Source organism: Vreelandella zhuhanensis (assembly GCF_009793355.1).
Classification (GTDB): Bacteria; Pseudomonadota; Gammaproteobacteria; order Pseudomonadales; family Halomonadaceae; genus Vreelandella; species Vreelandella zhuhanensis.
The window spans coordinates 1-56,365 of the sequence record NZ_WTKP01000011.1; the positions used below are offsets into that span (position 1 = coordinate 1).

General features: G+C 57.2%; 53 protein-coding genes. 31 read left to right on the plus strand and 22 right to left on the minus strand.

The genetic code is table 11. The annotated features are described in order from the left end of the window. Positions 1 to 63: 63 nt before the first annotated feature. Both GPM19_RS13645 and gmtY read right to left on the minus strand, forming a co-directional pair. Complete coding sequence (locus GPM19_RS13645) at positions 64 to 1,026, minus strand: VPA1269 family protein (protein WP_160419575.1); 963 nt, start codon at positions 1,024 to 1,026, stop codon at positions 64 to 66. A 2-nt stretch (positions 1,027 to 1,028) separates the two neighbouring features. Next, positions 1,029 to 2,492: a gamma-mobile-trio recombinase GmtY gene (gmtY, locus tag GPM19_RS13650; protein ID WP_160419576.1), complete on the minus strand. Its 1,464-nt coding sequence runs from the start codon at positions 2,490 to 2,492 to the stop codon at positions 1,029 to 1,031. A 286-nt stretch (positions 2,493 to 2,778) separates the two neighbouring features. Here gmtY and cfa point away from each other — a divergent pair, with 286 nt between their 5' ends. Then, the gene (gene cfa / locus GPM19_RS13655) at positions 2,779 to 3,906 is read left to right on the plus strand and encodes a cyclopropane fatty acyl phospholipid synthase (protein ID WP_160419635.1); all 1,128 of its coding nucleotides are present in this window, start codon (positions 2,779 to 2,781) and stop codon (positions 3,904 to 3,906) included. Between the two features lie 95 nt (positions 3,907 to 4,001). Then, on the plus strand, positions 4,002 to 4,856 hold the full coding sequence (locus tag GPM19_RS13660; RefSeq protein WP_160419577.1) for a universal stress protein: 855 nt from the start codon (positions 4,002 to 4,004) through the stop codon (positions 4,854 to 4,856). Between the two features lie 38 nt (positions 4,857 to 4,894). Here the strand turns inward: GPM19_RS13660 and GPM19_RS13665 are convergent, their stop codons facing one another. Genes GPM19_RS13665 through GPM19_RS13685 form a run of 5 tightly spaced genes read right to left on the minus strand, consistent with a single transcriptional unit; the run spans position 4,895 to position 12,761 of the window. Continuing rightward, positions 4,895 to 6,097, minus strand: a complete 1,203-nt coding sequence (locus GPM19_RS13665) for an MFS transporter (RefSeq protein ID WP_160419578.1) — start codon at positions 6,095 to 6,097, stop codon at positions 4,895 to 4,897. 4 nt (positions 6,098 to 6,101) lie between these two features. Further along, positions 6,102 to 6,962, minus strand: coding sequence for a MurR/RpiR family transcriptional regulator (locus GPM19_RS13670; RefSeq protein WP_160419579.1), 861 nt, complete (start codon positions 6,960 to 6,962; stop codon positions 6,102 to 6,104). Next, complete coding sequence (locus GPM19_RS13675) at positions 6,943 to 8,718, minus strand: putative bifunctional diguanylate cyclase/phosphodiesterase (RefSeq protein ID WP_160419580.1); 1,776 nt, start codon at positions 8,716 to 8,718, stop codon at positions 6,943 to 6,945. The genes GPM19_RS13670 and GPM19_RS13675 overlap by 20 nt, the downstream gene beginning before the upstream one ends. Next, entirely contained in the window at positions 8,715 to 11,375 is a 2,661-nt protein-coding gene (locus tag GPM19_RS13680) for a hybrid sensor histidine kinase/response regulator (RefSeq protein WP_160419581.1), read from the minus strand. The genes GPM19_RS13675 and GPM19_RS13680 overlap by 4 nt, the downstream gene beginning before the upstream one ends. Before the next feature lie 30 nt (positions 11,376 to 11,405). Continuing rightward, positions 11,406 to 12,761 (minus strand): aldehyde dehydrogenase family protein, encoded by a 1,356-nt coding sequence (locus GPM19_RS13685; protein WP_160419582.1) that lies wholly within the window; start codon positions 12,759 to 12,761, stop codon positions 11,406 to 11,408. Between the two features lie 89 nt (positions 12,762 to 12,850). Between GPM19_RS13685 and GPM19_RS13690 the strand changes: the two genes are divergently transcribed. From GPM19_RS13690 to lpxL, 12 genes are all read left to right on the plus strand, one after another. Continuing rightward, positions 12,851 to 13,996 carry a GNAT family N-acetyltransferase gene (locus GPM19_RS13690; RefSeq protein WP_160419583.1) on the plus strand — a complete coding sequence of 382 codons (1,146 nt, stop codon included), beginning with the start codon at positions 12,851 to 12,853 and terminating at the stop codon, positions 13,994 to 13,996. An 88-nt stretch (positions 13,997 to 14,084) separates the two neighbouring features. Next, positions 14,085 to 14,429 (plus strand): cell division protein FtsB, encoded by a 345-nt coding sequence (ftsB, locus tag GPM19_RS13695; RefSeq protein WP_160419584.1) that lies wholly within the window; start codon positions 14,085 to 14,087, stop codon positions 14,427 to 14,429. A 13-nt stretch (positions 14,430 to 14,442) separates the two neighbouring features. Then, positions 14,443 to 15,138: a 2-C-methyl-D-erythritol 4-phosphate cytidylyltransferase gene (gene ispD / locus GPM19_RS13700; RefSeq protein ID WP_160419585.1), complete on the plus strand. Its 696-nt coding sequence runs from the start codon at positions 14,443 to 14,445 to the stop codon at positions 15,136 to 15,138. Continuing rightward, entirely contained in the window at positions 15,138 to 15,632 is a 495-nt protein-coding gene (gene ispF, locus GPM19_RS13705; RefSeq protein WP_160419636.1) for a 2-C-methyl-D-erythritol 2,4-cyclodiphosphate synthase, read from the plus strand. Before ispD ends, ispF begins: the two co-directional genes overlap by 1 nt. Then, complete coding sequence (gene truD, locus GPM19_RS13710; RefSeq protein ID WP_160419586.1) at positions 15,629 to 16,708, plus strand: tRNA pseudouridine(13) synthase TruD; 1,080 nt, start codon at positions 15,629 to 15,631, stop codon at positions 16,706 to 16,708. Before ispF ends, truD begins: the two co-directional genes overlap by 4 nt. A gap of 21 nt (positions 16,709 to 16,729) precedes the next feature. Next, entirely contained in the window at positions 16,730 to 17,476 is a 747-nt protein-coding gene (surE, locus tag GPM19_RS13715; protein WP_160419587.1) for a 5'/3'-nucleotidase SurE, read from the plus strand. Next, entirely contained in the window at positions 17,463 to 18,140 is a 678-nt protein-coding gene (locus GPM19_RS13720) for a protein-L-isoaspartate(D-aspartate) O-methyltransferase (RefSeq protein ID WP_160419588.1), read from the plus strand. The genes surE and GPM19_RS13720 overlap by 14 nt, the downstream gene beginning before the upstream one ends. Beyond that, a complete protein-coding gene (locus GPM19_RS13725) occupies positions 18,137 to 19,108 on the plus strand; it encodes a DUF368 domain-containing protein (RefSeq protein ID WP_160419589.1) in 972 nt (323 codons plus the stop codon). Before GPM19_RS13720 ends, GPM19_RS13725 begins: the two co-directional genes overlap by 4 nt. Before the next feature lie 7 nt (positions 19,109 to 19,115). Further along, positions 19,116 to 20,189, plus strand: a complete 1,074-nt coding sequence (locus GPM19_RS13730; protein WP_160419590.1) for a peptidoglycan DD-metalloendopeptidase family protein — start codon at positions 19,116 to 19,118, stop codon at positions 20,187 to 20,189. Between the two features lie 249 nt (positions 20,190 to 20,438). Next, positions 20,439 to 21,413: an RNA polymerase sigma factor RpoS gene (gene rpoS, locus GPM19_RS13735; RefSeq protein WP_160419591.1), complete on the plus strand. Its 975-nt coding sequence runs from the start codon at positions 20,439 to 20,441 to the stop codon at positions 21,411 to 21,413. Between the two features lie 130 nt (positions 21,414 to 21,543). Next, positions 21,544 to 22,647 (plus strand): alanine racemase, encoded by a 1,104-nt coding sequence (gene alr / locus GPM19_RS13740; protein WP_160419592.1) that lies wholly within the window; start codon positions 21,544 to 21,546, stop codon positions 22,645 to 22,647. Between the two features lie 15 nt (positions 22,648 to 22,662). Next, entirely contained in the window at positions 22,663 to 23,577 is a 915-nt protein-coding gene (gene lpxL / locus GPM19_RS13745; protein WP_160419593.1) for an LpxL/LpxP family Kdo(2)-lipid IV(A) lauroyl/palmitoleoyl acyltransferase, read from the plus strand. 31 nt (positions 23,578 to 23,608) lie between these two features. Here the strand turns inward: lpxL and speD are convergent, their stop codons facing one another. The 4 genes from speD to GPM19_RS13765 form a co-directional block, all read right to left on the minus strand. Further along, entirely contained in the window at positions 23,609 to 24,403 is a 795-nt protein-coding gene (gene speD, locus GPM19_RS13750) for an adenosylmethionine decarboxylase (protein ID WP_160419594.1), read from the minus strand. 156 nt (positions 24,404 to 24,559) lie between these two features. After that, positions 24,560 to 24,979 carry an OsmC family protein gene (locus GPM19_RS13755; protein WP_114485592.1) on the minus strand — a complete coding sequence of 140 codons (420 nt, stop codon included), beginning with the start codon at positions 24,977 to 24,979 and terminating at the stop codon, positions 24,560 to 24,562. 87 nt (positions 24,980 to 25,066) lie between these two features. Then, the gene (gene murU, locus GPM19_RS13760) at positions 25,067 to 25,735 is read right to left on the minus strand and encodes an N-acetylmuramate alpha-1-phosphate uridylyltransferase MurU (protein WP_160419595.1); all 669 of its coding nucleotides are present in this window, start codon (positions 25,733 to 25,735) and stop codon (positions 25,067 to 25,069) included. After that, positions 25,732 to 26,751, minus strand: a complete 1,020-nt coding sequence (locus tag GPM19_RS13765; RefSeq protein WP_160419596.1) for an aminoglycoside phosphotransferase family protein — start codon at positions 26,749 to 26,751, stop codon at positions 25,732 to 25,734. Before GPM19_RS13765 ends, murU begins: the two co-directional genes overlap by 4 nt. A 70-nt stretch (positions 26,752 to 26,821) precedes the next feature. Between GPM19_RS13765 and GPM19_RS13770 the strand changes: the two genes are divergently transcribed. The 7 genes from GPM19_RS13770 (at position 26,822) to GPM19_RS13800 (ending at position 34,463) form a co-directional block, all read left to right on the plus strand. Next, on the plus strand, positions 26,822 to 29,263 hold the full coding sequence (locus tag GPM19_RS13770) for an LPS-assembly protein LptD (RefSeq protein WP_160419597.1): 2,442 nt from the start codon (positions 26,822 to 26,824) through the stop codon (positions 29,261 to 29,263). A gap of 139 nt (positions 29,264 to 29,402) precedes the next feature. Beyond that, positions 29,403 to 30,089, plus strand: coding sequence for a SurA N-terminal domain-containing protein (locus GPM19_RS13775; RefSeq protein WP_160419598.1), 687 nt, complete (start codon positions 29,403 to 29,405; stop codon positions 30,087 to 30,089). After that, positions 30,089 to 31,144, plus strand: a complete 1,056-nt coding sequence (gene pdxA / locus GPM19_RS13780; protein WP_160419599.1) for a 4-hydroxythreonine-4-phosphate dehydrogenase PdxA — start codon at positions 30,089 to 30,091, stop codon at positions 31,142 to 31,144. Before GPM19_RS13775 ends, pdxA begins: the two co-directional genes overlap by 1 nt. A gap of 101 nt (positions 31,145 to 31,245) precedes the next feature. After that, positions 31,246 to 32,061, plus strand: coding sequence for a 16S rRNA (adenine(1518)-N(6)/adenine(1519)-N(6))-dimethyltransferase RsmA (rsmA, locus tag GPM19_RS13785; protein WP_160419600.1), 816 nt, complete (start codon positions 31,246 to 31,248; stop codon positions 32,059 to 32,061). Positions 32,062 to 32,063: 2 nt separating this feature from the next. Beyond that, positions 32,064 to 32,435, plus strand: a complete 372-nt coding sequence (gene apaG / locus GPM19_RS13790) for a Co2+/Mg2+ efflux facilitator ApaG/CorD (RefSeq protein WP_371829368.1) — start codon at positions 32,064 to 32,066, stop codon at positions 32,433 to 32,435. A gap of 52 nt (positions 32,436 to 32,487) precedes the next feature. After that, positions 32,488 to 33,309 (plus strand): symmetrical bis(5'-nucleosyl)-tetraphosphatase, encoded by an 822-nt coding sequence (locus tag GPM19_RS13795; RefSeq protein ID WP_160419601.1) that lies wholly within the window; start codon positions 32,488 to 32,490, stop codon positions 33,307 to 33,309. Further along, on the plus strand, positions 33,306 to 34,463 hold the full coding sequence (locus tag GPM19_RS13800) for a tRNA nucleotidyltransferase/poly(A) polymerase-related protein (RefSeq protein ID WP_319928130.1): 1,158 nt from the start codon (positions 33,306 to 33,308) through the stop codon (positions 34,461 to 34,463). The genes GPM19_RS13795 and GPM19_RS13800 overlap by 4 nt, the downstream gene beginning before the upstream one ends. Here GPM19_RS13800 and folK read toward each other — a convergent pair. Further along, the gene (folK, locus tag GPM19_RS13805) at positions 34,446 to 35,003 is read right to left on the minus strand and encodes a 2-amino-4-hydroxy-6-hydroxymethyldihydropteridine diphosphokinase (protein ID WP_160419602.1); all 558 of its coding nucleotides are present in this window, start codon (positions 35,001 to 35,003) and stop codon (positions 34,446 to 34,448) included. The two genes, GPM19_RS13800 and folK, sit on opposite strands and share 18 nt — an antisense overlap. Then, positions 35,003 to 35,380, minus strand: coding sequence for a dihydroneopterin aldolase (folB, locus tag GPM19_RS13810; protein ID WP_160419603.1), 378 nt, complete (start codon positions 35,378 to 35,380; stop codon positions 35,003 to 35,005). Before folB ends, folK begins: the two co-directional genes overlap by 1 nt. An 88-nt stretch (positions 35,381 to 35,468) precedes the next feature. On the opposite strand from folB, the gene plsY reads away from it, so the two are divergent. Beyond that, a complete protein-coding gene (plsY, locus tag GPM19_RS13815; RefSeq protein ID WP_160419638.1) occupies positions 35,469 to 36,041 on the plus strand; it encodes a glycerol-3-phosphate 1-O-acyltransferase PlsY in 573 nt (190 codons plus the stop codon). Here plsY and tsaD read toward each other — a convergent pair. Continuing rightward, positions 36,028 to 37,080 (minus strand): tRNA (adenosine(37)-N6)-threonylcarbamoyltransferase complex transferase subunit TsaD, encoded by a 1,053-nt coding sequence (gene tsaD / locus GPM19_RS13820; RefSeq protein WP_160419604.1) that lies wholly within the window; start codon positions 37,078 to 37,080, stop codon positions 36,028 to 36,030. The genes plsY and tsaD overlap by 14 nt on opposite strands. A gap of 241 nt (positions 37,081 to 37,321) precedes the next feature. Here tsaD and rpsU point away from each other — a divergent pair, with 241 nt between their 5' ends. The 3 genes from rpsU (at position 37,322) to rpoD (ending at position 41,669) form a co-directional block, all read left to right on the plus strand. Next, entirely contained in the window at positions 37,322 to 37,537 is a 216-nt protein-coding gene (gene rpsU / locus GPM19_RS13825; protein ID WP_160419605.1) for a 30S ribosomal protein S21, read from the plus strand. A 164-nt stretch (positions 37,538 to 37,701) separates the two neighbouring features. After that, on the plus strand, positions 37,702 to 39,546 hold the full coding sequence (gene dnaG, locus GPM19_RS13830) for a DNA primase (RefSeq protein ID WP_160419639.1): 1,845 nt from the start codon (positions 37,702 to 37,704) through the stop codon (positions 39,544 to 39,546). Positions 39,547 to 39,827: 281 nt separating this feature from the next. Then, positions 39,828 to 41,669 (plus strand): RNA polymerase sigma factor RpoD, encoded by a 1,842-nt coding sequence (gene rpoD / locus GPM19_RS13835; RefSeq protein WP_160419606.1) that lies wholly within the window; start codon positions 39,828 to 39,830, stop codon positions 41,667 to 41,669. A 112-nt stretch (positions 41,670 to 41,781) separates the two neighbouring features. On the opposite strand, the gene GPM19_RS13840 is transcribed toward rpoD, so the two are convergent. Continuing rightward, positions 41,782 to 42,423: a hypothetical protein gene (locus tag GPM19_RS13840; RefSeq protein WP_160419607.1), complete on the minus strand. Its 642-nt coding sequence runs from the start codon at positions 42,421 to 42,423 to the stop codon at positions 41,782 to 41,784. Between the two features lie 246 nt (positions 42,424 to 42,669). Between GPM19_RS13840 and GPM19_RS13845 the strand changes: the two genes are divergently transcribed. The 3 genes from GPM19_RS13845 (at position 42,670) to mtgA (ending at position 45,437) form a co-directional block, all read left to right on the plus strand. Further along, positions 42,670 to 43,779, plus strand: coding sequence for an S-(hydroxymethyl)glutathione dehydrogenase/class III alcohol dehydrogenase (locus GPM19_RS13845; RefSeq protein ID WP_160419608.1), 1,110 nt, complete (start codon positions 42,670 to 42,672; stop codon positions 43,777 to 43,779). Positions 43,780 to 43,841: 62 nt separating this feature from the next. Further along, on the plus strand, positions 43,842 to 44,696 hold the full coding sequence (gene fghA / locus GPM19_RS13850; RefSeq protein WP_160419609.1) for an S-formylglutathione hydrolase: 855 nt from the start codon (positions 43,842 to 43,844) through the stop codon (positions 44,694 to 44,696). 15 nt (positions 44,697 to 44,711) lie between these two features. Further along, positions 44,712 to 45,437, plus strand: coding sequence for a monofunctional biosynthetic peptidoglycan transglycosylase (gene mtgA, locus GPM19_RS13855; protein WP_160419610.1), 726 nt, complete (start codon positions 44,712 to 44,714; stop codon positions 45,435 to 45,437). A 30-nt stretch (positions 45,438 to 45,467) separates the two neighbouring features. Here mtgA and GPM19_RS13860 read toward each other — a convergent pair whose 3' ends face one another. Both GPM19_RS13860 and GPM19_RS13865 read right to left on the minus strand, forming a co-directional pair. Further along, positions 45,468 to 46,235, minus strand: a complete 768-nt coding sequence (locus GPM19_RS13860) for an EAL domain-containing protein (protein WP_227842449.1) — start codon at positions 46,233 to 46,235, stop codon at positions 45,468 to 45,470. A 29-nt stretch (positions 46,236 to 46,264) separates the two neighbouring features. Then, the gene (locus GPM19_RS13865) at positions 46,265 to 47,194 is read right to left on the minus strand and encodes a DMT family transporter (RefSeq protein WP_160419611.1); all 930 of its coding nucleotides are present in this window, start codon (positions 47,192 to 47,194) and stop codon (positions 46,265 to 46,267) included. A gap of 162 nt (positions 47,195 to 47,356) precedes the next feature. Between GPM19_RS13865 and GPM19_RS13870 the strand changes: the two genes are divergently transcribed. From GPM19_RS13870 to GPM19_RS13880, 3 genes are all read left to right on the plus strand, one after another. Then, a complete protein-coding gene (locus GPM19_RS13870) occupies positions 47,357 to 47,746 on the plus strand; it encodes a DUF4168 domain-containing protein (protein ID WP_160419612.1) in 390 nt (129 codons plus the stop codon). A gap of 209 nt (positions 47,747 to 47,955) precedes the next feature. After that, positions 47,956 to 49,866 (plus strand): DUF294 nucleotidyltransferase-like domain-containing protein, encoded by a 1,911-nt coding sequence (locus tag GPM19_RS15750; RefSeq protein ID WP_160419613.1) that lies wholly within the window; start codon positions 47,956 to 47,958, stop codon positions 49,864 to 49,866. Beyond that, positions 49,866 to 50,585: a 3'-5' exonuclease gene (locus tag GPM19_RS13880; RefSeq protein ID WP_160419614.1), complete on the plus strand. Its 720-nt coding sequence runs from the start codon at positions 49,866 to 49,868 to the stop codon at positions 50,583 to 50,585. The genes GPM19_RS15750 and GPM19_RS13880 overlap by 1 nt, the downstream gene beginning before the upstream one ends. A 106-nt stretch (positions 50,586 to 50,691) precedes the next feature. Here GPM19_RS13880 and GPM19_RS13885 read toward each other — a convergent pair whose 3' ends face one another. The 5 genes from GPM19_RS13885 to GPM19_RS13905 all read right to left on the minus strand — a co-directional run bounded on the left by GPM19_RS13885 (position 50,692) and on the right by GPM19_RS13905 (position 56,081). Further along, positions 50,692 to 52,392, minus strand: coding sequence for a BCCT family transporter (locus GPM19_RS13885; RefSeq protein ID WP_160419615.1), 1,701 nt, complete (start codon positions 52,390 to 52,392; stop codon positions 50,692 to 50,694). 57 nt (positions 52,393 to 52,449) lie between these two features. Beyond that, positions 52,450 to 52,881 (minus strand): universal stress protein, encoded by a 432-nt coding sequence (locus GPM19_RS13890; protein WP_160419616.1) that lies wholly within the window; start codon positions 52,879 to 52,881, stop codon positions 52,450 to 52,452. A gap of 177 nt (positions 52,882 to 53,058) precedes the next feature. Continuing rightward, a complete protein-coding gene (locus GPM19_RS13895; protein ID WP_160419617.1) occupies positions 53,059 to 53,931 on the minus strand; it encodes a glycine betaine ABC transporter substrate-binding protein in 873 nt (290 codons plus the stop codon). Between the two features lie 117 nt (positions 53,932 to 54,048). Continuing rightward, a complete protein-coding gene (locus GPM19_RS13900; protein WP_160419618.1) occupies positions 54,049 to 54,879 on the minus strand; it encodes an ABC transporter permease in 831 nt (276 codons plus the stop codon). Beyond that, entirely contained in the window at positions 54,879 to 56,081 is a 1,203-nt protein-coding gene (locus tag GPM19_RS13905) for a quaternary amine ABC transporter ATP-binding protein (RefSeq protein WP_160419619.1), read from the minus strand. Before GPM19_RS13905 ends, GPM19_RS13900 begins: the two co-directional genes overlap by 1 nt. Positions 56,082 to 56,365 lie beyond the last annotated feature (284 nt).

Here is a 56,365-nt window from a genome sequence, read left to right on the forward strand (position 1 = left end):
TTTCTGATTCATGACACACCTCTATTGGCAGGAGATTTTACCTGCGCCTGTGTGTCCGGGAAACTATAGCCACTTCATGGAGATATAGAGCCCGGTGGAAAAACGTTCACTCATTGAGTCATAAATGCGTCTGAACACACCTTTCTGGTATGGGCGTTTAGAGGAGCCGTACTTGAACGCATGCTGCGTGTTTTCGCTCCATTGACCTTGTTCATAACGCCACGTATCACCTTCCCCCGAATCAAGAAATCGCACCTGAAAGGAGCGCAGGGGGAGATGGAGCTTGGTGAACATAAACATCGCTATTGCGGGCGACCAGATCTCATGGATCTCAACTTGCTTATTGTTTCTTCCCAAAGTTCGAGTGCGAGCAATGCAATCCGGATCGCTGGGGTCAATCCGCTCTGGAGGAACCTCCATCCAAGCCGTGTTGCCGCTCTGAAGATGGTTGATCGCCCACTGCCAGTCCCGAAAATGACGGCCCACCCACGGCGTTTTGTTGCTGGAGTCCTTGGTTGGATACGGGCAGAGAATTTGCCTGAGTTGCTGGATATACCGATAAGGTAAAGGGCTGTGGACGGTCTCGGTATTCGTCGATTTGGATTGCTTAATTTTCTCAAATGGATTCCTGAACAGAGGCAGTGAAGCCCCGTCATCACCTTCGACGCTAAGATGGTACTTGAGGATGTGATCGCATAGTAACTTGATATAAGAAATGTATTTATGGTTGGAATCGTTTGCTCCACCTGCAAGCAGATAGTCATTGAACTCTTCGCTGGACACCTTGTGGCCACCGGGATGGCCCTTGAACATCATTGCTACATCAACGGCGTAGGGGGCCTTTGACTTTAGGTAATATAAAAAGTGTTTTAAGCTATTCAGACGGTTAGCTATACCTGCGTCCTGGCTCGCGAGCCATTCGGCAGCGTACTGCTGCCATTGAAGCCATTCTGAACCCATTTCCCGAGTAACCCATCCCAACGTCAGGTCGGTGGTGTATCCTTTACCGATTATCTTTTTTGCCATTGTTATCGCTTCCCTAAACGTGGGTTTTTGCCCGTGAAGTGGCCGTTTGGATCGATATCGTCGAAGCCGTGTTCTACCAGCGTCTTCCAATCGAAAGATTCGGCGGTCTTTTCATCCGACCCCAGTTGAAGTTGGTTCGATGCTTGGGAAAGCGCTTGTGAGACCTTGGTGTTGGATGGCAGGGTGTAAACTACCTGCGAGTCCAAACTTTTATGATGCAAGCACTTTTTGAGTATGAGTGGCTTGACTTCGGCATCACTTAACCTGCGACCATAGTTATGGCGATGGCCATGGGGGTCCAAGCCTTCAGCCTTATTCGGTTCCAGACCAATTTTCCTCAGTCCTGCCGCATAACTTTGGTTGAAGGCGTTGAAGGTATAGGGATTCCCTAAATACCGGGGATCGAAATTGATGAAAGCGTATGGGTGGTGGCACTCCACGGATGCCCGGTAAATCAGATATTGTCGCCACAGGGACATGAAGACCCGCGCAAACTCCGGCGGGAAGAAATATGCCTCCAGGTAGCCGTCCCTGTGATCAGCCACCTTAGACTTCCACCCGAGATGCTGGGTGCTCTGCATTTCCTGCCGTGGCGAACGCGCATACTTTTCTTGCAGGTAGGCCTTCCGAGTCTTAATTCCTCTCCGGGTTTTCCAGCCTTCAGGCGCTACACCTTCTACCTCGTTATAAATCCTCACAATTGCCCGATCAGGGTCGTCGGGGTCTTCAAATACGTCCGTGACCCACAGCAGCAGTGCCTCGCTGCGCCTGAATCCAGCTCCATGAAGAAGGAGCAATATGAGCTTGTTTCGCAGAGCCACTCGGGGATCTTTTGCGTCACCCAAACCGTTGAGGTAAAAGTCTTCGAATTTGCTAGTAGGGAAGGCGATAGCGTCATCTTCCGTTTTCGCCAAAGGCGTTCTGCCTTTTATGTTGCGGGCTCTTTTTACTGTGGCATTGATCGATTTGTCTTGGATGTGTCCCAGAAAATCGTTCTGATTCCGCCTAAACCAGGCGGCATGCTGGATGCGCTCCTCATGCCGAGTGGCCGTTCGTAGGGTGTTTAATGGTTTTCCCAGGCCTTTTTCTAGTATCCAGTCGGTGAAATTCGTCAGGTGGCTGATGTGTCGAGCTACCGTGCCGGTGGTTGCCGGTATCCAAAAAAGTCCAGAAGGGTCCAGCCCATTCTCGCCTACTGTCCCGCTGTAGAGTCTTTTAACAAAAACCGAGAACATCTCTTCAGAATTTTCGAACATGCCTTTGTTGGCATCCATAAACTCAATCAGAAGTATGATCGACTGGATATGCTTATTGATCGTTGAAAGCGAGATGCCATTGAGGTGGAGGCTAAGCACGTAATCTGTGACGGATTCCAAAACACCTTCGTCGGTCAAAATGACCGGGATATCGGTAGTCACTCCGCTGTTATCCTGTGCGATCTTGGCACTCACTTTCGTAGCAAACATACCTTTTCCTTACATTAATTACACACATTACACTATATGCCAACAACAACATCAAGCAAAAAAAACCTCCTGAAAAGGAGGTTTCTATCAAAATTACACAGTTTTAGGCACTATACGTACTTTACAGGGCGGTTTTTGTTTCTGCGGCTATCCTGTCTAGTAGCCCATCAATAACCAATCGTGTATTTCCCCACAAGGTGAACATCATCCGATAACCCGCTTAACGAGGTGCCACATGGAAAGTCTGGATAGAAACGTTATCCCCTCTGCTGTCGAGCCTCCTCCCATGCTTGACCCCGCCAATAGCTCTCACCAACTGGTAAAGCAATTGCTCGCGCACGCAGGGATTCATATCAATGGAAATGAGCCTTGGGACATACAGCTGCATAACGGTGATGTAATCGAACGGGCTCTGGCCAAGGGTAATCTGGGGTTGGGGGAGGCATATATGGAAGGGCAATGGGATGCCCAGGCGCTGGACCAGTTTTTTTATCACTTGCTGCGCGCCAGAATTCCCGCCCAGGTGAGTCATCGTAAGTTGATCGGTCATGCATTGCGTGCTCGGCTGTTCAATCTGCAAAGTGTCAAGCGTGCCTGGGAAGTGGGCGAGGCCCATTATGACTTGGGTAACGACTTCTATGCCGCGATGCTCGATTCACGCATGACCTACACCTGCGGGTATTGGGACAAGGCAAAGACCCTGGAGCAGGCGCAGGAGGACAAACTGGATCTCATTTGCCGCAAGCTTGAGCTTGAACCGGGCATGAAAGTGCTGGATATCGGCTGTGGCTGGGGTAGTTTCATGGCCTATGCCGCCGAGAATTACGGTGTGGAGTGTGTCGGCGTGACCATCTCACGGGAGCAAGCCGAATACGGTAAGGCATTGATGAAAAACGGGCTGCCGGTGGAATTCTGTTTTAAGGATTATCGGGAAATCGAGGGGCAGTTCGACCGCATTGTAAGTATCGGCATGTTCGAACACGTCGGGTTCAAGAATTACCGTTGTTACATGGAAGTCGCCAACCGATGCTTGAAAGACAATGGTCTGTTCCTGTTGCACACCATTGGCAAAAACAGGCACAGGACAATGCCCGACCCCTGGATCGATAAATATATCTTTCCCAATGGGGGGCTGCCTTCTCTTCCACAGATGACCCACGCCATGGATGAATTGTTCGTGATCGAGGATCTGCATAATTTCGGCGCCGATTACGACCACACGCTAATGGCCTGGCACGATAATTTCGTCGAGCACTGGCCACGCTTTCGTGAACGCTACGGGGATATGTTCTTTAGAATGTGGCGCTATTACCTCTTGAGCTGTGCCGGTGCCTTCCGCGCACGCGAACTTCATCTATGGCAATGGGTATTGAGTAAGCAGGGGGTGGTCGGTGGATATCGGCGAGTGAGCTAATAGTGTAAAAAGAAAGGGTCACAACAATTTGTCATTAACAACGATGTGCCATTAATAATAACTCGTCGTTGCACCCTTTCTAGGAGTCTTGTGTTATGTCCGATCAGGTCTTGGCTGCCATCGATGGTTCCCCGTATGCCGAAGGGGTGTGTGATTACGCCGCTTGGGCCTGCTTGGCACTTGAAGCCCCCCTGACGTTTATCCATGTAGTGGACAACCATCCGCAGATTTCCGAACCGGACTTGTCGGGAAACGTGGGGTTGGGCACCCGTGAGCATCTGCTGGAAAAGCTTTCAGAACTGGAGGAACAACGCGCCAAGGTCACCCGCGAACAGGGCCGCTTGATGCTGGATGCCGCCAAGACCCGCGCCATCGAGAAAGGGGTGGCCGACCCTGGCATCCGCCAGCGTAACGACACCCTGGTGGAAGCCTTGGTCGAGTTGCAGGGCGGGGTTCGCTTACTGGTGATGGGCAAGCGCGGTGAAACGGCGCATCAGGCCAGTGAGCATCTGGGCTCGAACCTCGAGCGCGTGGTCCGGGAGATGCACCGGCCGATACTGATGGTGCCGCGTCACTATAAGCATCCGGAAAACGTGATGATGGCCTTCGATGGCAGCAAGACGGCGCGCAAGGGCGTGGAAATGCTGGCCAAGAGCCCGCTGTTTGCCGGTACGGTTTGTCATGTGGTGATCGTCGGGGCGGAAACCGCGGAAAATCGCTCTCAACTGGAATGGGCACTGGCTGTGTTGCGCGAAGCCGGCCATGAGGCCGAAGGTGCCATCAAGGCCGGTGACGTGGAAGCCACGTTGCGAGAGTACCAACAGCAACATGCCATCGATATGCTGATAATGGGGGCTTATGGCCACTCACGCATTCGCCATCTTCTGGTCGGCAGCACTACCACCACCATGCTGCGCAACGCCTCGGTACCCGTGCTGATTCTACGTTAAACACCCGTCTATGCTCGCTTGTGTTAACTCGCTATTCGTCAGCTCTTCTCGCTATTCGCCTGATTGGCGGTGTGCAACACGCCTTGGGCCAGGCACCACGCCAGAACGATAAACCCCAGCATGCCCATCAGAATTATCTGAAAAGACAGGCCCGCGTCCAGCGCGATACCCAACATGGCGGGGGCGATGCCGGTGGAAAATACCATCGAGGCACTCAAGGCCGAGCGTACTCTGCCTAGATGTTCGCTTCCCCATAGCTTGATCAAAAGCCCGGTGGCGACCAGCTCCTGAGCGCCCATTGCCAGGCCGCCGCCGACCATCAAGGCCCATACGCTGATATCTCCACCGAGGATCAGCGCAATGCCCATGGCCAAGGCATAAGGCAACAGATAAAAGCGTGCCAGACGCACCGGGCCGATGTGATCGATCCAGCGCCCTCCAAGCAGGGCACCGGGAAGCTTTGCCAGTCCCATGCCGCTCAATGCCAGCGCATAGACGGCCAGGGAGCTTCCCAGCGCCGTGGTCATTTGGGCCTGGTAGATAAACAGGCCCGTCATGGTGACGGGAAGCGACATGAGTAACGGCAACAGACACCAGAAATTCTTGTCCCTGAACGGTTGGGGGCCGTGTCGGCGTTGCGCGCGCGAAGGCTTGGCACCCGGCGCCTTGGGCCAGGGCGTCTTGGCTAACAGCCACAGCCAGGGAATTGCCAGCAATACGCACATCAACCACCAGAACTCACGCCAGCCAAGCCACACCAGCGCCAGGGCGGCCAGAGGTGGCAGGGCGATTTCTCCCAGAGGTAACCCCAGGCTGATCAATCCCATGGCGCGACCACGCAACGCGGTGAACTCGCGCCCGGCGAGGGTGTTGCCCAAATGAGTGAGCATGCCTTGGCCGCACATCCGCACCAATCCCAGGCCCAGGATTCCCAGCCCCCACCAGGGAGCCAGGGTGAGAAGCAGTATCCCGACCAGCAGCAATAACAGCACGGTAGCGGCAAAGCGGCGCGGATTGATCCAGTCGATGCTGGGGCCGAAACGCAACATGGCAAAGCCGGCCACCAAGGTCACCGAGGCATAGGCGGTACCGAACTGGCCGGTGCTCAGCCCCAGGTGCTCGGCTATGGGAACTTGGAACAAACCCACAAAGAAACTTTGCCCCAGGCTTGAACTGAACATGGCCAGAAAGGCGATGCCCAGAAGTCCACGATGGTGGCGCAGCAAGGTCCGATACCCCATGGCGTCAGGCTCCACCGGCAGGGGGGAAGCGTGTTTCGCGCAAGCTGTCCTTGATCTTTTTAAGGTGGGGCAGGAAATCCTCGCCACGACGCAGGGTAACGCCGGTGGCCAGCACATCGATCAACGTCAGTTGAATCATGCGTGAGGTCATCGGCATGTAATGATCGGTATCTTCCGGCGTGGAAACCTCCACCGTGGCGGTGCATTCATTACTCAGCGGGGAATCCGGTGCGGTGATCCCGAGCACCACGGCACCGGCTTCACGCGCCACCCGGGCGATATCCACCAGCTCACGGGTACGCCCGGTGTAGGAAATCACCACCACCACATCGCCGGTATGACAAGCCGCCGCGATCATCCGCTGCATCAATACATCCACGTAAGCCATGACCGGCAAGTTGAAGCGGAAAAACTTGTGCTGAGCGTCCTGCGCCACGGCGCCGGACGCCCCCAGGCCGAAAAAATGGATCTGCTTGGCCTGGGTCAGGTAATCCACCATGCGTTTGATGGCTTCCATGTCGATTTCCCGACGGGCCTCATCCAGGGCGGCGATGGTGGCACCAAAGATTTTCTGGGTATATTGCGCGGCGTTGTCATCGGGTTCGACCGCACGTGTCACGTAAGGCGTGCCGCCCGCCAGGCTCTGGGCCAGCTTGATCTTGAAATCCGGATACCCCTTGGCGCCGAAGTTGCGGCAGAAACGATTGACGGTGGGCTCACTGATACCGGCTGCATGGGCCAGGCTGGCAATGCTCATGGTGGTGGCGGTGGTGGGGTCGTCGAGAATGACGTTGGCCACCTTGCGCTCGGAGCGATTGAGTTCTTCCAGGCGTTGGCGTAAGCGGTCAAGCAGGTCGTGGGCCATCAAGGCTCTCCGTGACAGAAATTATACGTTCGGCCTGCCAGGTATCGCACCAGGCGACAAACTCCTCGGCAGGCAATGGGCGGGAATAAAGAAACCCTTGGCCGATCTCGCATCCCATCCCGAGCAACAAGTCGGCCTGGGCGTCTTCTTCGATACCTTCCGCCACCACTTCGCAGTTGTACCCGTGCGCCAGTTGGGTGATGACTTCGGCAAGGCGTCGGTCGGCAGGGCTTTTTTCCAGGTCCATGACAAAGGCGCGGTCGATCTTGAGCGTCGAGACCGGTAGGGTCTTGAGATAGGCCAGTGACGAATGCCCGGTACCGAAGTCATCGATTGCCACCGCAATGCCGGCCTCTGCGAGCTTGGCGAGCTGCTGGCGTGCATGATTGATATCGCTCATCAAGCCTGACTCGGTAACCTCCAGGGAAATGAAGCGAGCGGGCAGCCGGTATCGCTCCAGCCGCTGCAAGACCTGGTCGGCAAAATCCTTGCGAGACAGCTGGCGTGCCGCCACGTTGACCGCAATATTGAATTCACCGTCGAGCACACCGTCTCGGCGCCAGGCCACGGCTTGGCTCATGGCGTTCTCCAGCACCCAGTTGCCGATCGCCAGGATGTCGCCGCTGGCTTCGGTCAGCGGAATGAAAACCCCCGGTGAAATTTGTCCCAGTTCGGGGTGCTCCCAGCGTAACAGGGCTTCCGCCCCGATGACCCGCTTGCTGTTGAGCGTAAGCTTGGGTTGAAAGACCAGTGAAAGCTCGTTTCGCTCGGCGGCGTGGCGAATCGCCTGTTGCAGGTGAAGGTGTCGGCGCTGTCGGGCTTCCAGGTTTTCGCTATGGCACTGCACCCTTATGTGGGGGCTATTGGGCAATGACAGGGCTGCCATTTGCACCAGACGTTCGCTGTCGAAGATACCTTCGGCAGCGCTGATACCGATGCGCGCACCGAGGGGTAATAAAAAACCCTCGACTTCCTGATCATGGTCAAAGCAGCTCAATAGCTGTGCCGCCAAGGCAGGCAATTCCCCTTGGATGGAAGAAGGGGAAATCACCAACAGCTCACTGCCGCCCCAGATGCCCAGAACATGCCGTTTATCCAGTGTCTCTTGGAGCCTTTTTCCCAGGTGATGCAACAATTTTTCGGCTATTGGATAGCCGTGCAGCCGAATGACGTCGTCATAGCCGTCCAATGCCAGAAACAGGACGCCGGCCCCGGTATTCGCCAAGCGGATTTCATTTAGTTTCCGGTTCAAGCCATGCCGATTGGGCAACTCTGTAATGGGGTCGGTACGGGTTTGTTCATCGAGTGCCTGGGTGCGTTTGGCCACGATATGTTCCAGGGTTTCGGCCTGTTGGTCACGCTCGTGATAGCGATTTTCGATTCGCAGGGTATTGCGAATGCGCTGAAGGACTTCGTCGTGCTGGAAAGGCTTGGTCAAGAAATCCCTTACGCCCATCTCCAGGGCACGGCGTCGGGTACTGTGGTCGATCTGCGCGGTAAGCACGATCACCGGCGGTGTCTGGCTGCAAAAGCGTTGCTGCAGCTGTTCGATCACCATGTAGCCGTCCAGATGCGGCATGCGGATATCCAGCAGGATCAGTGCCGGCAGTTGTCTCTCGCAATGCGCCAGTACTTGGCGTGGGTCACTCAGGCCGGTGACATTTTCGAAGCCGTGATCATCCAGCAGGTCGAGCATCAGCTCGACATTGACTGGGTTGTCGTCCACCACCAATAGATGCTTTTGAATGAAGTTCATGTGGCTTTTCCCGGTACGCCGCTTTTCTTGAGCTGTTCTGTATCGAAGACTGTTTCTAGCGGGGTATGCAACAAGCTCGATAAGGTCTTGAGTAGCGCCACGATATCGATCGGTTTGGTCAAGTAGGCGTCAAACCCCGCCTCCAGGCCGTGTTTGATATCGGAAGGCATGGCATTGGCGGAAAGGGCGATGACATGCAAGGGGCGCAAGGTGGCATCGCGGCGAATCTGGGCCAAGGCTTGATAGCCATCCATCCCCGGCAGGTGGATGTCCATGATCACCAAGGCGGGAGGCTGAGCGCGAATCAGGTCGAGTCCGATCTCCGCACTGGGAACGGTGCATAGCGACAGCGTTTCCAGGTCTTCGAAAATATCTTCCATGAGGCGCTGATTGGCTGGATTGTCCTCAATATACAGAATCTGGCGCCGGTCGAAGGCATGCGCCTGTTGCGTCGCCTGGCTGACCTCGGCCTCGCTATCCGCATTGGACTTGAGGGGAAGGGCCGCGACTTTCGGCAGAGTGAACCAAAAGGTAGTGCCTTCCCCGAGGGTGCTTTCGACCCCCAGGTCGCCTCCCATCCGCTCGACCAGCTGGTGAGTAATAGCCAGACCGATACCCGTGCCTTCCACCTTGCCGTGTTCGGCATCCAGACGGTTGAAGGGTTCGAACAACTCGGGATGCCGTTCAAGGGGAATGCCCGGCCCGGTGTCGGTGACCCTTATCTGGCGCTTTTCGGGATGATACGTGACTCGCACTTCACCCTGTTCGCGGTTGTACTTGATGGCATTGGAAATCAGGTTCAGCAGTATCTGCTTGGTACGGGTGTAATCGGCCTTGACGTGCAGGTTTGAAGCAGGCGAGTGCCGATAAAGTCTAATGCCGGCGGCTTCAGCAGTGCCGTCAAGCGTGGTGCAGGCGTCCTCGAACACGCTGGCAAGATTGATCGACTCGAGTGAAAGTGCCAAATGACCGGCTTCTATCTTGGCCAGGTCGAGGACTTCGTTGATCAAGGCCAACAGGTGTCGGCCGCTTTTCTCGATCTGATTGACCTGGCGCTGTTGCTTATGGTCGAGCGGATAGCGCTTGCTGCTGGTGAGTAGCTGGGCGAACCCGAGAATCGCATTCAAGGGGGTGCGCAACTCATGGCTCATCGATGATAGAAACTCACTTTTGGCCTGATTGGCTTTTTCCGCCTGATCGCGCGCCTTGGACAATGCCGAGGTGACCATCTCGCGTTCTGCCATCTGCCGATACAGATTGAGCAACAAGGCACAGGTGTCGGTAAAGGGCTGTAGCCACTCGATCAATGCTTGGTCGAGTGGCTTGCTGCTGTTGGCGATCGCAAACATGCCGATCACTCGGCCTTCGCTATAGATGGGCACGCCCAAGTAGTTGCTCAAGGGCGCATGGCCGGGATGAAACCTGAGAGGGTTGCCGTGCTTGTCGACAGCCTCGTTCACCACGACCCTTCCCTGAGTAAATACCCGGCCCAGCAGGGAGTCGGGGTCACTCAGGATCATCTTGCCGTTGCGTGGTTGTGGCGTCAGCAGGGTGGAATCGTCGATCAATGAAACATCGGTAATGGCATGAATCTTCAGCGAGGACGTTTTCGCCGTGGTGAGCACTTCACCGATCAGCGAATATTGGCTATCGGTCAGTTCGCGCAGTGCCTCCATGAGGAAATCCCACAGCTTCTCACTGGACATCAGGGCTTGGTAATCGGTAATCCCTTGATGCAATACCTTCAACAGTATTTGCTCTTGCTGGATGCGCTGGTTGGCTAAATGAAGGTGAGTAAGGTCGGTCAATACCCCGATAAATTCGCTCACCTGGCCGTCATTGTCGTGAATGGCATTGACGGCCAGATGAGCCGGCACTCTATGGCCACGCTTATGCAGCGCCTCGATGTCTCGCCCGCGGCCGATAATTCGCGGCGTCCCTCCCGCCAGGTAATGCTGCAAGTAGCTATCGTGAGTGCTGGCAATGTCGGGTGGTGTGAGCATGGTTACGTTTTTCCCCCAGACTTCGTGATGCTGATAACCCAGCATCTCCAGAGCGAAAGGATTGATGGCCTGAATGATACCGGCCCGATCGATACGCACGATGCCGGTAGCGCTTCCGCTGAAAAGCGCCTCATAGCGTAGCGTGGTTTGGGTAAAGTGTTGGCGCAGCTGGTGCTGACGCAGCAGTTCTTCGGCTTGCCCGGCCAAGCCTTTCAGCAACAGCTGCTGATGGGCATCGAAATCACGCGGTCGTGTATCAAGCAGGCAGAGAGTGCCCACCGGCTGATCGTCCAGTGGGCGTAAAGGGTAACCGGCATAGAAACGAATATAAGGCGACCCACTGACCAGGGGGTTGTCGGCAAAGCGTGAGTCCTGGTGGGTATCGCCAACCACCAGCATGGCGTCAAACGCTACCGCATGAGCGCAAAACGAAATATCACGTTGTGTCTGATAGGTCTCCAACCCTTGATGTGACTTGAACCATTGACGGTCGTTGTCGACCAGAGACACTAATGCCATCGGCATGTCAAACAAATCGCGCGCCAACTGTACAAGGTGTTCGAAACCTTTTTCGGCGGGAGTGTCGAGAATTTGTAAGGCATGCAGAGACGCGAGGCGAAGGTTCTCGTCTTGCGGAATGTCAGGGGGCTGCATGGAAACTCCATCTTGGCAATGTCAAAGCGCTCAATAGCCCAATAATTTAAGCAGCCAGCGCCGGTAGGGTGGCCGTATCAGGCGAGTCGTCGGGTGCTTGGATTGATACATCAGGCCACGTAAGTGGCTGAAACGCTCAAAGCCGTGGCGACCGTGATAAGCGCCCATGCCACTTTCGCCTACCCCGCCGAAGGGCAGCTGGGGAATGGCGTGATGCAGTAGCGTCTCATTGAATACCAGGGCGCCGGAGCGAGTGTGATGGGCAAGCTCTCGCTGAGTGGCCTTGTCATGCGTGAAAGCGTACAGCGCCAGTGGCTGGGGGCGTGCATTGATGAAACTTGTCGCCGCCGGGATATCCTTGACGCCGATAATCGGCAACCAGGGCCCGAAAATTTCTTGCTGCATTATTTCGAGGGACTGATGAGGATCGACTATCAGTGTGGGTGCCGAGTCGCCGAACTCAATCACGCGGCAGCCGTGATCGCAGGCCTCGTCGAGCATGCGCCTCAGACGCTGCTGATGGCCGGGATTGATGATAGCGGTGGCGTCGCGTGAATTATGGCTGCGCTGATGCTCGATGGCGCGGCTCATGGCCTTGATGAAGTCCGTGAGACGACGGCTTTCCACCAGAACGTAATCCGGCGCAATGCAGGTCTGGCCGTGATTGAATCCCTTGCCGAAGGTGATCGCTGAAGCCGCCTGGTCGAGGTCGGCATCCGCGCCGATTACCGCCGGTGATTTGCCGCCCAGTTCCAGGGTGACCTGGGTGAGATTCTCGGCGGCGGCCTTGGCTACCTGTCGGCCTACGGTAGTCGAGCCGGTAAATACCAGATGATCGAAAGGCAAGGCGCTGAAGTGTCGGGAAAGCTCCGCGTCCCCCTCGACCACGCAGAGCTCATCGGCAGAAAAATATTGGGGTATCAGCTGCGCCAGGAGGGTGCTGGTATGCGGGGTGTGTTCACTGGGCTTGAGCATTACCCGGTTCCCGGCGGCCAAGGCATCGACGGCCGGCAGCAAGGCCAGGCTCCAAGGGTAATTCCAGGGAGAGATGATGCCGACCACGCCCAAGGGCTGGGGCATGATGCGCGCCTTGGCAGGCAACAGCCGCCAGGGTACGCTCACCCGGCGAGGCCGCATCCAGCGCCGCAGATGCCAGCGAGCGTGGCGCACGGCATCCACAACGGCGCTGATTTCCGCCAGACGGATCTCCGCCTCGCTGCGTTGGCCGAAGTCAGTCTGAATGGCTTGAATGATGGCCTGCCGATGATGACGTGTCATCCTGGCGAGACGCGACAGACGTGCGCGGCGAGTCGCCAGGCCGGGGTAGCGCTCCAGGTCGGCCGCATTGCGCTGAATGGTAAACCACTCGTCTAGTTTCCCTGTCATGACCGTTCCCTGTTCTTGAAACCCGATTTTTGAAACTTGTGTACAGTGACGAGGCGGTATCTACCGTTTGAACATTCACCGGAGGTGTCATGCAGCCACTGTCATTGTCTATTGTACCTGCCATTGAGGCCGTGACGGCAAGCCAATGGAATGCGCTGGTGGGCGCCGACCAGCCTTTCATGCGTCATGAATTCCTGCACGCCCTGGAAGCCAGCGGCAGTGTGAGTGCCGCCACGGGGTGGGGGCCTTGCCATCTTACCCTATGGCAGGGCGGCAATCTGGTAGGGGCGATGCCGCTGTATCGTAAATACCATTCCTATGGAGAATATGTGTTCGACTGGGGCTGGGCCGATGCTCTGGAGCGCGCCGGTGGTCAGTATTATCCCAAGGGACTCAGCGCGGTGCCCTTCACCCCGGTGCCCGGTGCCCGCACCTTGTTGGCAGCGCATATCGACCCCTTGGCCGCCCGGCGCCTGTTGGCCCAGGGCTGGCAGGAGGCCTGCGATCAGGACTCGCTTTCCGGTTGGCACCTGCTGTTTGCGGATGACGATGATGTCGAAGCCTGGCAAAAGGTTTGCCCGGCGTTGATCGTTCGCCATGGCGTGCAATTTCAATGGCGCGATGAGCAATACGGCGATTTCGACGGCTTTCTGGCGCGGATGACCTCAAAGCGGCGCAAGGCGATTCGCCGCGAGCGGCGTCTGGTGGCCGAGCAGGGCCTGGAGCTTGTGCGCCTCGAAGGGGAAGGCATCACCGCCGAAGCGATGGCTCACTTCTATCGTTGTTATACGATCACTTATCATGAGCGTGGCCGCCCGCCGTATCTTAACCGGGAGTTTTTCGAACGGCTGCGGCATAGCCTGCCAGACTCGCTACTGCTGGTGCAGGCCCGCCTGGAAGGCAAGCCGGTGGCGACGGCCTTGTATCTGCAGGGGGCACAGAGTCTTTACGGGCGTTATTGGGGCAGCGAAATCGTCGCTGACAGCCTGCATTTCGAGGCTTGCTACTATCAAGGGATCGAGCATTGCCTGGCGCGCGGCTTGACGTTATTCGACCCGGGCACTCAAGGCGAACATAAACTGATTCGAGGTTTCGCGCCGCGCCGTTTGCGTTCCTTGCACTATCTGGCGCATCCGGGGCTTTCGACGGCGGTGGCAAGATTTTGTGCCGAAGAGCGCCGACAGATCGAGGCTTACTGCCAAGCTGCCCAGGAGGCATTGCCGTTCAAGCAATGAATGCCAGGAACGGTTCGCGGCTAGTTCAGGTTGGTGGCATAATGCGCGGCCATCCTCAATCCTCACTATGTGGCGGAGGAACGACATAATGCACAAGTGGCTGGTGATCGCACTGGGAGTGATGCTGGCGCTGCTGCAGTATCGGCTCTGGTTGGGTGAGGGCGGATGGCAGGATCTGCAGATAGTGCGTGAGCGCGTCGCTGTCCTGGAAGCGCATAACCAGCCCCTGCGTGAACGCAATGCCCGCCTGGCCGCCGAAGTTTCCGACCTGAAAAACGGTCTGGATGCCGTCGAGGAGCGTGCCCGCAGTGACATGGGCATGGTGCGCACCGATGAACAGTTTTTCTGGGTGCCCGGTGTTGCGATCGAAAACCAGATGATCGAAATCAACGCCGGCCTGGTCGTGGAACCCGGTCAGAAACTCTTGCCATGAAGGCCCCGGTATCATGAAAAATCCCTTATGGCTGATCGTACCCGCCGCCGGGCAGGGCCGCCGCATGGCCGCCGCCAAACCCAAGCAATACCTTGCGCTGGGTGAAAAGCCGATCATGCGGCATACCCTTGAGCGCCTCCACGCCGCCTTTCCCGAGGCTCATCTTGTGCTGTGTCTTGACCCTGACGACCAGTGGTTCGACCCCGGCTGGGTACCGTTTGTCCGCTGGCAGAGGGTCGACGGGGGCAGCGAGCGCATGGACAGCGTGATGCAGGCACTGGCGGCCATTCCGGCTGAACCTGACGACTTGGTCATGGTGCACGACGTGGCCCGCCCCTGTGTCAGCGTTGCGGACCTCGGCTTGCTGCTGAGCCACATGCAAACGCATCCGGCCGGTGCGCTATTGGCCATGCCGGTGGCGGATACCATGAAGCGTGCCGATGACAGCGGTGCCAGTGGCGCCACCGAGCCGCGCGACGGGCTCTGGCATGCCTTGACGCCGCAGGGCTTTCGCTTCGAATTGCTCTGCCGTGCCCTGGATCAGGCCCGCGCGAATCAACTGACGGTGACCGATGAAGCCTCGGCGGTGGAGGCGCTGGGCCAGTATCCTCGGCTGGTCAGTGGACGGCGCGACAATCTCAAGGTGACCCACCCGGATGACCTGGCCCTGGCGAATGCCATTCTGGCCGCTCAACAGAGGAACTCATGATGCGCATCGGCCACGGCTTTGACGTTCACCGCTTCGGCCCCGGCGATCACCTGATGATCGGTGGGGTGACGATACCCTTCGAACAGAGTTTCGTCGCTCATTCCGACGGCGATGTCTTGCTGCATGCCGTCTGCGACGCCCTGCTCGGCGCCTGCGCCCTGGGCGATATCGGCGTGCATTTTCCCGATACCGATCCGGCCTGGAAGGGTGCCGATAGCCGCGAGCTGCTGCGCCATGTGGTGACGCTGGTGCAAGACCAGGGGCTTGAATTGCTCAACCTGGACGCCACCCTGCTGGCCCAGGCGCCGAAAATGGCGCCGCACATTGCAGCCATGCGTGAAATCATCGCCACGGACCTGGGCGCTACGCTTGAGCAAGTCAACGTCAAGGCGACCACAACCGAGCGCCTGGGTTTTACTGGACGCGGTGAAGGCATCGCCGCCGAGGCCGTGGTACTGCTGGCAAGCAACGCTTCACCGAGAGGTGAATCATGAGAGAAGCCGTCATGGCGCGCTGGCCGCGGGTATTGGATGCAGCCTTCGGTCCTCCGCTTCCCGGCAATTACCGCGCTCGACCGGAAGATTTTCGTGTGGAGGAAACGCTGGATTTCGTCCCCGAAGGGCACGGCGAACATCTGTGGCTGCGCCTGGAAAAACGCAACCAGACCACGCTGGATGTGGTCAGGATATTGGCTCGGCTGTGCGCGGTCGGCCCACGCGATGTGGGGTATTCAGGAATGAAAGACCGGGTAGCGGTCACCCGCCAATGGCTGAGTGTCCATCTGCCGGGCAAGGACGACCCGGAGGCGCTGGAAAGTCAGCTGGCCGAGCTGGGTATTATCCTGCTTGAGCAGGTGCGCCATCCGCGTAAGCTCAAGCGAGGCGTGCATCGTACCAACCGCTTTACGCTGTGCCTGACGGGAGAAGCCGTCGCCGCGCCTGATTTCACCCGGCGCTGGGAGACATTGTGCGAGACGGGGGTGCCCAATTATTTCGGGCCGCAACGTTTCGGGGCGGGGGGGCGCAACCTGCTTCGCGCCCGGGAATTGCTGGCACGTGGCTGGCGCAAGAGCGACGACCGTCAAGGCATGATGCTTTCCACGGCACGCAGTTTCTTGTTCAATGAACTGCTGGGCGCTCGCGTGCAAGCGGGCGACTGGGCGCAGCCGGTGGCGGGTGATGTCGTGATGCTGGACGGCACCCAAAGCATTTTCTGCGTGGATGAGGTGCCGACAGAGTTGCTTGAACGAGCGGCGGCCTTGGACATTCATCCCACCGGGCCGATGTGGGGTACGGGTGAGCTGGCGACACAACAGGCCGGCAGCTATGAGCAGCAGTTGTCACAGACCCATGACGCCTTATGTGAAGGCTTGTGCCAGGCCGGGGTCAAACGTGCCCAGCGAGCATTGCGCATGCGCCTGCTTGAACCCAGCCTGCAAATCGAAGGTGACAGGGTGCAGTTAGCTTTTTCACTGCCCCGGGGCGGCTTTGCCACCGCAGTGCTTGCCGAACTGATCGAGCATCCTGATTTTGCCGGCTTCTCTATTGACCATGCCCGGCCCGACGGCTAGGCCGAACAAGGAGTGTGACTGATGCGGCGATTGCTGCTTTCCAATGATGATGGGGTGCATGCTCCGGGTCTGCGCACCTTGTATGAGGCCTTGTTGCCCCACGCCAAGCTGCGTGTGGTGGCGCCGGATCGTGACCGCAGCGGGGCAAGTAATTCCTTGACCCTGTCCCGCCCGCTGGCGCTGATGGCGCTGGAAAACGGCTTCTACAGTGTCGACGGTACCCCGGCGGACTGTGTTTACCTGGGCGTTAACGGGGTGTGGGATGAAAAGCCCGACCTGGTGATTTCCGGCATCAATGACGGCAGCAACCTGGGCGATGACGTGATTTATTCCGGCACCGTGGCTGCGGCCATGGAGGGCCGTAACCTGGGTATGAGTGCGATTGCCATGTCGTTGTGCGGGCGCCAGTATTTCGAGACCGCCGCCCGGGTGGCGGCCACGTTGGTAGGCGCCGCCGATCAGCTTTCCCTACCGCCGCGCAGCCTGCTCAACGTTAACGTGCCGGACGTGCCCTGGGAGCAGTTACGCGGGTTTCGCGTTACGCGCACCGGGTATCGCGGCCCGGCGGACCGTCCTCTGGAAGTGGAGGACCCGCGGGGTCGCAAACGTTACTGGATCGCCGCGGCGGGCGCCAACGCCGATGACGGTGAGGATACCGATTTTGCCGCGGTGAAAGACGGGTATGTTTCCATCACCCCGTTACATACGGATCTGACGCGTTACCCTTCGCGCCAGGATGTGCAGGAATGGTTGGATGCCTTTGCCTGATCCCTCACCAGCTGAATTGCGGGGTAGCGGCATGACCTCCCAGCGTACCCGTGACCGCATGATTCAACGCTTGATCGAGCAGGGTGTACGTAACCGGGAAGTGCTTGATGTCATGGCCCGCGAGCCGCGACATCTGTTTGTCGATGAAGCCTTGGCGCACCGTGCCTACGAAGATACCGCCTTGCCGCTGGGCTTCGGACAGACGTTATCGCAACCCTTGACCGTCGCCCGGATGACGGAGCTTGTGGTGCGGGAATCGCCGTGTCGCGTGCTGGAGCTTGGAACGGGTTCCGGCTACCAGACGTTGATTCTTTCGCGCCTGGTCACGGAACTCTATTCCGTGGAACGCATCCATGCCTTGCATGAACGTGCGGCATTGCGTCTGAAGCGGCTCAAGGCATCAGCGAGATTGGCACTGGCCGACGGCAATCATGGTTGGCCACAGGCGGCCCCTTTCGATGTCATTTTGCTGACGGCTTGCGCCGAAGTGGTACCTCATGAATTACTCGCACAACTCAGCGAGGGTGGCGTATTGATTGCCCCCTTGGCGGATGCCGATGGCACGCAATGGTTGACTCAGCTACGTCGAGTGGGTGAGACCATCGACCGGCGCCGGTTGGAACCGGTACGTTTTGTGCCCTTGTTACAAGGAGTTGTTGGTTGAAGCGTCAAATTGGAGTTTTTTTCAAAGGTGCCGGCATGGGAGCGGCGGATGCCGTTCCCGGCGTGTCGGGTGGCACCATTGCCTTTGTTACCGGTATTTATGAAGAGCTGATTCATACCATTCGGCAGTTCGGACCCAGTGCTTTGGGTGCCTGGCGTCGTGGACGCTGGCCGGGGCTGGCTGTGCATTTGAACCTGTCCTTCGCCCTCCCGCTGTTGTTGGGTATTGCCGCGAGCCTGTTCAGTGTGGCGCACCTGGCCCTGTGGCTGATGGAGGCTTATCCACTTTTGTTGGATGGTTTCTTCTTCGGCCTGGTGGCGGCCTCGGCTCTGGTGGTAGGGGGGGCTCAGCGGGGTTGGAAATGGATCTATCTGCTGCCACTGCTGATAGGTTTGATGCTGGCCAGGGTGTTGCCTTCATTGATGCCTCTGATACTGGTGATCGGCAACGATGCACTGGTCTTGGTGTTGGCCGGGGCGGTGGCCATCAGTGCCTTGCTGCTACCCGGGGTGTCGGGTAGTTTTTTGCTTTTGACCATGGGGCTGTACGGCACCATCATGGACGCTATCCGGGGGCTGGATTGGGGAGTCATGAGCCTGTTCGGGCTAGGCTGTCTGCTCGGATTGATGCTGTTTTCGCGCTTACTGGCGTGGTTGTTGAGTCGCTATCATGGGGGCACATTGCAGCTCCTGTTAGGCTTTATTCTGGGTTCGCTGCCGGTCCTTTGGCCATGGCGCGAGCTGGTGCGTTATCAGCTGGGCCCTGATGGACAGTTGATTCCGTTGACGTTTCGTTATCTTTCGCCGGATGACTATGCTGTGTTGACCGGTACTTCGGCTCAGGTGCCTGCTGTTATCGCACTGATGGTTGGCGGGATTGTATTGGTGTTGTTGCTGAATCGAAAAGCGAGTGCCGGTCGTAGGTTCGGGTCCCATAAGCCCGCTGCGGAAGTGACTGAAAAGGAGTAGGAATTTCATGCATAAAGTATTCATCACATCCGCTTTGGCGCTGGTAATCACCGGCTGTGCCGCCCAGCAAGGAGGGGGGCCTCAGGTACGTGACCTGAGCGAAGCCAGCCGTGCGGTTCAACGTTCATCTTCAGGCTATACCGTAAAGCCCGGAGATACCCTGTATGGCATCGCTTGGCAGCATAATCTGGATTACCGGCAGCTGGCGGCGCTCAATAGTATCGACCCCCCTTATCAGATTCATCCTGGCGATCAGCTGCAGCTGGGTGGTAACGGGGGACAGCCTTCACGTCCCTCAACCGAAATGGGCCAATCCGATGCTACCGTGACGACTCAGTCGCGTAGTGCCGGTGCGGTAGCGACCGGTCTGAATCAAGGTGGTGGCCAGCCAGTGGCTTCGGTTTCGCAGGCTCAAGATCAAGAGCTGGACTGGCTGCTGCCCGATGAAACCGCGATCGAACGCGATAAACGCCAGGCTGACGAGCGTGAGCCGGAATCCGCCACTGAGGCTGAACCGCAAGCCGAGACAGCTTCCGAATCGCAGGTAGCATCCATTAATGAGTCCGAGCCTGTAGCTGAGGCTAAGCCTGAACCCGCACCCGAGCCTGAAACTGTCTCTGAAGCACCCACCGAGCCCGACGTGCAAGACTCGGAGCCACAAGCCGCACCACCCACGCCCCGTGCGGAACGTACCTATACCCCGGTTGAAACCGTGGACTGGCAGTGGCCCGTCGACGGCCAGGTGGTGGGGGGATTCGGCAAGGGAAGCAACGTTACTGCCGGGATTGATATCGCCGGGGAAAAGGGGCAATCTGTTAAAGCGGCGGGTCCCGGCATCGTGGTGTATGCAGGTAGCGGAGTCCGGGGGTATGGCAACCTTGTGTTGCTAAAGCATAATGATCAATACCTTAGCGCCTATGCGCATAATGACAGCTTGCTGGTCGACGAAAACGATGTCGTGGCCGCAGGGGACGTCATTGCCACCATGGGCGACAGTGATGCAGAAGATGTCAGGTTGCATTTCGAAGTGCGTGAGGATGGACAGCCTAAAGATCCCCTGACGTTCCTGCCGTCACGCTGAGGCGATATATCCTGGATTATTGATACGCTAACATCAAGAAATGACGTGATAACTGCCGGTAAAACCTTCCGGCAGTTACAAAGCGGTTGTTAAAAATTACCGGTCCACATAACTCATGCATATGAATGAAATAACTCATAAGAAATGAATGGGTAAAATAATAAACAGCCATAACAATAAGCGCCGATGATAGGCGCAAAGAATGCTTTGTTTGAAGGCGGGCAGGCCCAATCACGGGGGTTTTATACAATGAGTATGCTGGAACGCGATATTCAGGAAGTCGACCTGAACTCCGCAGAGGAAGCGGTGGGCCAGGTGGAGGATGATTCTGGCGTTGAAGAAGATGCTTTCGAGAAAGCATTGGGGCGTGAGGATCGTCAGCACCACAAAAGCCTGGATGCAACGCAAATATATCTCAATGAAATTGGTTTTTCTCCACTTCTGACGCCGGAAGAAGAAGTGTTCTACGGGCGTTTGGCCCGCAAGGGCGATTCGCTTGGACGCTCGCGAATGATCGAATCCAACCTTCGGTTGGTGGTCAAGATTGCGCGGCGTTATCTCAATCGCGGCCTGACATTGCTGGATCTTATCGAGGAAGGCAATCTCGGTTTAATTCGTGCGGTGGAAAAATTTGATCCCGAACGTGGTTTTCGTTTTTCCACTTATGCCACCTGGTGGATACGCCAGACCATCGAGCGTGCCTTGATGAATCAGACGCGCACGATTCGTCTGCCGATTCACGTGGTCAAGGAATTGAATATCTATCTGCGTGCGGCACGGGAATTGACTCAAAAGCTGGATCACGAAGTGACCGCCGAAGAAATCGCCGAGCATCTGGATAGACCGGTCGCATCGGTCAAGAAAATGCTTCGCCTCAATGAACGCGTTTCCTCGGTGGACTATCCAGTGGGCGGCGAGAGCGACAAGCCGCTGATCGATACGCTGTCCGATGACCATGAAAATGGACCGGAAACTTCGTTGGTGGATGATGACGTCAAGGAGCATGTCGACGGCTGGCTTGATGAGTTGAGTGAAAAACAGCGGGAAGTAGTGGTGCGCCGGTTCGGTCTGCGCGGCCATGAAGCCGCCACCTTGGAAGTCGTAGGTGCTGAAATCGGCTTGACCCGTGAGCGGGTGCGCCAGATTCAGGTGGAAGCGCTCAAGAAACTGCGTCGTGCTCTGGAGAAGCAAGGCTTGTCCGTGAACTCGATTTTCGAAAACTGATGGTGTGCGCTTGGCGGCACGCCCTGTGCCGCCAAGGTTAATTTCAAATGTCCTCTTTAATGACCTCGAAAAACCATGATCGTCTGTGGTGGGTGCCTGGCCTAACCATTCTGAATAAGCGAAATATCCGATGCGCCCGTTAACGGCTCATATCGATCTCGACGCCTTGCGTCATAATTACCGCTTGGCGCGGGACTTGGCGCCGAAAAGCCAGGCGTTAGCCGTGCTCAAGGCTGATGCCTACGGCCATGGCGCCTTGGCTTGCGCCAAAGCACTGGAAGACTTGGCCCCGGCATTTGCCGTGGCCTGCCTGGAAGAGGCAGTGGTGCTGCGCGAAGGTGGCATTCGTACGCCGATCGTCCTGCTGGAAGGTATTTTTACTTTCGACGAGCTGGTGCTTGTCGATGAGCTGGGTGTGTGGATGGCGGTACACAGCCATTGGCAGGTGCAGGCGTTGTTGCGGTTTACGCCGCGTCGGCCTATTCCGGTATGGCTGAAAGTGGATTCAGGCATGCATCGTTTGGGGTTTCGTCCTGAAGAGGCGGCGAGCGTCTGGCGGCAATTGTCGGCCGCACCGATGCAGGCCACCAACCTTCACCTGATGAGCCATTTCGCCACCGCAGACCGCTTGGATGACGACTACTTTCAGCGCCAGATGACCTGTCTCAATGCATTGGCTGTCCAGCTCAAGGCCCCTCTATGCCTGGCCAATTCACCGGCTACCTTGGCATGGCCAATGGCACATGGTGCCTGGAATCGCCCAGGTGTCATGCTCTATGGAAGCGACCCCCTGGAAGTGCCCAATGCCGTCAGTCAGCGGCTTGCCCCGGTAATGAGCCTGCGTTCGGAGATCATTGCAGTACGTGAACTCGCCCAGGGTGAGCCGGTGGGTTACGGCGGGCGCTGGCGAGCCTCTCGACCCTCGCGGATTGCGGTGGTGGCCTGCGGTTACGGCGATGGTTATGATCGCCATGCCGTGGATGGAACCCCGGTACTGGTCGAAGGCAAGCGTTGCGCGCTTTCCGGCAAGGTGTCGATGGACATGCTGACCGTGGACATTACCCAGGTGCCCGAGGCGACCATCGGCAGCGAGGTGATATTGTGGGGACGTGCCCTGAGTGGCGAAACGCTGAATATCGATGAAGTGGCAGGTTATTGCGATACCATCAGCTACACCTTGTTGACCGGGGTACTGCCGCGCGTGCCAAGGCGCTATCATGGTGGCCTTTGCTGAGCGGTTGCCTTTTATATGTCTAAACGTCGTTACCCCGCTTCCTTTGCGCATCCGCGTTTCTGGCCCACTTGGCTTGCGATCGGTGCCATGCACCTGGTCGCCTGGCTGCCCTGGCGGCTCAAGCTCTGGCTGGGTAAGGGGATAGGCCTGGCCGCCTGGCGGTTGGTCAAACGGCGCCGGCACATTACCGCCACCAACCTGGCGTTGGCCTTTCCCGAAAAATCCGCTGTCGAACAGCGCCGCCTGGTGCGTGAAACCTTTATCGCCAATGGCATCGGCTTAATGGAAACCGCCACAGCCTGGTGCCGTGATGCCGAGCATCTGCGCCATCGTGTGGCTTGCCGAGGTGAAGAGCATCTGAAGCGGGCCAAAGCCCAAGGCAAAGGGGTATTGATCGTGGGGGTGCATTTTTCGACCCTTGATATGGGAGGCGCCTTGCATTCGTTGTTCTTCGAAGCGGATGCCGTTTATCGCCCCCACAATAATCCGTTATTCGATCGTTTCATGACTCGCTCCAGGCATCGCGTCTTTGGGGAACTGATCGACCGTCACGATCTACGCCGCATGATTCGCTGTATAAAAGCAGGCCGCATCGTATGGTATTCGCCGGATCAGGATTTTGGGCGAGGGGTCAGTGTGTTTGCCCCGTTTTTCGGTCAGCAGGCCGCTACCATCCGCTTGACCACCAAGATCGCGCGCATGACCGGCGCACCGGTGGTGCCGCTGATATTTCATCGCAACCCGGATAATCACACCTATACCATCGAATGGTTGCCGGCGCTCGAAGACTTTCCCGGTAACGATGAAGTGGAGGATGCCACCCGGGTGAATGCATTTGTCGAGCAGGCGATTCGCAAGCACCCAGAGCAATATCTGTGGTTGCATCGTCGCTTCAAGACGCGCCCGGAAGGAGAGCCCGGCGTCTATTGACGCCGGGTAAAGCGAGGCAGGAAGGGGGCGTTCAGTCCACGTTGCGCGAGTAGAAGATTTCCAGCATTTCCTTGCGCAGCCGGCTTTCGATGTCGCGGGCCTCTTCGAAGGTAATGTCGCGCCGGGAGGTGCCGAACAGGTAGTTGTCCAGGGCGAAGTCCTTGAGCAGCATCTTGGTGTGAAACATGTTTTCCTGATACACGTTCACATCCACCATTTGATAGGCATGCTTGGTGTCTTCGGCCAGGTAGTCCTGGATCGAGGTGATGTCGTGGTCGATAAACAGTTTCTTGCCATTGACGTCCCGGGTGAAACCGCGCACCCGGTAATCCACGGTGACAATGTCAGAATCGAAGCTGTGAATCAGATAGTTCAACGCCTTGAGCGGGCTGATCATGCCACAGGTGGACACATCGATATCCAGCCGGAACGTGCTGATGCCATTATCCGGGTGAGATTCCGGGTAGCTGTGCACCGTCACGTGGCTCTTGTCCAGGTGACCGACCACGGTTTTGGGCAAGGGGCCGGGGCCCGGCTGAATCTGCTCGGGGGCGGCATCGTCAAGTTCGTGCTCGGCAATCAGGATGGTCACGCTGGCGCCATGGGGCTCGTAATCCTGCCGCGCGATATTGAGCACATGAGCACCGATGATATTGGTCACATCCTTCAATATCTGGGTCAAGCGCTCGGCATTGTAAAGCTCATCGATATAATCGATGTAGGCTTTACGCTGCTCTTCGGTCTTGGCATAGCAGATGTCGTAGATGTTGAAGCTCAAAGAGCTGGTCAGGTTGTTAAACCCGTGGAGTCGGAGATTATCAGACACGTCCGAGCCTCCTCATGGCAGGTGAAGACACCCCGACGAGCCAGCGCCGGAACCGATAAACACTTATATAAAAATAAGGGGGCGTATTATGCCCGGCCGAGTCGTGCGGCGCACCCGACCAAGAGCATTTTTTTATGACTTTCGCGGAAAAGATGTTCAAACGTCGATAATCTCGAAAGAATGGGTGATATCCACCCCTCCCCGGACCAACATGATCGAGGCACTGCAGTATTTTTCTGCGGACAGCTCGACGGCGCGTTTTACCTGCTTTTCTTTCAACGCCCGGCCACTAACCACGAAGTGCACGTGGATCTTGGTGAATACCGCAGGCGTTTCCTCGGCGCGTTGGGCCTCGATTTCGGCGACACAATCGGTCACGTCTGCCCGCGCCTTGTCGAGAATGTTGAGAATATCGAAAGCGGTACAGCCGCCCATGCCCATCAATAACATTTCCATCGGCCGTGGGCCGGTGTTGCGTCCGCCGTGATCCGGCGGGCCGTCCATCACCAAACTATGGCCGCTGCCGGATTCCGCCACAAACTGTCGACCATCCGTCCATCTGACTCGAGCTTTCACGCACCTCTCCTCGGGTTGGATCACTATTGGTTGGGGGAGGATAGCATTTTTCCCTCGCCTCGCTGCAGGGTTTACATCCATCCGGGCTCAGGGTGCTGCTTGCAGCTGTGTTTCCAGCCGGGCGAGGCGTTCGGGTGTGCCTACATCCACCCAGCTACCTTGAAAATGTTCACCACTAACCCGCTGTTGTTGCATGGCATTTTTCAGCAGCGGCGCCAAGGCAAAGGCACCGGGCGGCAGGCCGGCTATCAGCGCCGGGTCGATCACGCTTAGCCCGGAAAATGTCAGCCTAGGACTGCCTTCCAGTTGAACGCACCCGTTGTGCGCCAAATGAAAATCACCTTGAGGATGGTGGTCGGGATTGTTCACGAGTACCAGATGAGCCATTTTGCCGTCACCGAGCGCGATTGGGTCGGGCAGGTAATCGCACCAGATGTCACCGTTGACCAGCAGGAAAGGGGCATCCCCGAGCAATGGCAAGGCATGACGAATACCTCCGCCTGTTTCCAATGGCTCTCGCTCATAGCTCCAGGCAATGCTGACCCCGTAACGCTCGCCATCGCCCAACGCCTGGATGATCTGCTCACCCCGGTAGCTGACATTGATGACCACTTCATTGACTCCTTTGCGCGCTAAATGTTCCAGGTGATGCACGATCAACGGCTTGCCCGCCACCGGCAACAGTGGCTTGGGGCAGTGGTCGGTCAAGGGACGCATGCGTTTGCCCAGCCCCGCGGCGAGTATCATGGCTTTCACTGGACGTCCTCCCGGCTCAGGCGCTGGTTCAATGCTGGGCGCAGGGTCTCCCTTACCCAGTGCAGAAAGTCGCTATGGGCGGGCAGGGTGGCCAGGCTATCCTCCAGATGATCGAGAAAATGCGGCAATCGCCAAAGGTAACCGGTCTTGTGATCGCGCAAGGTCAGGCGGCAAAAAATCCCCAGCACCTTGAGGGAGCGTTGGGCGGCCATGGCCTGAGTCTGGTGCTCGAAGGTTGCCTGGTCGATGTCTGCAGCCAGACGGCCATCGCGTCGGGCCTGATGGTAAAACTCGCCGACAAGGGCACTGAAGGCCTCAGGGAAAAAACGGCAATAACGCCCACGCAGCAGCGATATCAAATCATAGGCAATGGGTCCGGCCACGGCGTCCTGAAAATCGATCATGTACAGCTGATCCTCGTAGAGCATCAGGTTCATGGCATCGAAATCCCGATGCACGCTGACTACCGGCTGGCTCAGGGCCGTCTCGATCAGTGCCTTGCGTACGGCCGGCCAGCTGTCGGGCGTGTCTATTCCCAGCCAGGCGTTGAGGCACCAGTCGGGGAAAAGATCCAGTTCACGGCCCAGCAAGGCAGCATCGTAAGCCGGCAAGGCGCTGGGATCGGCGCGGTTCTGCAGGGCGGCGATAACCGTCAGTGCCTGGGAGTGACGTGCCAGGGTGTCGGGGTGCTCGGTGGCCCTGAACGCATGCTGCAGAGGTGTCTCGCCCAGATCCTGAAGCTCGATGAACCCTTGTGCCAGATCATGAGCGTAGATGATCGGCACCGCCAGCCCGGCGGCTCGCCAGCGTTCGGCGATGGCGATGAAGGTCTGGGAGTCTTCCTGCTCGGGAGGGGCGTCCATCAGCATGCGGCTTACGCCTCCCGGCAGGGTGAAGCGAAAATAGCCCCGAAAGCTGGCGTCGCCACCGGCTGGAGAGAGCGTAAGGGCGCTAACAGGCAAGCCGTGTCGCTCGGCTGTCCAGGCGGTCAAGGCATCGAATCGTGAAGAGGACATGCAAGCTCCTTGCTGGTCGGGCATCATGCGGACTGTATAATACCGATTCTCGATGCCAAGGATAACGGACATGGGCAAGCGACTTTCGCGCACGGCACCGATTTCGCGAATGCTGGGGGCTGGCTTGCTGGCAAGTGCATCGCTGAGCCCTGCCTGGGGGCAGGGCGACGAACCCACGGCGGAACAGCTTGATTGGCACCCTTGGGAGGGCGCGGCCGCAGAAGGACAGCTATGTCGCGGACGTTACGTCATGCCGGCATACCGTCTGTCAGCTGCGCCCGACCCCGAGGCTCTTTCGCTGGAAGCGGATGCGCTGAATTATGCCACCGGCGGAGACGCTCTGTTGCGTGGTGATGTGGTGCTTCGCCGCGGCGATGCCCAACTGGAAGCCCAGTCATTGAAAATCCCTGCGGACCGCGAGCAGCTGTACGCAGAAGGAAAGCTTTCCTTGCGGGATGGGCGCGTCCTGGTGCGCGCTGAACGAGCGGATATGGCATTGAGCGCCGATCGCGCGACGCTGGAAGATACCGCTTATGTGTTCTACGACCAGCATATTCGCGGCCAGGCGGCCCAGTTGAAGCAGACCGGGGAAGATCGCTATCGTCTGCGTGATGCCGGTTTCACGACCTGTGATCCGGGTGACAATACCTGGCGTCTGGTGAGTAGCGACATCAAGCTCAATCAGGCAAGTGGCGTGGGTACCGCTCGCCATGCCCGGCTCGAAGTCAAGGATGTGCCGGTGTTCTATTGGCCTTGGCTGCGTTTTCCGCTGGATGATCGTCGACAGACGGGTTTTCTGTGGCCTTCCTTGAGTGCTTCCGGGGACGGGATCGATTATGCCCAGCCGTTTTACTGGAATATCGCGCCTGATCAGGATGCCACTTTCGTTCCGCGCTGGTTGTCCGATCATGGCTGGTTGCTGGGCGGTGAGTACCGTTATTTGCGCGAGGCAAGCGCCGGGCAGATCGAGGGGGCCTGGCTTTCCAGTGACGATGGCGGCTCCGGCGGTGGCGCCAATCGTTATGCCGGAGAGGATCGCTGGTATATCGATGCCACCCATGCAGGGCGTCTGACCTCACGCAGCGATTATCGCCTGCGTTACGGCGGCGCCAGCGACGGGCGCTACTTCGATGATTTCGACAGAGGCATCGACGGAGACTCGAGAGTCAGCATGGAACGGCTGGCTCAGGTGGATTATCGCGGTGAACGCTGGCAACTGGACGCCCGTGCCCAGGGGTTTCAGCGTCTGGAAGACCCGCTTGCCGATAACGACAAGCCGTTCTACCGCCTGCCCAGCCTGACCGCCAACGCTCAATGGCAGTTTGATAACGGCCTGTATTCCGAATGGCGCTCCAATGCGACATATTTCTGGCGTGACGTGGACGAGACCGTCGTGCCGGAGCGTGAGGCGGCCATCGGGTCGCGGCTGCATCTTACCCCGGTAGTCGGGTGGCGTTTCGAGCGCCCCTGGGGTTACCTTGAACCACGTACCGAACTTTGGCATACCGCTTACACGCTGGATTACGGTGATCGCCCGACGCAGCGCAGCGACACGCCGACGCGTAGCGTGGCGTTGAGTTCGGTGGATGGCGGCCTGGTGTTCGAGCGTGAACTGGCGCTGGGCGGGCAGGATTACCGCCAGACGTTGGAGCCACGTCTCAACTACGCCTATGTGCCGCGTACCGATCAGCGTGACCTGCCCGATTTCGACAGTCGTGAGCGGACGTTTTCATGGGACCAGTTATGGTCGACCCGGCGTTTTTCCGGCGCCGACCGCGTCGGGGACCTCAATCGCCTCTCTTATGCGCTGGAATCGCGCCTGCTGGAAGACGACGCTGGCGCTGAGCGGCTTTCGGCAGGGGTGGGGCAGAGTGTGTATTTTGCCGATCGACGCATCGACATCGACGGTGACCCGGACAAGTCGCGCCGCGACGAGTATCTCACCGAGGCGCGCTATTATCAGGCGACCCGCGAGCGTTCGCCACTGGTGACCCGTCTGGACTGGCAGATCACCCCACGCTGGAGCGCGGGTTATGAATGGCTTTACGATGATCAGCGTAACCAGACCGAGCGCTCTTCTGTCGAAGCTCGCTACCGGCATCCTGACGGTCATGTACTGAACCTCGGGTATCGCTGGGAAATCCAAGGCTTCGACCCGGGCGTTTTGCCGGGTGATGATGCCTATCGGGATTACAACCGCGAAGAGATAGATGTTTCCTTTGCCTGGAAAGCCACGCCACGCCTGGATTTGATCGGACGTTATCTTCACGATCAGACGCATCAGCGTTCGCTTGACCAGTTGGCCGGTGTGCAGTGGAATGATTGTTGTTACGGCCTGCAGCTGGTGTGGCGTGAGTGGGTGGACGATAACGACACCGCGCGCGTGGAAGATGACTTCAGTGACCGGGGAATTTTCCTGCGTTTTGTGTTCAAAGGCTTGGGTGGCATGGGACAACATTCGGGCGGTGCTTTCGAGCAGGCGATCCCTGGTTATCGTGCGACGCAGTTCTAGAGGCTTTCCTAGGAGCCCGGTTACCTGGATTCGCTGCCCTGTTCGATTGAGCCAGTTCTATTGAGCAAGACCGATCGAGCCAGACGCTTACTCTCAAGAGACGTTTTATATGAACGAAGTTTATAAGAGCAAACGTTATATGAACAAACGAAATCCATTGATGTGCAGCACAAAGATCACCACGCTGGGACGCGTTCTGGGGCTGGCTTTGTGCCTGGGGATTGCTCCGATAACCTTGCAGGCGCAGGACTTTCAATCCACGGAACGACGTGTGCTCGACCGTATCGTGGCGGTGGTCGATGACCGTGCCATCATGCAAAGCGAACTCGATGACCGATTGCAACAGGTGCTTCGTCAAGCCGAAGGGCAAGGTGCCAGTTTGCCGTCCCGGCCAGCGCTTCGAGAGCAAGTGCTGGAGCGCATGGTGATAGAGGAAATCCAGTTGCAAAAGGCTCGCGAAGCCAACTTCAGCGTGGATGAAACCGAGCTCAATCAGCAAGTGCGGCGCATTGCTGAATCCAATGGCATGAGCCTGGATGAATTCGCCGATGCGCTCGAAGCCGACGGCTCGTCCCTGGCCGATGTACGTGAAGACATTCGCCGTGAAATGCTGATTCGTCAGGTGCAGCAGCGCCAAGTGGGGGGGCGCGTGTCGGTCACCGAGCGTGATGTCGAGCGTGCACTCGAGCAGTATCGCCAGGATGCCAGCCAGGAAGTACAGCGTGAACAGGTACGCCAGGCGCTGTTCCAGCGGCGTGCCAATGAGGCGCTGGAAAACTGGCACCAGGAAATCCGTTCGCAAGCCTTCGTCGATATCCGCCTATAATGCCTGGCTTGGAACACGCCCGCCCCCGGCTGGTTTTGACCACCGGTGAGCCTGCGGGTATCGGTCCCGAGCTTGCCCTGATGCTGGCCGTCACCGGCGACCTGCCCTCAGGCACTGTCGCCATCGGCGATCCTGAAATGTTGGCGGCGCGTGCCCGCCAGTTGGGTTTGCAGGTGCGGATCAGCGTCAGCCAACCCGGCAAGGCTCTGCCTGAAAGCAGGACCGGGGTGCTGGCGGTATGGCCGGTGTTTCTGGATGAACCCGCCATTCCCGGGGTGCTCAACCCGGCCAATGCCGATTACGTGCTGCAAACCTTGAATGTGGCGGTGAAGGCATGTCTTGCCGGCCATGCCCAGGCAATGGTAACGGCCCCTCTGCATAAAGGGGTGATCATCGAGGGCGGGCACCCGGAATTTACCGGCCACACCGAGTTTCTGCGCGATGCGTGCCAGGTGAGCGAAGTGGTCATGCTGCTGGCCACCGATCGCGCCCTACACAGCCAGGTGCCCGGCTGGCAGGGTGCAGGCGACTTGCGAGTGGCGTTAGTCACCACGCATTTGCCCTTGCGTGAAGTGGCGGATGCGATCACCGTCGAGCGATTGAGGCGGGTGGTGCGCATTCTGGAAACCGGCTTGCGGCAACAGTTCGGTATCCTGGCGCCACGGATTGCGGTGTGTGGCTTGAATCCCCACGCCGGTGAAGACGGCCATCTGGGTAATGAGGAGCAGACCATCATCACGCCGACCCTGAGCGCCTTGCGCGCTGAGGGGCTGGACATTCATGGTCCGCTGCCCGCCGATACGTTGTTTACTCCGCGCCACCTGGCGGGCGTGGATGCGGTACTGGCGATGTATCACGACCAAGGGCTGGCGGTGTTGAAATATGCTGGCTTCGGGCGGGCGGCCAACATTACCCTGGGTCTGCCGCTGGTCCGTACCTCGGTGGATCACGGCACGGCGCTGGATCTGGCCGGATTGGGCCAAGCCGATCCTGCAAGCCTGAAGGTGGCCCTCAATCTGGCAGCCACCCTGGCAGGTCGCAAGCGGCTCGGTTAACAGCGGAAACCGTCGGCTTTCAGTGCCGTTCAATCCTGGTGTCGTTCAATTTCAGCGGCATTCAATGTCAGTGTCACTCAACTTCCAAGGACAGCGTTTTCATGTCTCAAGTGCCGGTTCATCGCGCCCGTAAGCGCTTCGGTCAAAACTTCTTGCGCGACCCGGGCATTATCTCGCGGATCGTGCGTTCGATCGCCCCGCGTGCCTCCGACCGGCTGGTGGAAATCGGCCCCGGCCAGGGCGCGCTGACTGAACCTTTACTCGACGCCGCCGGGCATCTGGAAGTCATCGAGCTGGACCGCGACCTGATTCCCGGCCTGCGAGTGCAATTCTTCAACTATGCTGATTTCGTGATTCACGAAGGCGATGCGCTCAAGTTCGATTTCGCCGCCCTGAAGGGCGAGGGGCCGGCACTGCGCGTGGTGGGTAACCTGCCCTACAATATTTCCACGCCCTTGATCGTGCATCTGCTCTCCATGGGGGATGCCATTGGCGACATGCATTTTATGTTGCAAAAGGAAGTGGTCGAGCGTCTGGCGGCACAGCCGGGCGGCCCGGACTGGGGGCGGCTTTCGGTGATGGCGCAGTATCACTGCCGGGTCGATCAGTTGTTTGTGGTGCCGCCGGAGGCGTTCGTGCCACGCCCCAAGGTGGACTCGGCGATCGTTCGCTTGACCCCGCATGCTGAACTGCCGCATACCGCTCAAGACACTCGGGTGTTGTTCGATATGGTGCGCACGGCCTTCGGTCAACGGCGCAAAACATTGCGCAACAACCTCAAAGGGCTGATTGCCGCCGAGCAACTGGAGAGCTTGGGAATCGACCCTGGGCGCCGGCCGCAAACCTTAACCGTGGAAGAGTACGTGCGGATCGCCAACCATCTGGCGGCAAATAATGCCGCGAGTCACGAGGAGTGAGTGTGTCGGACATCGGCGTCACTATCGAACCCTATTACCGCAGTGAAGAATCCAGCGAATCCGAGTCACGCTATGTCTTCGGTTACACCGTGACCATTCACAATACCAGCGCTCATAGCGTACAGCTCATGGCGCGTTACTGGAAAATCACCCAGGGCAATGGAGAGAATCAGGAGGTGCGCGGCAAGGGGGTGGTCGGCCAGCAACCCTTGATCGGCCCCGGCCAGCGCTTTCGCTATACCAGCCGCGCGATTTTGCAAAGCCCCGTGGGCGTGATGGAGGGGGCTTATACGTGTTTCGATGTCTCCACCCAGCAATCCTTCGATGTACCCATCGCGCCCTTTCGGCTGGCGGGGTTGAATCAAATTCATTGAACGCGACCAGGCGCCAGGAAGGCTCTGGTTAACGTGACCGAAAAGGCTGAGCATGACCACGTATGCGATAGGTGATTTACAAGGCTGCCATGCGGAACTGGTGGCGCTTCTCGAGGCGATTGATTTCAATCCGGCTCATGATCGGTTATGGCTGGCGGGAGACCTGGTCAACCGTGGCCCCGGTTCGCTCGAATGCTTGCGCGAGGTCAAGGCATTGGGCGCTGCCGCTTGCTCGGTGCTGGGCAATCATGACCTTCACCTTCTGGCGGTGGCGCGGGGCGGTGGCAAGCTGAAAAAAAACGATACCCTGCTGCCTATTCTCGAGGCGCCGGATCGAGAAGCGCTTCTCGACTGGTTGCAGGCATTGCCCTTGAGCGTAAGGCATGGCGATACCCTGATGACCCATGCAGGCTTGTTGCCTCAGTGGACGCTTGATCAGGCTGAAGCACTGGGGGCCGAAGTCAACGCTGCCTTGACCGGAGAACGCGCCGGCGCCTTTTTGAAACAGATGTACGGTAATCAGCCGCGTCGCTGGCGCCCTGAGCTTGAAGGCATCGAGCGCCTGCGCATGATCACCAATGCTTTGACCCGCATGCGTTTCATCGATGCCGAAGGGCGCTTGGATTTCGAGGCCAAGGAAGGGCTGGATAGCGCCCCGAAAGGGTTCGCCCCCTGGTTTCAATTTGCCCGGCAGGATGATCCTTATCTGATTTTCGGGCATTGGGCGGCGCTGCAAGGGCGGCTGCCCAAGGCCAAGGTGCGCGCCGAGGCTCTGGATACCGGCTGCGTATGGGGAGGCAGCTTGACCGCACTTGACCTGGAAACCGGCAAGCGGATCAGCGTGCCCAGCCAGCAGACAAGGGAAAAATCATGACGTCGGCTGCGCAACGTGATCGGCGGCTTGCGGGACTGGAGGTCTATCGTGTCGGCGGTGCGGTACGTGATGATCGCCTGGGATGGCCGGTCTACGACAATGACTGGGTGGTGGTGGGTGCCACGCCGGAAATGTTACGCAAACGCGGTTTCAAACCGGTAGGGCGGGATTTTCCGGTATTCCTGCACCCGGAAACCCATGAAGAGTACGCACTGGCGCGTACCGAGCGTAAGTCCGGCCATGGCTATGTAGGCTTCAGCGTCCATGCAAGCCCTGATGTGAGCCTGGAAGACGACCTGGCGCGGCGCGACTTGACCATCAATGCCATGGCGGAGACCCCCGAGGGCGAGCTGGTCGACCCTTACGGGGGGCTGGCGGACCTAAAGGCACGGGTGCTGCGCCATGTGTCGCAGGCTTTCGTGGAGGACCCCTTGCGGGTATTGCGCACGGCGCGGTTTCTGGCCCGTTACGCAGGGCTGGGGTTCGTCATTGCTGAGGAGACGCAGGCATTGATGATGGAGCTTTCGCGTAGCGGTGAGCTTGAACATCTGGCTGCCGAGCGGGTCTGGGTCGAAACCGAAAAAGCCTTGGGCGAACCCCAGCCCGAAGCTTACTTTCATGCGCTTTCGGCCTGTGACGCCCTTTGCGTGCTGATGCCGGAGCTTGTTGCGGCTGGGGAGGCTTCGCTTGAGACGGCGCTGGCGCGGCTGCATGAAATCCCCCTGTCCGGTTCGCCGAGCGTGGCGCATTGGCGTTATGCCAGGCTGGTAGAGCATTTGACGCCCGAGGCTCGCCAGTGCCTTGCCGAGCGCTTGCGCTTGCCCAAGGTAGTCGCCCAGCTGGCTCGGCATAGTGCCGCAAGCCACCGGTTACTGGAGCATGGGCGTCGGGGAGAGGTGACGGTGGAAGCGATAATGGCGTGGCTGAACAACCTTGATGGTTGGCGTAAGCCCCAGCAGATCGAGGATCAGTTGGCGTTTATCGAGTGCCAGCAGCCGCACCTGGCGGAACATGTGCAACGGGCCTGGCAGGCTGCACGTGGTGTAGAGCCACGCGACCTGCTGGCCGCCGGCTACAAAGGGGGGGAGTTGGGCGAAGCCTTGAAACGAAAGCGACGTGATGCGGTAGCGCAGGCATTATCGAGCAGCGCTTAACCGGGCGTTATTTAGGTGAGCGTCGGCGTAACGCGAAAGCCATCTGCCTTGCCAGCGAAAGTCCACCGGCCACAGGCGTTGGCTGCCCATCGAGAAATTTTTCCATAACGTTGCGTAAGCTATTCCGCTTTGCGGATGGCGGGCGTCAGGCATTAACTCGGTGAGCGGTTGTAGCACAAAGGCGTTCTGAGTGATTTCGCCACGTGGCAGTGTCACGCCGTCGATGAGGCCGCACAGCTCGCCTACGGTAAGAAGGTCGATGTCCAGAGCGCGTGGACTGTATTTGGGCGTGTCCGGACGACGCCCATGTTGGGCTTCCAGGTGCTTGGCCCAGGCGTGGAGCTCGCCGGGGGTGGCGTTGCTGTAAAACGCTACCACCAGATTGTAGAAATTACGGCTATCGAGAAATCCCACCGGTTCGCTTTCAAACACCCCGGATATGGCAAGGTTGCCGAAACGTGCCTGGAGGGCATCGAGACACAGGCGGATATGCCGCTCCGGCTCGATATTGCTGCCTAGACTGACCGTCACTTGCCTCATCAGCTTGGCTCCTGCTCGTGAGAAGGACGTACGCCTCGGGTAATCATAATACCAACACTTTTCGCCCTGGCCACCGCGCCGGGCTTGCGTACCGTCAGGCGTAGCCAGGCAATGGGAAATTCATTGCGCAGGCATTCGGCCAGACGTTCGGCGAAGGTTTCCACCAGGGCGAATTGATGTGCATCGGCAAACGCCTGGATTCGCTGACAGATGGCGGCATAATCCAGGGTCAGACGCAGATCATCGGTGGCGGCCGCCGAGCGAATGTCGCTAGCCAGTTCAAGGTCGAGTTGCAGTGCCTGAGTGATCGTACGTTCCCAGCCATAGACGCCGATGATAGTGTCGACATCCAACGCTTCGATCAAGATGCGATCCATGAGCCTTCCCCTTTCAATCAGCCGGCTGATTGTACGTGAGGACGCCGTCGAGCGACAGACGAACCAGGCAGAAAGCGAGCGGATAGTCATGATATGGATACTTGTGGGCTATTTATGCGGAAGTTGGTTGGCGGCGCTGAGCGTTTGTCGTTGGGCCGGCGTGGTGGACCCACGACAATGCGGGTCCTTCAACCCTGGCGCCTCCAACGTTCTGCGCACGCACGGCTCGCGCTTGGCGCTGATGACCGTGATATTGGATGCCCTCAAGGGCATGCCGGTAGTGGGATTAGTCAAATGGCTAGGCATGCCGGTATGGTTGCAGGGTGCGGTGGGGCTTGCCGTATTACTGGGGCACAGTTATCCGCTATGGCATGGTTTCCGCGGGGGCAAGGCGGTGGCAAGCGCCTTGGGTGTGCTGCTGGTATTGGTGCCCGAAGTGGCGCTGTTGGGAGTGCTGAGCTGGGCGCTGATGGCCTGGTGGTTGAAAAACCCCGGCCAGGCGTCGATTGTCAGTGCGTTACTCACGCCATTGTTGAGCCTATGGCTAACGCCTGAATATACCGGGATAGTGGTTGTCTTCAGCGTTCTGGTGCTGGTACGCCATTGGCATAATTTGCGTCGTTTGCGCCGAGATGTCGCTTCTCGTTTCAAGGAGCCTTAGACGGGGCAGTCAAGGTTTCCAGCGGCCAGCGGGGGATGGCAAGCATGGTGTCGGCGTCTCGTTCGCCGGCCAACAGGCGCTGAGCGCCCACGTAGGCAATCATGGCGCCGTTATCGGTACAGAAGCGTCCGCGGGGATAGAACGCTCGGGCGTTACGCTTGGCGGTTTCCTGCGCGAGCCGTTCGCGCAGGCGCTGGTTGGCACTCACGCCTCCCGCCACCACCAGCCGTTTCAGGCCGGTCTGATCCAGGGCGCGACGACATTTTATCACCAGGGTATCCGCCACGGCTTCTTCGAAGGCGCGGGCGATATCGGCCCGGGCCTGCTGGTCAAGTTCCCCATCGGCTTCCAGGCGGCGAATCGCGGTCAGCGTATGCGTCTTGAGGCCCGAAAAGCTGAAGTCCAGCCCCGGACGATCGGTCATGGGGCGCGGAAAACGAAAGCGTTTGGGGTTACCCTGCTCGGCCAGGCGTGCCACCTGAGGCCCTCCGGGGTAAGCCAGCCCCAACATCTTGGCGGCCTTGTCGAAGGCTTCGCCGGCGGCGTCGTCGACCGACTCACCGAGCAATCGATAGCGCCCCAGCCCTTGCACTTCCACCAACTGGGTGTGCCCACCGGAGACAAGTAGCGCTACGAATGGGAAAGCCGGTGGCTCGTCTTCCAGCATGGGCGCGAGCAGATGGCCTTCCATGTGATGGACGCCGAGAACGGGAATACCCAAGGCGCGAGCCATGCCGTGCGCGGTACTGGCGCCTACCATCAGGGCACCGACAAGGCCGGGCCCTGCGGTATAGGCAATCCCATCAAGCTCCTGGCGGCTGAGCCCGGCCTCATCGAGGACCTGGGTAATCAACGGCAATAGTTTGCGAGTGTGATCGCGGGAGGCCAGCTCAGGCACCACGCCGCCATATTCGGCATGCATGGCGACCTGGCTGTAGAGCGCATCGCCCAGCAAGCCGCCCTGGTTATCGTTGACGCTGGTATCGTAAAGCGCGACGCCGGTTTCGTCGCAGGACGTTTCAATGCCCAGTACGCGCATGCCTTGATTCTCGACTGCAGAGGTAAAGAGGCCGAAGTCTAGCATTATCGACAGGCCGCGGGGACAGGCGCAGCGTTATTCCATGAAACCAGAAGTCAGTACATTGTTTGCAATGCAGGGCATGCAGGACTAGACTATTGTGCGCTGTAAACCTGGGTCGTGCATTGTGTGTTCTAAGCTTATATAAGCGCAATGTGCGTGCTATCCGAACTCAAGACTCCTTAAGGTAGGTGAGTGCTTAATGCCTTCTGTTAAAGTACGTGATAACGAGCCGTTTGACGTCGCGCTGCGTCGCTTCAAGCGTTCTTGCGAAAAAGCTGGTGTTCTGTCTGAAGTGCGTCGTCGTGAAAACTACGAAAAGCCGACAGCGGAACGCAAGCGTAAGGCGGCAGCTGCTGTCAAGCGTCATGCCAAGAAGATTCAGCGTGAACAAAAGCGCTTCGAACGGCTCTATTGATCCGTACGGGGACAACTGAGTCGTTTTGATCGGTTGTCTCAAGAGGGATGCCAAGCGGCCGCCACTAGGTGGCCGTTTGTTTTTCGTTTTGTTAGATCTTCTTGTCGTGCCGCTCAGGTGCTGCGGGAATGAAACAACGCCTCAGGCGAGGCCACTGGCAACCTATGGCGGGTCAGATTCCTCAACGTTTCATTGATGACTTGCTCGGCCGCGTCGATGTGGTTGAAGTTGTCGGTGAGCGTGTGTCGCTGAAAAAGGCGGGTCGTAATTACTCGGGTCTGTGTCCGTTTCATCAGGAAAAGACGCCCTCCTTCACCGTCAGTGCCGACAAGCAGTTCTATCATTGCTTTGGCTGTGGCGCTCACGGTAACGCCCTGCGTTTCCTGATGGAATATGACAAGCTGCTGTTTCCCGACGCAGTGGAGCATTTGGCGGGGCGCCTGGGCCTTGAGGTGCCGCGGGAAGGCGCAGATGACCCCCATGCCAAGGGGCGTGAAAAAAAACGCCGGGAGGGCGTCAATCTTCTCGAGCTTGCCGCAAGTTTTTATCGCGAACGGCTGGCCATGCAGGAAGGTGCGGCGGCGCGCGATTACCTGAAGCGTCGCAAATTGTCGCAGGAAGTGGTCAAAACCTATGGGATTGGCTACGCTCCTTCCGGGTGGGAAGGGCTCAAGCGACATTTGAGCGAACGCGGTATCGCCGAGCCGGTTCAGGTGGAGTACGGGCTACTGATTCAGCATGAAGACAGTGGACGTACCTACGACCGATTTCGTGACCGGGTCATTTTCCCTATCCGTGATGTTCGCGGCCGCACTATCGCTTTTGGCGGGCGGGTCATGGGGGACGCTCAGCCGAAATACCTGAATTCTCCGGAAACGCCGGTATTTCACAAAGGCCGGGAACTGTACGGCTTGTACGAAGCGCGCCAGGCGAACCCGCGCCTGGAGCAGGTGGTGATCGTCGAAGGCTATATGGATGTCGTGGCGTTGGCCCAGTACGGTATCCAAAATGCAGTCGCGACATTGGGAACTGCAACCACCGAAGAGCATCTAATTCGATTATTCCGCTTGGTCAGCCGGGTAGTATTTTGCTTCGATGGCGATCGAGCGGGACTTCAAGCGGCAAGCCGGGCCTTGGAAACCATTCTACCGTTGATGCTCGATGGCAGAGAGGCACGCTTTCTGTTCTTGCCGGATGGTGAAGATCCCGACACCTTGGTGCGCCGTGAAGGTCGTGAGGCGTTCGCGGACCGTGTGACCTGTGCCATGCCGCTTTCGGAGTTTCTCTTCGAGCAGGCGGGGCAAGGCCAGGCGTTGTCGGGGGTGGAAGGGCGTGAACGCTTTGCCACCAAGGTATTGATAGCGCTGGCAAAGGTACCAGAAGGCGTACTCAAGTCGCTGTTGTTGGAAGAATTGGCTCGGCGCAGCGGGCTGTCCCGTCAGCGCCTGGGCGAATTGCTGGCGCAGCGCGAGCAACAGGCCCAGACAGCCAGGCGCTTGCGCGAGGTCGGCCCTTCGGAGCAGAAAGAAGCTCAGGTAGTGAGTCGCCGGACGCCAACGGTGCCGGCAAAAGCATCTGCGGGAGCCTTGAGCCCTTTGGCGCGTATCGTGCAATTGCTTTTGCATGAACCGGGGTTGATGGAGGTCCTGCCCGATGAAGAGGATTGGCTGCCCGAAGATGACCCGGATGCCTTGTTATACTCTGCCGTGGCGAAACTGCTCAGGGCGGGGCGCTACCGCAGTACCCAGGTGTTACTGGCGCATTTTCAAGGCAGCCTGGAGGGGCAGCGTTTGACCAGCCTGGCGCGGCGTGAACTGTTGATTCCCAAAGCCACACGGAAAGCGGAACTTACGGGATTGCTGGAACACTTCGAAAAGCGCCGGCGGCGACAGTCGCCGCAAGAGGAATACGACGCCTTGTTGGCCCAGGAGAGGGCGGGGAAGCGCCTCGATCACGTCCAGCGTCGGCGTTTGGCGACCTTGGTCATGGAGCTTTCACAGCGTTCCTGATTTAAGCGTGTTGGTGAAGCAAGGGTGTCGATAAAAGGCCTCCTTGCAGTGATGTTTTCCGGTAGAGGGGTTGAATTCTTGCCTGACCATCACCACATTCACCACATTGCTGGCCAGCTACCAAACGCTGGCTAACCAAACAACCTAACACACCTGAATTGCCTCGCAAATACGCTAAGCTGGAAAATATCCCATCGCTACCGTTATACTGTTCGGCTTGTTGAGTTTTTCCTTCTCAGCGCTTCAGGTGCTTCATTCTTCTTCGTCGAGATAGGGTTTCTATGGCTGGAAATGCACAGCAGCAGTCACGTCTGAAGGAGTTGATCGCGCGCGGCAAGGAACAGGGCTACCTGACCTATGCCGAGGTCAACGACCATCTACCTGAGGATATCGCCGACCCGGATCAAGTGGAAGACATCATTGGCATGATCAACGACATGGGTATCAGTGTCGTTGAAGTTGCCCCGGATGAAGACACTTTGATGATGTCGGATCACTCCACGGACGAGTCCGCGGCGGAAGAGGCCGTGGCGGCTCTTGCGGCCGTGGAAAGTGACGTGGGACGCACTACCGACCCGGTACGCATGTACATGCGTGAAATGGGAACGGTGGAGCTTCTCACCCGTGAAGGCGAGATCAAGATCGCCAAGCGGATTGAAGAGGGCACACGCGAAGTCATGTCGGCGCTGGCATACCTGCCTGGTGCCGTCAGTTCGATCCTTGATGCCTATGATGCCACTCAGGATGAAGAGGCGCCCGGGCGTCTTTCCGATCTGTTTTCCGGCTTTATCGATCCCGACGAAGGTATTCCCGGCGTGGCAGAGGCTGAAGTCCCAGAGCCCGAGGAAATCCCGGAAAGTGATCTCGATGCCGAGGACGGCGAGGAAGAGGATTCCACTGCAAGCGAAGGTGGACCTGACCCAGAAGAAGCGAAGGCACGCTTTGAGCAGATTCGTGAGCAGAATGCCGCCTTTCTCGAAGCCCTAGAAAAACATGGCCGGAATGATCCGAAGGTCAAGGCAGAGCAGGCTCGTTTGGCAGAGTTGTTTTCTCCCATCAAGCTGGTGCCCAAGCATTTCGAACGTCTGGTAGGCCAGGTACGGATCAGTGTCGAGCAGGTACGTGCTCAGGAAAAGGCCGTGATGCAGCTGTGCGTGAAAAAAGCCAAAGTGCCGCGCAAGACCTTCATCAAGGCATTCCCGGGTAACGAGTCGCGCAAGGACTGGCTGGATGATTTTCAAGCGGAATTCCCCCGCTATGCCGATCGTCTGGAGCCATTGCGTACGGACATCGCGCGTGCTCAACGCAAGATCGCTTTTGAAGAAGATATGGTGCAGTTGCCGGTGGCCTCCTTGAAGGAAGTCAATCGCCGTCTCTCGATTGGTGAGGCGAAAGCACGTCGTGCCAAGAAAGAAATGGTCGAGGCCAACCTGCGCTTGGTGATATCGATTGCCAAGAAGTACACCAACCGTGGCCTGCAATTCCTGGATCTTATCCAGGAGGGCAATATCGGCTTGATGAAGGCGGTGGACAAGTTCGAATATCGCCGGGGTTACAAGTTCTCGACCTATGCCACTTGGTGGATTCGTCAGGCGATTACCCGTTCGATCGCTGACCAGGCACGTACCATCCGTATTCCAGTTCACATGATCGAGACGATCAATAAGCTCAACCGGGTATCGCGCCAGATGCTTCAGGAAATGGGGCGTGAGCCGACACCGGAAGAGTTGGGTGAACGCCTGGAAATGCCGGAAGAAAAAGTACGCAAGGTGCTCAAGATCGCCAAGGAGCCGATCTCCATGGAGACCCCCATTGGTGATGACGACGATTCGCACCTGGGTGACTTCATTGAAGACGGTACCATGCTGTTGCCGATTGACATGGCTACCGGCGAAGGCTTGATCGAAGCGACACGTAACGTCCTGGGTGGGCTGACGGCCCGTGAAGCCAAGGTGCTGCGTATGCGTTTCGGGATCGATATGAATACCGACCACACGCTTGAAGAAGTCGGTAAGCAGTTCGATGTCACTCGTGAGCGTATTCGTCAGATTGAAGCCAAGGCATTGCGCAAGCTGCGTCATCCGAGCCGCTCGGAGCCATTACGCTCGTTTCTCGACGAGTAATTCGGTAGCGTCAAGTTTAGCAAGGCAGTAAGTAGGCGTCCTGTATGCCCGACAAAACGTCCGCAGCCAAGCTGTGGGCGTTTTTTTATATTCTAGTGCATGCCGCCTGCTATCAAGCGTTGGCTAGACGCCAGCGCCGCGCCATGATGAGCAGTTCAATAACGGCAATCAGTATCAAGGCATAGCCCATTAGCTCTACCACTTCTTCCGCGACATTCTTGAAGTCGCGCACATAGTCATCCTCCAGCACCGCGCGCCAGAAATCCTGGCGCCCATAAAGGCGGGAAAAGACATAGGTGACCAGCAGGCCGGACATGAACAAGCCGAAGGAAAGCGAGTTGCCAAAATAGGTGAATTCGTCGAGGAAGCGATGCCGGTTGCGTCCTACCCAGTAAAGGGAAGGCAGGATGATGAAGGCCACCAGTACCTTCCAGGTATTATCTGCCACGTAGGTGTCGAGAAAAGCATCCTGCTCCCTGACCAGCGAGGCGGCGAGAAACGCCAGCATCAGTAGCGTGACGTTGGGCCATACCTTGAGACCCTGGCGTATATAGAGAAGCAGGACGCAACTGCTAGCCAGAAACAACGTCTGGGTGAACTCGGTGAATCCCCACTCGGAAAAGCGAATTCCGGGGAAATAGAGAGCTTCCAGATAGGCGCCTTGCGCGATAGCTCCCACGAGCAGTACATAGAGCACAGTGCGCAAAGTTGCGGCTCGAAAGGAAATAGGCGCATGGGGGGGAGGATGAGGCATGAATTACCTTATTAACAAATGGCGCTTGGCGACGATATACATCCACTGGTGAATGTTAAGTATAACGCGACTTTTCGAAACGCGCACTGGGCATTCACGAATTACCAGTATCTATCTTGAAGGTAGATGCTTCAACCCATCTCGTCGCTGGCGTACACTGCTAAATCTCTGATTCAATGAAAATCACTGCTCCACCAGACGGGACTGCCGTCCTGTTGGAGCCATAGTCGATCTTAGGAGAGCTTCATGAAATCACGTGCTGCCGTGGCGTTAAGCGCCGGTAAACCGCTCGAACTTGTCGAGATCGATGTAGAGGGACCGAAAGCCGGTGAGGTGCTGGTGCGAATGGTGGCAACCAGTGTGTGTCACACCGATGCCTTTACGCTGTCCGGAGCGGACCCGGAGGGTAACTTTCCCGCGGTACTCGGCCATGAAGGCGCCGGGGTAGTCGAAGAAGTCGGGGAAGGGGTGGTCAGCGTCAAGCCGGGTGATCATGTGATTCCGCTCTATACCGCTGAATGTGGCAAGTGTAAATTCTGCCTATCCGGCAAGACCAATCTGTGTAGCGCCGTGCGGGCGACCCAAGGCAAAGGGGTGATGCCCGATGGCACCAGCCGTTTTTCGCTGGAAGGCAAGCCGTTGTACCATTACATGGGTACCTCCACGTTCAGCGAATATACCGTATTGCCGGAAGTGTCCCTGGCGGTGGTGTCAAAAGAGGCCCCGATGGACAAGATCTGCCTGTTGGGGTGTGGCGTCACCACGGGTATTGGTGCGGTACTCAATACCGCCAAGGTCGAGCCGGGTGCTACAGTGGCTGTTTTCGGTCTGGGCGCCATCGGCTTGGCAGTGATCCAGGGCGCCCAGATGGCTAAGGCTGCCCGTATCATCGCCATCGACATCAACGCCGATAAGTTCGAGCTGGCCAGGCAATTCGGCGCCACGGATTTCGTCAACCCCAAGGACCATGCCGCACCGATTCAAGAGGTGATCGTGGACTTGACCGATGGTGGCGTTGACTACTCCTTCGAGTGTATCGGCAATGTGAACGTCATGCGCTCGGCGCTGGAGTGTTGTCACAAGGGCTGGGGAGAATCCATCATCATCGGCGTGGCCGGTGCCGGTGAAGAAATTTGCACGCGGCCTTTTCAATTGGTCACTGGGCGTGTCTGGAAAGGTTCCGCCTTTGGGGGCGTGAAAGGCAGAAGTGAATTGCCGGGTTATGTCGACCGTTACATGAATGGTGAGCTCAAGATTGACGAGTTCATTACTCAGGACATGCCTTTCGAAAAGATCAATGAGGCATTTGAGCTACTCCACGCCGGCAAGAGCATTCGAACCGTGCTGCACTATTGAAGTCCGGTATGATGATGAATAAATACCCAGCATGATCGAGTCGCTATCACAAGGAGCCCCTCATGAGCATGAGTGAAACATTGGAATTGGTGTCGGCCAACCGCAGCTTTGGAGGGTGGCACAAGCGTTACCGCCATTATTCCCGTGCCTTGGATTGCGAGATGGTGTTTGCGGTATATCTACCTCCTCAGGCGGAAAAAGAACGGGTGCCCTTGTTGTGGTGGCTTTCCGGACTTACCTGTACGGATGAAAATTTCATGCAGAAAGCCGGCGCGCAGCGAGTGGCGGCGGAGTTGGGTGTCGCGATCGTATGTCCCGATACCAGCCCAAGGGGAACGGATCTGCCCGGCGAGCATGAGAGTTACGACCTAGGGTCGGGCGCGGGGTTCTATGTCAATGCCAGCGAAGCACCTTGGAAAAAGCACTACCGGATGTACGATTATGTGATCGAGGAACTGCCTTCGGTCGTACGCCAACACTTTCCGGTCAATGGCCGGGAATCCATCAGTGGACATTCGATGGGTGGTCATGGCGCCTTGATCCTGGCCCTGCGCCACCCCGGTCGGTTTCGTTCGGTCTCGGCTTTCTCACCGGTGGTGAACCCCATCGCCTCTCCATGGGGTAAAAAAGCCTTTACCGAGTATTTGGGTGATGATGTCTCGCGCTGGCGTCAATATGACGCCTGTGAGCTGGTTGCCCATGGCGCCTCACGCCAACGTCTGTTCATCGACCAAGGGGACGCGGATGATTTTCTTGAAGAACAGCTCAAGCCCGAGCATCTGGAAGCGGTCTGTGAAGAACACGATCATCCGCTGACTTTGCGTCGGCAACCCGGCTACGACCATAGCTACTTCTTCATCGCCTCATTCATCGAGGATCATCTTCGTTATCACGCCGAACATTTGTTCAAGCGCTAACATGGCGAATCTTTCATGCTAAGCCGCACGTTGCGTCGTCTCGCTCACCTGGTTTGGAGGGTTATGTGGCGTGGCGTGCTGGCGTTTGTGCTGGTATCTGTGGTCTTGGTGGTGTTGTTTCGTGTGGTGCCGCCACCGGGCTCCATGGTGATGGTGGAGCGTAAGATTCAAAGCTGGGTTCATAGTGAACCCATCGATATCAAGCGAGAGTGGCGCTCTTGGGAAGCGATGTCGGTGAATGCCAAATTGGCGGTGATTGCCGCTGAAGACCAGCGCTTTCCTCAGCACCACGGTTTTGATCTGGTGGAGTTGAAACGTGCCTGGGAGGCGAGCCGTAATGGGGCTCGGTTACGTGGTGCGAGTACGCTTAGCCAGCAAACCGCCAAGAATGTCTTTCTTTGGAGCGGGCGAAGCTGGTTACGTAAAGGGCTGGAAGCTTGGTTCACCCTGTTGATCGAAACGTTCTGGAGTAAACAGCGGATTCTTGAGGTGTATCTCAACGTGGCGGAATGGGATAACGCCGTGTTTGGTCTGGAAGCTGCCGCCCAGCATTATTTCGGGGCCTCCGCCGATACATTGAGCGTACGGCAAGCCAGCCTGCTCGCGGCGATTCTACCCAGCCCACGGACCCGTAATGCTGCCCGTCCGAATGATCAGGTTGAACGGCGAAGCCAGTGGATTCGTCAGCAGATGCGTAACTTGGGAGGCTCTGCTTATTTGGAGCGACTCTCCAATCCTTGATAGAAACCGATGCGTAGAACCTGTCAGGCGTCAGAGATATTTTTCCGGATCAATCGTGGCCAACGCTTCCAGCTTGGGCCGCGAAAAATAAAAACCCTGTTGCACATTTATTCCCAAGTCCACCAGGCAGCGCGACTCCTCACGGGTTTCAATCCCTTCCCCCACCAGCTTGGTACCAAGATTTTCGGCCAGAACGACAATGCTACGCAGGATAGCTTGGCGTCGCTTGTTAGTGTCACAGCCCATGATCAGTTCACGGTCGATCTTGAGCGTGTCCGGGCGCAAGTCGGTCAATAAATCCAGGTTGGCAAACCCATTGCCGAAATCATCCAGCGAGGTGGTGAAGCCCATGGCATGGTAGCTTTCGATGATGTTGCGCAGATGCGCGCGATCTCTGACGCGTTCGGTTTCGGTAATTTCAAAATTGAGCCGTTGGGTAGGCCAGCCCACCCGTCGAGAGGTTTCCAGGGTAGCCTGAATACACGCCTCGGGCTCGTAGACGGCATTAGGCATGAAGTTGATCGAAAGTATTTCCTGCATATCGAGTTGACTGGCAAGTTCGATGGCTTTGATGCGGCAGGCTTGATCGAACCGGTACATCAAGTCGTCGGTCACCTGACCCAGGATACTACCGGCGGATTCGCCATTCAGGCCACGAACTAGCGCCTCGTAATAAACAATACGTTTCTGATGCACATCAACGATGGGCTGAAATGCCATGGTAAAGGCAAACGGCACCGGCTTATCACAGCGATTGCAGTGTCCTGCAACACGCGCGCAATTGGAATGGCCTTGCATGTGTTATACGCATCCTGACGTAAATTGAGTTAACGGCTTGATGAAGTATTCTTACCTTTATGGACGACTAATACTACACCGATGATGGCCACTGCCATACCACCTAAGCCGAGTAGCGGTAGACGTTCGTCAAATAACCACCAGGCTTGAAGAGCGGTCACTGGGGGTACCAGATAAAACAGGCTGGCGACGCGTGATGCCTCTCCTCGCTTGATCAGTGCCATCAACAGCAGGATGGCGGCTATCGAGAGAATCAACACTAACCAGCCAAGTGTCAGAATGAAGGTAGGCGTCCAATCGATCTGCCGGGTTTCAAAAAGCAGGGCGCCCAAGCCAAGTAACAGGCCAGCGGCAACGTACTGAATCACGGCGCCGGAAAGTAGCGGCATGGTGGTACAAAAACGTTTCTGATAAAGCGTGCCCAGCGAAATTCCGGCCAAGGCTGCCAGGACGCTGAACAGAGCACCCATCCCGAACCCCTGGAACAACGATTCCCCCAGTTCAAGCTTGCTGCCCAGCACCAGTGTGATGCCTAAAAGCCCCAGCCCCAGCCCCAACCATTGGCGTGTGGTTAACCGTTCGTTGAGCAAAGGCCCGGCACAGGCTGCGGTCAGAAGCGGCTGTAAGCCTACTAACAGGGAAGCCAGTCCCGCGGGCATGCCCAGGTAAATGCCATAAAACACACCGCCCAAATAGGTGCCATGCACCAAAAGCCCCGAGACACCGATATGTGCCCACAGCTTGGCATCTCGAGGCCAGGAGATCCGCATCAACAGCACTAGCGGTAGCAACAAGGCGAGCGTCAATACAAAACGCACGAACAGGAAAGTAAAGGGCTCGGCGTATGGCAAGCCGAACTTGGCCCCAATGAATCCCGTGCTCCATAACAATACAAAGACCACCGGCATGGCGGCCAGCCCCAGGGAGGCGGCAGTGGGTGTCGCTACGCTTTTTGACATGAGGTTGATCTCTTGTTTCTGCCGAACTGCGGTGATTAGCCGGGAGTTTTGTTTAAATTTTGTTATAAGCTTTTGCGTTTTTTTACATTAAAAAAGGAACCTGCCTGCCCAACATGCGTCACAGGGGGGCAATTCAACATTCACTATGTAGAGGTTCTTTTCATGAAACGGATGACCGCACTGTTTTCAGCTGCTCTTCTGGCTGCCGGTTTTATGACGGCTACCGCCCACGCTCAACAGGATTCCGCTCAAGATCCTGCGACAACCCAGCAATCCGCCCCGGTGGCGCAGGATTTTTCTGATCAGCAGCTACAACAGTTCGCCGATGCGTCACAGGAAATCGCAGTGATTTCTCAAGAATACACCGAGCGTCTACATGGTGCAGAAGACGAATCCGCTCAGCAGGAAGTTCGTGCTGAAGCCAACGACAAGATGATTGAAGTCGTGGAAAATAGCGGTCTGGATGTCGATACGTTCAATGCCATCGGTCAGGCGATCCAGCAGAATCCGGAAATGATGCAACGTGTTCAAGAAATGGCAGCTGATTCCTGATCTATACTGCCCGATTTCGCTTGATTAGCGAAATACGCGCCATCTGGTATTGTTGATGGCGCGTACATAAGAAGCCACCCGAGGGTGGCTTTTTTTATGTGCGATTTCCTGTCCGGATGACTTTACGCCCGGTGCATGGCGCTCCACACTGACTCGCAATCAGATAGCAAGCATGAAGAGTCTCATTGAATGCAGGACCAGGAGGTAGCATGGACGTGGAACTTCTCGATATTCGTCAACATATGGGCAAATTTCCGCCTTTCGATAGCCTGTCGGACGACCTCCTGGACCTGATCGCGACCCATGTCGAGATTAGTTACTTTAAAGCCGGCAGTGACATCATGCTTTTCGGCCAGCCAGTAACGGATTTATGTTACATCCGTAGTGGCGCCGTCGAAGTGTATCGACGCAAAGGTGAGCTCTATAACCGGTTGGGCGAAGGCGATATTTTCGGCCACTTCAGCTTGTTACGTAGTCATAGAGTGAGTTTTCCCGCCAAGGCCATCGAAGATACCTTGATCTATTTCATTCCGGATGAAGTGTTTCAGACACTCTGTGCTGAAGATGATCACTTTGCTGATTTTGTTGAACTGGAAAGACCGCGTCTGGAAACAGCCGTGGAACAACAAAAAAAAGACAACGACATGATGATCACTCGGATACGCAAATTGCTCTCCCGTTATCCGGTCATGGTCGAGACCACCACTAGCGTACAGCAAGCAGCACGCCAAGTGACCGAGGCTCAGGTGTCGGCCGCCTTGGTATTGGAAGAAGCTGACGACGATCCTCGCCGCAGCTTTATCGACAGCGAAGAGCGTACTTGGCAGATCCGCGGCATTTTGACCGACAGCGATTTCAGGACGCGCGTGGTGGCACAAGGGCTCTCCCCCGAGACCCCGGTGGGGGAGGTGATTTCCCAGCGGCTGATCACGATCCAGTCGGATGAGACGGTTTATGAGGCCATGCTCACCATGCTGCGCAATAACATACATCATCTACCGGTACTTTATCGTCGGCGTCCGGTGGGTATCGTCCATCTATCGGACATCATTCGTTACGAAACCCAGAGCGGGCTCTATCTGGTGAGCAATATCTTTAGCCAGTCAAGCGCAGAGGGTCTGGCACGTCTGGCATCGGATGTACGCGCCGCCTTTGTGCGGATGGTGGACGAAGGGGCCAATTCGCACATGGTGGGAAGTGCCTTATCCACCATCGGCCGAGGGCTCACGCGTCGTTTGCTGGAGTTGGCCGAAGAGGAGCTAGGGCCGCCACCGGTGCCTTATTGCTTCATGGTCAATGGCTCCATGGCGCGCAACGAACAGAACATCGTCACCGACCAGGACAATGCCTTGGTGTTGTCGGATGATTTTGTTCCCGAGCAGCATGACAGCTACTTTCTGGCATTGGCCAAGTACGTTAGCGATGGGCTGGCGGCCTGTGGTTACACCTACTGCAAGGGTGATGTGATGGCAACCAACCGTCAATGGCGTCAACCCTTGCGCATCTGGAAGATGTATTTCAATGACTGGATGGACAACCCGACGCCCGAGCGTTTGTTGCATAGTTCGATATTCTTTGATCTGGACTCCGTCGATGGTGAAGAAATCTACATTGAACAGCTCCAGGACCTGATTGCTGAAAAGGCACCTCAACGCCCATTGTTTCTCGCCGCCATGGCGCGCAATGCGCTCAACCGAACGCCACCCCTAGGGTTTTTCCGCACCTTTGTAATGGAAAAGGATGGTAAACATAACAACTCGATCAATCTCAAGCGCCGAGGCACGGCACCCATGGTGGATGTGATTCGGGTGCATGCCATGGCCGCAGGCTCTCGAGCGCAAAATTCTTTTCAACGCTTGGATGACATTGCTGAGACGCAACTTCTGATGCCGGGTGCCGTGGACAAATTACGCTATGCGTTGGAATTCATGTGCATGTCGCGTATCCGTCATCAAGCAATTGACTTACAGGAAGGCCGAATGCCGGATAACAATATTGAACCGGAAAATGTTGCCGACACGGAGCGGCATACGCTCAAGGATGCTTTTCAGGTATTGAGCAATGCACAAAAATTTCTCAAGTTTCGCTATCCGATGCCAGCCAACCGGCGGGCTACATAATGCTCAGAGTGCGTTCAAGGCAGCGTTTGTCGGACTGGCAGACATATATGTCGCAACGTGCCGAGCAAGCTCGAGATGATGGCGTGGCAAATTTCTTTGCCACGCCGTTACCGGCTCCCGATACGCCTATCAAGGACGTGCCAATGGTGGCACTGGATATGGAAACCACCGGCCTGGATGAGCGCCGCCATGCGATTGTAAGCTTGGGAGTGGTTCCCTTTACCCTGGACCGAATTCGCGTTTCACAGCGGCGATACTGGGTGATAAAACCACCTCGCGCCTTGGTCGAAAGCTCAATTGCCTATCATCATATTACCCACTCGGAAATCGCTCAGGCTCCGGATCTGGACGCAATCCTCGATGAACTGCTGGAAAGTTTGGCGGGGCGTATTGTCGTGGTGCATTTTCGACATATCGAACGGCCTTTTCTCAATGAGGCCGTCAAGGCACGCCGTGGCGAGAGTGTCATGTTTCCCATGATCGATACCATGTCGCTGGAAGCGCGGCGGCATCGGCAATCCATGTGGGCGCGTTTCAAACGTTGGGTAGGGCATCCTCCGGTACCGATTCGCTTGCAGCCCAGCCGAGAACGCTATGGATTGCCAGCGTATCAGGGCCATCATGCCCTGATCGATGCGTTGGCGACGGCAGAATTGCTGCAAGCCCAGATTGCCACGCATTATCACCGCGATACGCCGCTGCATGACTTCTGGTGTTGAAAAGGCCATCCCAAGCTCTTGATAATCATCCAGGGCTTGAATAGAAACGGGCAGCCACATGGCTGCCCGTTTCGTTTTTCGGCTTCGTGCTTATCTATTTATTCATTCACACCGTTTTAGTCTTGCGCGGTTCTGGTTTTCCGCTACGTGGCTCGCTCATCAGCCCCTTGACGATGGCATAGCAGCCAACCAGCAGCACCAAGGTGAAAGGCAACCCGGTGGTGAGGGCGGCTGTCTGCAGGGCGGCGAGACCGCCACCGAGCAGCAGGGCGATGGCAAGGGCACCCTCAATCAGCGCCCAGAAAATACGCTGGGGCTTGGGGGCGTCTACCTTGCCGCCGGCGGTGATCGAGTCGATCACCAGCGAGCCGGAGTCCGACGAGGTGACGAAGAACACGATTACCAGCACGATGCCGATAAATGAGGTAATGGCGCTCAGCGGCAGGTTCTCCAGCATGGTGAAGAGCTGCAGCTCCAGAGCGGCATCCTGCACCTCGGTGATCCCGGAATTGACCACCTGGTCGATGGCAGTAGTACCGAAAGCGGTCATCCACACCACCGAGGCCAGGGTCGGGATCAGCAGCACTGAGATCAGAAACTCACGCACGGTACGGCCACGGCTTATGCGAGCAATGAACATGCCGACGAAGGGCGACCAGGCAATCCACCAGGCCCAGTAGAAGGCCGTCCAGCCCTGGCTGAAGTTAGCATCTTCACGTCCGAACGGCATGGAGAGCGCCGGCAGGTGGGTCACGTAGCCGACCAGATTATCGGCCACGTCAGTAGCGATCATCAGTGTCGGGCCCATGATGATAACGAAGCCCAGCAGCAGGGCAGCGAGCATCATGTTCAACTGGGAGAGGCGCTGCACGCCCTTGTCGACGCCGAGCATGATCGAGCCCAGGGCCACGAGGGTAATCCCCAGGATCAGCAGCACCAGGGTGGTGTCGTTGGCGGGGATGCCGAACAGATACTCAAGGCCCCCGGCTGCCTGCGTGGCGCCGAGGCCCAGCGAGGTAGTCAGGCCAAACAGGGTGGCAAATACCGCCAGGATGTCGATCACGTGTCCCGGCCAGCCCCAGATGCGCTCCCCCAGTACCGGGTAGAAGATGGAGCGCATGGTCAGCGGTAGGCCCTTGTTGAAGGAGAAGATCGCCAGCGACAGGCCCACAATGGCGTAGGCACCCCAAGGGTGAATGCCCCAGTGGAAGATGGTGGCAGCCATGCTCAGGTCGATGGCGGCGGCCTGATCCCCTGCGGCAGCACCCAGCGGGGCCCAGTCAGTGCGCACGCCATTTTCGCCCACGCTGATACCGCCCATGGCGGTGCCATAGTGGCCTAGGGGTTCCGCCACACCGTAGAACATCAGCCCGATGCCCATGCCGGCGGCGAACAGCATCGAGAACCAGCCTAGGTAGCCGAAGTCCGGCGTGGCATCAGCACCCCCGATACGCACCTTGCCCAGGGGCGTGAAGATCAGCACCAGCGCCAGGAGCGCGAAAACGTTGGCACCGAGCAGGAAAAACCAGCCTAGGTTGGTGGTCAGAAAGCTGAACATGCTGTTGAAGATCGGCTCCATCTGATCCTGTAACGCCAGCGTCAGGATCACGAACAGCAGGATCACGATCGAGGAGAAGGTGAAGACCTTGCCATGCAGGTCGACATCCAGGCCGAATTTGTTGGCAGTGATATTGTCCTGACCGATAACGTAATCGGTATCGATCAGGTTTGCCGCCCCTTCGGGGGCCGGTATACCTTCGGAGGGCGTTGCCTCCGAAGGGGTCTTGTCATCAGGAGTATTAGCCACGAAGCGGCCTCCTTTGGTGGGTGAGGGTCAGATGTAGCGCGTCAGCAAGCGCTGATCTCAATCCTGGGCGTCGGTGGGGCGTACCAGGAACACCGATGCTTGGGTATGCGTCGCTACTTTGCCCCCGTGAGAGGGAATGAGGGTATCCAGATGGCGGGGCGGATGGGTTGCCATCACCACCAGGTCAGCCTGGACTTCCTTGATCGCCTTTATCAAAAGGTCATCAAGATCTGCCACAGGATCGGGCGATGCATACACCTTGACGCTGACGGGCTGCCCATGAACCTCTTTACGTTTCTGGGCGAAGGCGTCGAGTTTTTGCTCGTATTCTTCGGGCGTTCTGGCAACTGAACCGGGCGTGATGGCGGTAATGCCCACATAACAAATCCTGGCATTGTGATGCTTGGCCATGTCGGCGGTTACCGCTAATGCCGGTTCCAGCGTTTCAATGTGTGCCAGGTCCACCGGTACCATGATGGTATTGAACATGAAGGGTCTCCTTGTCTCGAAACAACACTGAAGGGGTTCGATAAGCACGATTCGACAAATACTATGGTAAAAATACAATCCGCGCTTGGAAAGCCTTCAACGCTTGTCGACCAATGTGAACATGCGGAAACACAACAGGGGGCATAAGGCCCCCTGCTGAATAACGCGAGGCTGGGCTTAGCCCTCCAGCCACTCGTTCACCACGTCCTGGTTATCTTCGACCCATTGCTTGGCACTTTCGTAGGGTTCGCTATCGTCTTGCTGGTTCATCAGCATGACTTCGCCCATCTGTTCCGGCGTCCATTCAAAGGCATCCAGAATGGCATAGGCTTCGGGCATGTCGTCTTGCAGGCCTTGGCGCACGACGGTGTGAATTTGCTCGGGGCCACCGTAGACATTTTCCGGATCTTCGAGATATTTCAGGTCAAAACGCGCGAACTTCCAGTGGGGCGTCCAGCCGGTGACCACAATGTCTTCTTCGTTGGCAATGGCTGAAGACAATGCCGCTGTCATGGTAGCGCCGCTGCCGCTGCGCAGGCGCAGATCAAGATCATAGGTATCCACGACTTCTTCGGTCAGGCTCATCAGGCCGGCACCGGGGTCGATACCGATGATCTCGTTGTTGAAGGCCTCGGCATGGTCGTTCAGATCAGGGATGCTGTCGGCCTCGGAATAGGCCGGAACCACCAGGCCGAGCTTGGTGCCGTCCAGGTTTGCACCCAGGTCTTCGACTTGATCACCGACCCGCTCCATGTAATCGGCGTGAGTGGTGGGTAGCCAGGCAGCCACGATGGCGTCGGCATCGCCAGTGGAGAGAGCCTGCCACATGGCAGCGGCGGATAAGGAGGTCATATCCACTTCGTAGCCGGCTTGTTCAAGTACCACACGCACCACATTGGTGGAGGCGACTTCAGAGGCCCATTCAACATAGGCGAGGTTGATCGAGTTGTGGTCATCGGCTTGAGCCAGGCCGCCGGCAGCGAGTCCGCTACCTGCGAGCATGGCCAGTGAGGCTAAACGGATGCGACGGCTCAGGATATGTTTTTGCATTCTTGTTCCTTTTTCCATGAAAATTATTTGATGCTGTACTTGTATAGCATGAGGAAAGTAAGGGGGTTTGTGCAAGTTTCCCCTCAACGTTATGCCGGGACGTTCTTCTGAAACGGCTTATTTGCGTGTGCGACGCAGCGATTGGGTCAAACGGTCCAGCAGCATGGCAAGAATCACCACGGCAATCCCCGCTTCGAACCCATCGCCGGGGCGCAGGCGCTGAATGGCCCGCCATACTTCGCTACCCAAACCATCAGCACCGATCATGGCAGCGATAACGACCATGGAAAGGGCCAGCATGATGGTCTGATTGATGCCCGCCATCATGGTGGGTAGGGAAAGCGGTAGCTGAACCTTGAAAAGTTTCTGGCTACGCGTGGCGCCATAAGCGTCGGCGGCTTCGATGAGTTCCACCGGCACCTGGCGAATCCCAAGTGTGGTGAAACGGATCGCCGGTGGCATGGAGAAGATCACGGTGGCGAAAATAGCCGATACCGAGCCGATCCCGAAAAAGGGAATGGCGGGAATCAGGTAGACGAAGGCCGGCATGGTCTGCATGAAATCCAGCACCGGCATGATGACGCGATACAGGCGACTGGAAAGGGCAGCGGCAATGCCTACCGGTAATGCCATGACGATAGCCACCAGGGTGGCGATGACCACCAAGGTGAGCGTCTCGATCATCGGATCCCACAGCCCCAGGTTCCAGATTACCGCCAGCCCCAATACGGCACCGATACCCAGGCGAACACTGGCCACTCGCCAGCAGAGCACGGCGATAAGCGCCATCAGCGCCCATTCGGGTAACCACATCAAGGCTTCATTGAGGACTTCGATACCGGTCTGAGTGACGCGTGAAATCGCCCGGGTTACCGAGGAATATTCAGTGGTCAGCCAAGTGAGGCCGCCTTCGATCCAGCTACCCAACGGAATACGTGGAATTTCCATTATTGTTCTCCTGCGCGTGCCAATTCATCCAGAACGGCGCCCTTGACGACCACTCCCAGCAAATGATTTTCCTCATCGACCACGGCGATAGGGAAACTCCTGTCGGAGAACATGGCGAAAAGATTATGCATGGGTTCTTCCGCACGGACGCTGCGAAAATCCTGGATCAGGTAGTCGTTGATACTGTCAGCTTTGTTTTCAGCAGCCTTGCTGGCGATATCAGCTTCCAGTAGCCCAAGCAACTTACGGTCACGGTCAGTGACGTAAATGGAGTCCAGACCATGTTCACGCATCTTGCGCAGCGCAGTACGTGGGCCATCGCCGCTGCGTGCGGTTGCACGCACGGGGCGCATGGCACTTTCCGCGGTGAGAATGCGTGAACGATCGACCCCTTCAATGAAGCGGCGTACGTAGTCATCGGCGGGCCGAGTCAGAATTTCTTCGGGAGTGCCGATCTGCACGACTTCGCCGTCCTTGAGAAGAACGATGCGATCGCCGATGTTCAGGGCTTCATCCAGATCGTGAGTGATGAAGACCGTGGTCTTGCGCATTTTATTCTGCAGCTGGATCAGTTCTTCCTGCATTTCCTTGCGGATCAGCGGGTCAAGCGCGGAGAAGGCTTCATCCATCAGCAGCACGCTGGCATCGTTGGCTAGGGCGCGCGCCAGGCCGACACGCTGCTGCATACCGCCGGAAAGCTGGTTGGGATAAGCGTCTTCCCAGCCATCCAGGCCAACTTGCTTGAGCGAGCTGCGGGCGATGTCATAGCGCTCGGTTTTACCCACCCCGCGAATCTCGAGCCCGAATTCGGCGTTTTGCTGCACCGTACGGTGCGGGAAAAGCGCGAAATTCTGAAACACCATGGAAAAGTGCCGACGGCGACATTCGAGCAAGGCTTTTTCGCCCAGGGTGGGAATGTTTTCGCCATCGATGATGATTTCCCCTTCGGAGGCGTCTATCAAGCGATTGAGACACCGGATCAAGGTGGATTTTCCAGAACCGGATAATCCCATGATGACAAGGAGCTCACCTTCGTAGACATCGAAGTTGATATCGTAAAGGCCCAGTGTCTGTCCGGTCTTTTCCAGAATTTCAGAGCGCTTGGCTCCTCGGTGGCGAAGCTCCAAGGCTTTCTTCGGTTGTTTGCCGAATACCTTGCTCAAGCCGCTCACCTGAATCTTGACATTACGTGTCTCATCCATCAGTAGTGCCTTTCGGTTTATTTATATATAATTAAACTACCAAATTAAGCTTATTTAATAACAAAAAATTATTATACATGGCGGGTAAGAGAGATGTCTTCCTTACGGCCAAAATGACACGTTTCAGTCAGGCGCTTGGGGCGCATGTGTCATTTCTAGTCATTTTACACGCGGAAAAGCATACTGCTCTTAGGTTTAGCTATGTTTAACTATTTGTTTTTATTATTTTTTTATAGATAATTCAGTTTTTGGCATGAATCATGATTGGAGTTTAGAGATCAGAG

What these genes read in the sequence shown, in the direction of transcription:
- GPM19_RS13645 (WP_160419575.1), bottom strand. Translation starts at nt 1,026, where the DNA reads ATGGCAAAAAAGATAATCGGTAAAGGATACACCACCGACCTGACGTTG.
- gmtY (WP_160419576.1), bottom strand. Translation starts at nt 2,492, where the DNA reads ATGTTTGCTACGAAAGTGAGTGCCAAGATCGCACAGGATAACAGCGGA.
- cfa (WP_160419635.1), top strand. Translation starts at nt 2,779, where the DNA reads ATGCTTGACCCCGCCAATAGCTCTCACCAACTGGTAAAGCAATTGCTC.
- GPM19_RS13660 (WP_160419577.1), top strand. Translation starts at nt 4,002, where the DNA reads ATGTCCGATCAGGTCTTGGCTGCCATCGATGGTTCCCCGTATGCCGAA.
- GPM19_RS13665 (WP_160419578.1), bottom strand. Translation starts at nt 6,097, where the DNA reads ATGGGGTATCGGACCTTGCTGCGCCACCATCGTGGACTTCTGGGCATC.
- GPM19_RS13670 (WP_160419579.1), bottom strand. Translation starts at nt 6,962, where the DNA reads ATGGCCCACGACCTGCTTGACCGCTTACGCCAACGCCTGGAAGAACTC.
- GPM19_RS13675 (WP_160419580.1), bottom strand. Translation starts at nt 8,718, where the DNA reads ATGAACTTCATTCAAAAGCATCTATTGGTGGTGGACGACAACCCAGTC.
- GPM19_RS13680 (WP_160419581.1), bottom strand. Translation starts at nt 11,375, where the DNA reads ATGCAGCCCCCTGACATTCCGCAAGACGAGAACCTTCGCCTCGCGTCT.
- GPM19_RS13685 (WP_160419582.1), bottom strand. Translation starts at nt 12,761, where the DNA reads ATGACAGGGAAACTAGACGAGTGGTTTACCATTCAGCGCAATGCGGCC.
- GPM19_RS13690 (WP_160419583.1), top strand. Translation starts at nt 12,851, where the DNA reads ATGCAGCCACTGTCATTGTCTATTGTACCTGCCATTGAGGCCGTGACG.
- ftsB (WP_160419584.1), top strand. Translation starts at nt 14,085, where the DNA reads ATGCACAAGTGGCTGGTGATCGCACTGGGAGTGATGCTGGCGCTGCTG.
- ispD (WP_160419585.1), top strand. Translation starts at nt 14,443, where the DNA reads ATGAAAAATCCCTTATGGCTGATCGTACCCGCCGCCGGGCAGGGCCGC.
- ispF (WP_160419636.1), top strand. Translation starts at nt 15,138, where the DNA reads ATGCGCATCGGCCACGGCTTTGACGTTCACCGCTTCGGCCCCGGCGAT.
- truD (WP_160419586.1), top strand. Translation starts at nt 15,629, where the DNA reads ATGAGAGAAGCCGTCATGGCGCGCTGGCCGCGGGTATTGGATGCAGCC.
- surE (WP_160419587.1), top strand. Translation starts at nt 16,730, where the DNA reads ATGCGGCGATTGCTGCTTTCCAATGATGATGGGGTGCATGCTCCGGGT.
- GPM19_RS13720 (WP_160419588.1), top strand. Translation starts at nt 17,463, where the DNA reads ATGCCTTTGCCTGATCCCTCACCAGCTGAATTGCGGGGTAGCGGCATG.
- GPM19_RS13730 (WP_160419590.1), top strand. Translation starts at nt 19,116, where the DNA reads ATGCATAAAGTATTCATCACATCCGCTTTGGCGCTGGTAATCACCGGC.
- rpoS (WP_160419591.1), top strand. Translation starts at nt 20,439, where the DNA reads ATGAGTATGCTGGAACGCGATATTCAGGAAGTCGACCTGAACTCCGCA.
- alr (WP_160419592.1), top strand. Translation starts at nt 21,544, where the DNA reads ATGCGCCCGTTAACGGCTCATATCGATCTCGACGCCTTGCGTCATAAT.
- lpxL (WP_160419593.1), top strand. Translation starts at nt 22,663, where the DNA reads ATGTCTAAACGTCGTTACCCCGCTTCCTTTGCGCATCCGCGTTTCTGG.
- GPM19_RS13765 (WP_160419596.1), bottom strand. Translation starts at nt 26,751, where the DNA reads ATGTCCTCTTCACGATTCGATGCCTTGACCGCCTGGACAGCCGAGCGA.
- GPM19_RS13770 (WP_160419597.1), top strand. Translation starts at nt 26,822, where the DNA reads ATGGGCAAGCGACTTTCGCGCACGGCACCGATTTCGCGAATGCTGGGG.
- GPM19_RS13775 (WP_160419598.1), top strand. Translation starts at nt 29,403, where the DNA reads ATGAACAAACGAAATCCATTGATGTGCAGCACAAAGATCACCACGCTG.
- pdxA (WP_160419599.1), top strand. Translation starts at nt 30,089, where the DNA reads ATGCCTGGCTTGGAACACGCCCGCCCCCGGCTGGTTTTGACCACCGGT.
- rsmA (WP_160419600.1), top strand. Translation starts at nt 31,246, where the DNA reads ATGTCTCAAGTGCCGGTTCATCGCGCCCGTAAGCGCTTCGGTCAAAAC.
- GPM19_RS13795 (WP_160419601.1), top strand. Translation starts at nt 32,488, where the DNA reads ATGACCACGTATGCGATAGGTGATTTACAAGGCTGCCATGCGGAACTG.
- GPM19_RS13800 (WP_319928130.1), top strand. Translation starts at nt 33,306, where the DNA reads ATGACGTCGGCTGCGCAACGTGATCGGCGGCTTGCGGGACTGGAGGTC.
- folK (WP_160419602.1), bottom strand. Translation starts at nt 35,003, where the DNA reads ATGAGGCAAGTGACGGTCAGTCTAGGCAGCAATATCGAGCCGGAGCGG.
- folB (WP_160419603.1), bottom strand. Translation starts at nt 35,380, where the DNA reads ATGGATCGCATCTTGATCGAAGCGTTGGATGTCGACACTATCATCGGC.
- plsY (WP_160419638.1), top strand. Translation starts at nt 35,469, where the DNA reads ATGATATGGATACTTGTGGGCTATTTATGCGGAAGTTGGTTGGCGGCG.
- tsaD (WP_160419604.1), bottom strand. Translation starts at nt 37,080, where the DNA reads ATGCGCGTACTGGGCATTGAAACGTCCTGCGACGAAACCGGCGTCGCG.
- rpsU (WP_160419605.1), top strand. Translation starts at nt 37,322, where the DNA reads ATGCCTTCTGTTAAAGTACGTGATAACGAGCCGTTTGACGTCGCGCTG.
- dnaG (WP_160419639.1), top strand. Translation starts at nt 37,702, where the DNA reads ATGGCGGGTCAGATTCCTCAACGTTTCATTGATGACTTGCTCGGCCGC.
- rpoD (WP_160419606.1), top strand. Translation starts at nt 39,828, where the DNA reads ATGGCTGGAAATGCACAGCAGCAGTCACGTCTGAAGGAGTTGATCGCG.
- GPM19_RS13840 (WP_160419607.1), bottom strand. Translation starts at nt 42,423, where the DNA reads ATGCCTCATCCTCCCCCCCATGCGCCTATTTCCTTTCGAGCCGCAACT.
- GPM19_RS13845 (WP_160419608.1), top strand. Translation starts at nt 42,670, where the DNA reads ATGAAATCACGTGCTGCCGTGGCGTTAAGCGCCGGTAAACCGCTCGAA.
- fghA (WP_160419609.1), top strand. Translation starts at nt 43,842, where the DNA reads ATGAGCATGAGTGAAACATTGGAATTGGTGTCGGCCAACCGCAGCTTT.
- mtgA (WP_160419610.1), top strand. Translation starts at nt 44,712, where the DNA reads ATGCTAAGCCGCACGTTGCGTCGTCTCGCTCACCTGGTTTGGAGGGTT.
- GPM19_RS13860 (WP_227842449.1), bottom strand. Translation starts at nt 46,235, where the DNA reads ATGCAAGGCCATTCCAATTGCGCGCGTGTTGCAGGACACTGCAATCGC.
- GPM19_RS13865 (WP_160419611.1), bottom strand. Translation starts at nt 47,194, where the DNA reads ATGTCAAAAAGCGTAGCGACACCCACTGCCGCCTCCCTGGGGCTGGCC.
- GPM19_RS13870 (WP_160419612.1), top strand. Translation starts at nt 47,357, where the DNA reads ATGAAACGGATGACCGCACTGTTTTCAGCTGCTCTTCTGGCTGCCGGT.
- GPM19_RS15750 (WP_160419613.1), top strand. Translation starts at nt 47,956, where the DNA reads ATGGACGTGGAACTTCTCGATATTCGTCAACATATGGGCAAATTTCCG.
- GPM19_RS13880 (WP_160419614.1), top strand. Translation starts at nt 49,866, where the DNA reads ATGCTCAGAGTGCGTTCAAGGCAGCGTTTGTCGGACTGGCAGACATAT.
- GPM19_RS13890 (WP_160419616.1), bottom strand. Translation starts at nt 52,881, where the DNA reads ATGTTCAATACCATCATGGTACCGGTGGACCTGGCACACATTGAAACG.
- GPM19_RS13895 (WP_160419617.1), bottom strand. Translation starts at nt 53,931, where the DNA reads ATGCAAAAACATATCCTGAGCCGTCGCATCCGTTTAGCCTCACTGGCC.
- GPM19_RS13900 (WP_160419618.1), bottom strand. Translation starts at nt 54,879, where the DNA reads ATGGAAATTCCACGTATTCCGTTGGGTAGCTGGATCGAAGGCGGCCTC.
- GPM19_RS13905 (WP_160419619.1), bottom strand. Translation starts at nt 56,081, where the DNA reads ATGGATGAGACACGTAATGTCAAGATTCAGGTGAGCGGCTTGAGCAAG.